Consider the following 57,671-nt stretch of genomic DNA (forward strand, 5'->3'; position numbering starts at 1 on the left):
AGGAATACCGAATACTTCTTATATCGATTGATTAAATTATATTCTTAAAATCGTAAAAACCCAGATTTTAGACTTGATCCATTATATTCTTAAAATCGTAAAAACCCAGATTTTAGACTTGATCCGAAAATATCGGGAAATATATTTTAAGCATAAAAAAACCCTCTGAAAATCAGAGGGTTTTAAAATTATAAAGTGATCGCACCAGGATTCGAACCTGGGACCGCCTGCTTAGAAGGCAGGTGCTCTATCCAGCTGAGCTATGCGACCTTTTTGCTTTGTAAGCGGTTGCAAATATATTAATACTTCTGAATAATACAAGCCTTATTTTACAAAAAAATACAGCTTAATTATTAACACACTCATACTCAGAAATAAAAAAATTAAAATTTATTTATATAAACTGTTTTTCTATTCAAAAATTCTTTGATCCCGTGCGAAGAAAGCTCTCTTCCGTAACCAGAATCTTTAGTTCCTCCAAAAGGTAATCTTGGATCACTTTTCACAAGATCATTCACAAATACAGCTCCATCATCAAATTGGGGTATTAATGCTTTTGCTCTTTCGTAGTCTTCAGTAAAAATAGAAACACCCAATCCAAACGCAGATCTATTAACTAAATCGATCGCTTCCATATCTGAGTTAAAACGTGTCACTGCAATTAAAGGCCCAAAAGTTTCCTCTTTAAAAATTGTAGATTTTTTATTTACATTAATTACAATAGTAGGTTCAAAATAAGATTTATTACGCTTTCCTCCTAGTACTACTTTAGCTCCTTTATCTTTAGCTTTTTTTAATTGTTCTTCTAAATCTATCGCTAAATCTTCTCGTGCTAAAACACCAATATAAGTGTCTTCATCCATTGGGTCTCCACTTTTAAGCTCTCGCACTTGAGTGATAAATTCTTCTAAAAATTCTTCATAAATAGATTCCTGAATTATTAAACGCTTACCAGCAATACAACTTTGACCCGTATTTTGAAATCTTGCCTGAACGCAGATTTTCACCGTTTCAGCAATATTAGCATCTTCAAAAACTACAAGTGCATTGCTACCGCCAAGCTCTAAAACAGACTTTTTAATTTCTTCTCCCGCAATAGAAGCTACAGAACTTCCGGCAGGTTTACTTCCCGTGAGAGTAACTGCTTTTACTCGTTTATCTCTCACTACTTGCTCAACTTTCTTACTACTAATAATTAAATTTTGGAAACAGCCTTCAGGAAAACCTGCGTTTAAAATAGCTTTTTCTATATTTTCTGCACAACGCATTACGTTACTGGCATGTTTTAAAAGCCCTACATTACCTGCCATTAAAGCTGGAGCTATAAATCTAAATACTTGCCAAAAAGGGTAATTCCAAGGCATAACAGCAAATACAACGCCTATAGGATCGAAACGTACATAAGATTCTTCAGCATCAGTAGCTATCATTTCCTTTTGAAGCTGATTCTCTGCATTTTCAGCATAATATTCACAGACCCAAGCGCATTTTTCTATTTCTGCTATGGCTTGTGATATAGGCTTCCCCATCTCTTTGGTAATGGCAGTAGCATACTCTTTTTTATTGCTTTTAAGTTCTTCTGCCAAGTTGAGCATGAGTTCTTTTTTTCTGCTAAAAGAAACGTGTCGCCAATCTTGAAATGTTTTATCTGCTTTCTTTATTTTTTTTGAAATATCTGACTTGGTGTGAACTTTAAATTTTTCTAAAGTTTCTCCTGTATATGGATTTATTGACTTAATCATAATAAAATAAAATTTGACCCTAAATTTAAATATCTTAAAATTGGTTTAATTTTCAATTAAGATGAATTTAACTTAGGTTTCTATTGTTGAAAAATTAGTTTAAAACTCTTCTATCCTTTTTACTTTTCTCCAATTCATTTGTTTAATTTTATTAAAAATCACATTATTATGGATGTTAGAGATGAGTACTTACTACAAATTAGACCAGAAATACCTTCAGCTAAAGTTTCTGAAAACATGTCTGCAGAAGAGCGATTTCAAAATGAAACCTTGCGACCAGTAATAAAACTTCAACATCATTTATTAATTGAAGCATTTAAAAACTACATAAAAAAGCATAAAAATGTATTTTTTGAGCTCACTATAGAAAGAAGATTCCTCTATGTTGATAATGCTATACATAAAGATATGAAATTTAGAAATAGTTTAAAAGGAATGATTATTGGGCAATTTACCATAAATGAATACCATAACTATATTAAAAATTCTTCTGCGCTCAATAAACGAATGATGAATTTGGTAAGAGATAGAATACAGAATAGCATTCAGCTTTTAGAACAAGATATTGTTTTCTAAAATTATACTATTTTTACTTTTATGAGAGTGAGAAGAAAACACAAGAAAAAACTAAAAGTAAAAAATACTTCAGTTAATCAAATTCCAGGTCAAGTAACTTATGTAGGAAATAAAGTTACTGAAAAACCTACGGTTGAAATTATAAATTTTGACAAAGAAAAAGTTACCCGTGAAGACAGTAATAAGGTTAATGATGCTTTTCATTTTAAAGGAAAAGACAACATTACTTGGATTAATATTAACGGTCTAAACCACACTACTGAGATTGAAGAACTTGGTAAACATTACCATTTGCATCCATTAATTATCGAAGACATTGTAAACACGCAACAACGTCCAAAATTTGATGATTACGAAGATTATATATTTGTCGTAGTAAAAATGCTCTACACAGATAACGAAAATGAATTTGTAAATGAGCATTTAAGTATTGTCGCTGGAGAAGGTTTTGTGCTTACTTTTCAAGAGGCTGATGGTGATGTTTTTGACGGCGTTCGAGAGCGAATTAATAATACAAAAGGAAGAATGCGTAGTTCTGGCTCAGACTATTTAATGTATGCGCTTATTGATGCCGTTGTCGATAATTATTTTATTATTATTGAAGGTTTAAGTGATAAAATTGAAACCTTAGAAGATTCTCTTTTTACGCAAGAAGTTGAAGATGATATGACGCAAGAAATACAAGATTTAAAACGTGAAGTATTAAAAATTAGAAAAGCTATTCATCCGCTTCGAGAGGTGATTAACAGATTAGAAAATAGCGAGCATGAACTGATTGATGAAAAGACACATAGTTACCTTAGAGATTTACAAGATCACATTACCCAAATCTCTGAAAATATAGAGATTTACCGTGAAATGATATGGAGTTTAATGGATATGTATATGACTTCTATTAGCAATAAAATGAATGAAGTCATGAAGGTTCTAACCATCATGGCAAGTATTTTTATACCATTAACTTTTATGGCAGGCATCTACGGGATGAATTTTGAATACATGCCAGAGCTTAAATTTAAATACGGTTATTTTTACCTTTGGGGATTAATGATTACCGTTTTTTTACTCATGATTTGGTATTTCAGAAGAAAAAAATGGTTGTAAAAACTTAATCATTTAAGCTAACTTCATTCAAAATTAATCCAGAAGGTTGAGCGATATGTTCTAGTTTAATTCGGTTTGCTGCATTTAAGGTTTGTTTTATAAAATCTAAATTTATCTCTCCCCTACCTAAATCAAATAAAACGCCCATCATTAATCGGATTTGGTGACGTTTAAAACCTTTTCCTTTTACCCGCAAAACATAACTTTTCTCCGGAAAAAAATTAGCGGAATAAATATCATTCTCTACCAGTTTACACACATCTATTTTTCCTTGAGTTTTGGTTTCAGGCTTAGGTCTAAAGGCGTAGGACCAAAAATCATGTTCACCCTCAAAAAGTTTAGCGCCCTCTTGCATCAATTCAATAGCTAAATCGTCTTTCATATACGTCATAAAGGGCGCACAAAAAGGATGAAATTTTTCACCGTAAGCAAAAAAATACAAATATTCCTTTTGCTTAGGATGATTAATGATATTAAAGTCTTGATTGGTTTCTGTAATGGCTAAAGCTCGAATATCTGGCGGAAGATTCTTATTAAATTCTGATAAAAATTCATCTATATTGATGGGCTCTTCATCTACAAAAAGCTCTACAAAAGTTTGATTTACTGAAACTTTAGCATCTGTTCTTCCTGAGGCTAAAAGCTTAAAATTTTTTCTTCCTAAAACAAAAGAAACCGTACGATCTACCATTTTTTCAACCGTAATTACGTCGGGTTGCTTTTGCCAACCGTGAAATCTAAATCCTAAATATTGAAGTTTTATAAGGTAATAATACCGAATGCGTTGCATTTACTTTTTTATCAAAAATAAACACTATTAAGAGATTGTCAAGAAACGAATTCAATTTCGTCTAAAATAATTCATTTTATTATTTTTTGCTTTCCTATTTGTAAAGGAAGCCAAAGAATAATTTTTAACTTTGAGGAGTAGAATTTCAATACATGAATAAAAAAGAAATCATTGCGAATATTAAAGATCAAAAACAAAATCCGCATCTTAAATTTCAGCTAAAAACAAAAACAGAAAATTTCACCATTAAGTTGTTTCATACACTTTTTGATGCAGAAATTCCGGTAGAAAAAAATATTGATGAGTTAGAACAAGATTTTGAAAGGTTAGTAGATTTAGCTTGTTGGGAACACAAAAAACCTTGCCGAAAACTTTGGCAGAATTATATGCATCAACTTCCAGAATTGTTATGCAAACTTAATAAAGATGCAGAAACCATTTTTAAAAATGACCCCGCAGCTAATTCTATTGAAGAAATTTATTTATGTTATCCAGGTTTTTTTGCAGTAGCTATTTATCGTTTTGCACACGAGTTTTATAAAGCGGGATTCCCATTAGTACCAAGAATGATGACCGAATATGCGCATCGTCTCACTGGAGTAGATATTCATCCAGGAGCAAAAATTGGCACTTCTTTTTTTATAGATCATGCTACCGGAATTGTAATTGGAGAAACAGCAGAAATTAAAAATGAAGTAAAAATTTATCAAGGAGTTACGCTGGGAGCTTTGTATGTAGAGAAGAATCTAAAAAATACCAAACGTCATCCCACTGTTGAAGAAAATGTGACCATTTACGCTAATGCAACAATTTTAGGCGGAGATACTATTATCGGAAAAAACAGCATTGTTGGCGGTAATGTTTGGCTCACTTCTTCTATCCCAGAAAATTCTATCGTAACCCATAGCCCAGAAATTAAAATTAGAAAAAATCATGAGTAGCATATTAGATTTAATAGGAAACACTCCTTTAGTAGAAGCACAGCATCTTAATACTAACAAAAACGTAAAGTTGTTTTTTAAATTAGAAGGAAATAATCCCGGAGGAAGCGTAAAAGACCGTCCTGCTTATAATATGATTAAAAGTGCTGTAGAACGTGGTGATATTGATAAAAACACCAAACTTATTGAAGCTACCAGCGGAAATACCGGCATTGCTTTAGCGCTAATTGCCAATCTTTACAACTTAACTATCGAATTGGTTATGCCAGAAAATTCTACCAAAGAACGGGTACAAACAATGCGGGCTTATGGTGCAAAAGTGACCTTAACTTCAAGTGATCGTGGTATCGAAGGTTCTCGTGATTACGCAGATGATAAAGTTAAACATGAAGGTTTTGTTGGCTTAAACCAGTTTGCCAACGACGATAACTGGAAAGCTCACTATAAAACTACCGGACCAGAAGTTTGGCGAGATACCAATCAAGAAGTTACTCATTTTGTTTCTTCTATGGGTACAACTGGAACTATTATGGGAACTTCTACCTATTTAAAAGAACAAAATAAAGACATACAAATTGTTGGCGTACAACCCACCGATAATTCTCGTATTCCTGGGATTAGAAAATGGCCAAAAGAGTATCTCCCTAAAATATTTAATCCCAAAAAAGTAGATCAGGTAATTGAGGTAAGCGAAGATGAAGCTCGTGCCATGACTAAACGTTTAGCCAAAGAAGAAGGTATCTTTGCAGGTATGAGTAGTGGCGGTGCTACAGCAGCAGCTTTAAAACTTATAGAAACGCTAGAAGAAGGCATAGTAGTTTCTATTATTTGTGACCGTGGTGATCGATATCTTTCTTCTGATTTATTTGAAGATTAGGTTTTCTTATTTAGTTAAACTTATTTGAGAAATCGCATGTTTAATTTTCTTCACCTTGAATATTTTTCAAAGTGAAGAAAATCTGTTTGTTTAAGTCTATATGAAATTAGAGACAAACATAGAATTATTGATTAAAAACCTATTCATCAATTAATGAAACTCCGTTTAAATCTGTGGTTAAAACACTACTCATATAATCAAAAAACGGACGAATAGCTTTAAAATGATTATCGACAGTTGCAGCAAAATCATTAGCTAGCACTTCTTTATCTGTGAATTTTTTAGTAAAATTCCATTGTTTTAAATTTAATAAATCAATAGCAGGATGTTCTTTATCAAAACCTTTAGGTGAAGTTTTTAAACGTTCGCCTTCCACTTCACCCCAATATTTTTTTAATTCTTTTTGTTGAATCACCTGTTTTATTTCTTCAGCATCTAACTCAACTTCTTTTCTTATTCGGTATAAATCATCTTTATGCGGATTCCAAAAACCTACAGCGATAAACGATTTATTTTCAGGCTGAATATGCACATAATAACCACCACGTAATGCTGGTTTTCTACGAGTAAAACTTGCTCCAAAATTAGTTTTATACGGCGTTTTATCTTTTGAAAACCGAATATCTCTGTATATTCTAAACGCTTTGGTTTTCTCTATTTGATCGTGAAGATTCAGCTTAATTTCAATTTCTTTATAGAAATCTTTCATTTCACTTTCTAAAGCTTTAAATTCAGCTTTATGCTCATTGAACCAGTCACGTTCGTTGTTTTTTTGGAGTTGAAGTAAAAACGCTAAAGCTTCTTGAGGAACAGATTTCATACAAATTCTTTTCTTCAAAGTTATAAAACTTCTTTTTACTTTTACTTAATTCTAGACTTGTTCTAAGATCTTATCATCACGATTTCTCAGCATCCTCTCTGAATGAGATGTAAAATAAATTCAGTATGACACTACTTCCTTACATTTAATATATCTTCATCTCAAACTTGATATGGGATCTCATACAGATTTTCACGTATTCACTTTTAATTTTTTGACGTGATGCTAAATCAAGTTCAGTATCAGGTTTTCTTTTTATAAAACTGAACTGATCTCATCCTGAAAACTATTTCAATCGATCTTGAATAAATAATAACAAGTTCCCCTCTTGAAATCTTACCGTTGCCTTATTTTCTATGATCGTATTTCGGGTTCCGATACGAGTAACTACACTTAAATCACCATTGTGCAAGGGATATTTTACGCCTTCAGAAACGATTCCTTTGGCTTCAGGAAAAGGATAAAGAGAAATAATTTCGCTTTTAAAATTAACTACTTCGGTTCCATTTTCGGCAAAAAAATAAAAGCCGAAATCATCAAAACACCTAATTTTTAGTTCATTCTTGTGTGCTAACATTGAAGTTAAATTTCCTAAAAAGTGATCTTGTTCTAATCCGCTACACCCAAAAACAGAAACGCTAGAGAACCCTTCTTTAATAATAATTCTCAATGCCTTTTCAAAATCTGTTGCATTTTGATCTGGCGTTTCTATAATTTTTACTTCCGAAGAGATTTCTGACATCGCTATCGAATCAAAATCGCCAGAAACAACATCGGGTTGAATATTTAAATGTTTGAGTTTTTTATAAGCGCCATCGGTACAAAATATTTTCTTAAAATGAGCTAAATCTGGAGTTTCACTAGGAAATTGACCATTTATAAACAAAACTACCTCACTCTCTAATTTATAGGTATCTCGATGTATTTGCATTAATTTCGCTTTTCTAAAACCTTAACAATATCGTTTAATTCATAGCCTTTGGCTCTCAGCAAAATTAAATAATGAAATAATAAATCTGCAGATTCATTTAGAAATAAATCTTCATTGTCATCTTTTGCTTCAATGACTACCTCTACAGCCTCTTCCCCTACTTTCTGAGCTATTTTATTCATCCCTTTTTCAAAAAGAGAAGCAATATAACTTTCATCTGGATGAGCTTGATTTTTTCTATTCTCAATAATTTGTTCTAATGCGGAGATGAAACCATATTTCTGGCTATTTTCTTCTTGCCAACACGTATCTGTTCCTTTGTGACAAACCGGACCTTCTGGGTTAACGTGAATTAAAAGAGTATCATTATCACAATCTAATTTGATATTGACCAAATGTAAAAAATTACCACTTTCTTCACCTTTGGTCCAGAGACGTTGTTTTGTTCTGCTGTAAAAAGTAACTTTCTTCGACTGGTTTGTTTTTAAAAAGGCTTCTTCATTCATGTACCCTAACATTAAAACGTTTAGAGTCTTTGCATCTTGAATAATTGCCGGTACAAGTCCGTCCTTATTTTTATTAAAATCTATCTTCATTTTTTAATCTTTTAATTATCTCTCGACTTTGCGCGAGGTGAGATTATCATTATTTTTCTTATCATTCTGAAGTTGATCTGGAATCTCATTATAGTTTTAAAACATAATTATTTTAATGATGAGACAATAAAATAAATTCAGCGTGAAGCAACTCAACTTATCTTCTTACCAAAATTCCCTTATTATTTAAAAAATCTTTCAAATTAGAAATAGCTATTTCTTTAAAATGAAACACACTGGCTGCCAAGGCTGCATCTGCCTTTCCTAGTTTAAAGGTATCTGCAAAATGTTGCATATTTCCTGCGCCACCAGAAGCAATTATAGGAATATTTAACTCCTCAGAAAGTTGCGCTAAAGCTTCATTTGCAAAACCGCTTTTAGTGCCGTCATTATTCATTGAAGTAAATAAAATTTCTCCTGCACCACGCGTTTCTACTTCTTTTGCCCAATCAAACAAATTGAGTTTAGTTGGTATTTTGCCACCTACTAAATGAACTTTCCATTCGTTATCTATTTGTCTTGCATCTATCGCCACCACTACACACTGACTCCCGAATTTAGCCGAAAGCTCATTAATTAATGCTGGTCTTTTTACTGCTGAAGAATTTATCGAAACTTTATCTGCACCACATTGAAGCAGTACATCTACATCTTCTACAGAAGAAATACCGCCACCAACCGTAAAAGGAATATTTACTTTTTCGGCTATTCGAAGTACTAAATCTGCCAATGTTTTTCTTTTTTCTTCAGTGGCTGAAATATCTAAAAAGACCAATTCATCAGCTCCATTTTCAGCGTAAAACTGCGCTAAGTCTACAGGATCACCTGCGTCTCTTAAGTCTAGAAAATTAACTCCCTTTACGGTTCTTCCGTTTTTAATATCTAAACAAGGAATAATTCTTTTTGTAAGCATTTTGTAGTTTACTGTTTACGCCTTTTAGCGTTTTAAATTCAACTTTTTATTTTTAATCCTCTCGACTCCGCTCAAGGTGACATTTATTTTTTTCATAATCTTGGAATTGATCTGGGGTCTCATCCGGTTTAGTTCTAACTAAATTATCATAAAAATGCGATGCTGAAATAAATTCAGCAGGACGCTATTTTTCAAGAATGTACTTTTCTAATTGGTTTAAACTTATTCTATTTTCATAAATTGCTTTACCAATTATAGTTCCCTCACAACCTAAAGCGGCTAATTTTGGAAGTTCGTCAAAAGTCGAAATTCCACCGGAAGCAATTAGCTTAACACCTTGACATTCTTTTATTATTTTTTGATATAACTGAAATGAGGGTCCTTCTAACATTCCGTCTTTACTTATATCTGTACATATTACATATTGAATATCACTTTGCTGATAATCTTGAATAAACGGGACTAATTCTTGATTTGAATCTTCTTGCCAGCCTGAAATAGCTATTTTTTCATCTTTAGCATCTGCACCTAAAATAATTTTATCTGATCCGTATTGCTGAATCCAATTCTTAAAAAGTTTTTTATTTTTAACTGCAATGCTTCCTCCAGTAATTTGTTGTGCACCACTTTCAAAAGCAATACGTAAATCTCCATCAGATTTAAGTCCGCCTCCAAAATCAATCTTTAAATTTGTTTGAGAAGCAATTTTTTCTAAAACCTTATAATTTACAATCTGACTGCTTTTAGCGCCATCTAAATCTACTAAATGCAGGTATTTGATTCCGTGTGATTCAAACTGTTTAGCCACCTCTAGCGGACTTTCATTATATATTTTCTTTGTACTATAATCACCTTTAGAAAGGCGTACACATTTACCTTCAATAACATCTATAGCGGGAATAATTCTCATAGTATTTAAGCTTTTAGCTAAAAACGATTTGTTGTTAGCTTTTTAAAAAATTCTCTAATATTTTTTCTCCAGCATCACTGCTTTTTTCGGGATGAAATTGAACTCCATAAAAATTATCTTTTTGCAAAGCCGAAGCATAATATGTATCATAACTGGTCTCTGCTATCATTTCTGAACATTTTTCGGCATAAAAACTATGTACTAGATACATAAACTCGTTTTCTTTAATACCTCGAAATAAATCTGATTTTAAATTTGAAATTTGATTCCATCCAATCTGCGGTACTTTTACTTGATTAGAGAAACGTTTAACTTCAACATCAAAAATCCCTAAACCTTTAGTGTTTCCTTCTTCAGAATGCTGACACATTAATTGCATTCCTAAACAAATACCTAATACGGGTTGTTTTAATTGCGGAATGAGTTGATCTAAACCGGTAACTTTTAATTTTTGCATCGCACTACTTGCTTCGCCTACACCAGGGAAGATTATTTTATCTGCTTGTTGAATTTCTTCTACACTATCTGAAAGCTGAGCTTCAAAGCCCAATCGCTGTATAGCAAATTTGATGCTTTGAATATTTCCCGCTCCATAGTTAATAATGACTATTTTCATTTATTCTAGTAATTAGTAGTTAGAATTGAGTATTGAGCTTTTATTCAATAAAAGCTTAATCAGGTGATATGCTGAATTAAATTCAGTATGACTTAACTTTATTTACCTTTTGAATCGCGTCATTCCAGACTTGATCTGGAATCTCATCCTGCTTTTTTTATTCAACTTAACTTTTATCAACCTGATGTGATACTGAATCGAGTTCAGTATGACAAATTCTCATCTCTAACATCTCAATTCTGCTAAAGCATTCCTTTGGTTGACGGTAATATCATTTTTTCTGTATCTCGCTTTACGGCAAATTTAATAGCTTTAGCAAAAGCTTTAAATATCGCTTCAATTTTATGATGCTCGTTAGTTCCTTCTGCTTTGATATTTAAATTAGCTTTAGCGCCATCTGAAAAGGACTTGAAAAAATGGTAAAACATTTCTGTTGGCATTTTGCCTACCATTTCTCGTTTAAAGTTAGCTTCCCAAACTAGCCAGTTTCTACCACCAAAATCTATAGCTACTTGCGCAAGGCAATCGTCCATTGGTAAACAAAAACCGTATCGCTCCACACCTAATTTATTACCCAATGCTTGTTGAAATACTTCGCCTAAGGCAATAGCGGTATCTTCAATAGTATGATGTTCATCTACTTCTAAATCGCCTTTCACCTTAATTTTTAAATCCATCTGACCATGACGTGAAAGCTGATCTAGCATATGGTCAAAAAATGCAATTCCTGTATCGATTTCACTTTTCCCTGTTCCATCTAGATTTAGTTGAATAGCAATATTTGTTTCGTTGGTTTTTCTAGTAATTTCGGCAGTTCTATCTTTCAGCTTTAAAAATTCGTAAATCTCTTTCCAAGAATCTGTCTGTAATGCAATTGCATTTTCAACTTCAGTTTGATCATTTTTAATTTCATCTGCGCCCAATTCTGTATGGGTGTTGATGAAAAGTCCTTTTCCTCCAAAATTATAGGCAAATTCTATATCGGTTAACCGATCGCCAACCATAAACGAATTTTTCAGATCGTATTTTTCTTCCTCTAAATATCCATTTTGTTTTAATAAACCAATATTAGGTTTGCGAGTATCGGCATTTTCTTTAGCGTAAGTTTTATCGATGAGACTTTCTTGAAATTTTGCTCCTTCGTTAGCAAAAACTTTTTCTATAAAATGCTGAATAGGCCAAAAATCATTTTCAGGAAACTCTTCGGTTCCCAAACCATCTTGATTGGTTACCATCACCAACTCATAATCTAGTTCTTTAGCAATTTTTGCGAGGTAATAAATCACTTCAGGATAAAATTCTAGCTTATCTAAACTATCAACTTGATAATCTTCTGGCTCGTGAATTAAAGTTCCGTCTCGATCTATAAATAATATTTTCTTCATTTCTATTTTCTTTGGATGAAATCCCGAATCAAGTCCAGGATGGCGCATTTATTTAATTATCTAAATTATGCAATGCTTCTATTAACTTCTCATTTTCTTGAGCAGTCCCAATCGTAAAACGTAAGGTATTTTCACAAAGTGGTTGCGTATTTCTATTTCTTATCACGATTCCTTTTGCTAATAATTCGTTATAACGAAGGCTCGCATTATCTACTTTAACCAATATAAAATTAGCATCAGTAGGATATATTTTTTCAATGAAATTTATCGTTTCTAAATTTTTGAGTAAGCTATTTCTTTCTTTTAAAATATGTTCTACTTCATCAAACACTTCATCAACTGCTAATACACGCTCTAATGCTTTTTGCTGTGTTAACTCATTAACATTATAAGGTGGTTTAATTTTATTTAATACTGAAATAATTGCTTCTGAAGCGTAACAAATTCCTAATCTAATTCCTGCCATTCCATAAGCTTTAGATAGCGTTTGTGTGATCACTAAATTAGGATATAAATCTAGAAAAGTAATCCAACTTTCGTAAGATGAAAAATCGATGTAAGCTTCATCGATCACCACGATTCCGGAGAAATTTTCTAAAAGAGTTTTGATATTTCTAGCATCAATAGCATTCCCTGTAGGATTATTTGGCGAACAAATAAAAAGTAATTTTGAATTTTGATCAACGCTATTTAAAATAGATTTTACATCAAGCTGAAATTCTTCTGTTAATAAAACCTCTCGATTTTCTATAGCATTAATTTCAGCTAACACCTTATACATTCCGTATGTTGGTGGTAATGTGATTACATTATCGATACCTGGTTCACAAAAAGATCGAAACAATAAATCTAAAACTTCATCACTTCCATTGCCTAATAAAATTTGTTTACTACTTAGGTTTTTAAGTTTCGCTAAAGTAAGTTTCAACTCTCGTTGTTGCGGATCTGGATAACGATTTACGCCATTCTCAAACGGATTTTCATTAGCATCTAGAAATGTCATAGCATCACCCGTTGCTTTGTACTCATCACGAGCCGAAGAATACGGCTTTAGCCTTTGAACATTAGCTCTGACTAAATTTTTTAAATTGAATTTATTCATTTGTTTTCAGTTTAAACCTCTTTATTTGATGAAGGTATAAAATTGCTAAATATTATTTTCTAAACTCTGTAATCGTAGACTTACCGCGTTTTTATGAGCTTGTAATCCTTCGGCCTCTGCCATTAATTCTATTGCTTTACCAATAGTTTGAATACCTTGTTCGTTAATTTTTTGAAAAGTCATACTTTTTTGAAAACTGTCTAAATTTACACCGCTATATTGCTTGGCATAAGCGTTTGTTGGTAACGTATGATTGGTGCCAGAAGCATAATCACCTGCACTTTCTGGCGTATAATTTCCTATAAAAACAGAACCTGCATTTTGAATTTCTTGAATAAAAAATTCTTCATTTTCAGCTACTACAATAAAATGCTCTGGAGCGTATTGATTAATAAGTGCCAATGCAATAACATCATCTTTCACTAAAATTAATTTAGAATTTTCTATGGCCTTTTCGGCAATTGCCTTTCTTGGTAAAACTGCTAACTGGCGCTGAACCTCCTGTTCTACTTCTTTTAAAACTTGTTGAGAAGTTGTAACTAAAATTACCTGACTATCTGCTCCGTGTTCAGCTTGCGAAAGCAAATCTGAGGCAATAAAACTTGCATTGGCAGTTTTATCTGCAAATACTAATAACTCTGAAGGTCCAGCCGGCATATCGATAGCCACATTAAACCGTGTAGCTAATTGTTTAGCGACAGTCACAAATTGATTCCCTGGGCCAAATATTTTATATACTTGCGGAATAGTTTTTGTTCCAAAAGTTAATCCTGCAATCGCCTGAATACCTCCCACTTTAAACAGTTTTGTAACTCCACATAAATTGGCTGTATATAAAATTGCCGGATGAACATTCCCGTTTTTATCTGGCGGTGTACATAATACAATTTCTTGACAACCTGCTAATTTTGCTGGAATTGCTAACATTAAAATAGTGGAGAATAACGGAGCTGAACCTCCCGGAATATAAAGTCCCACTTTTTGGATAGGACGCTTTTCTTGCCAGCATTTTACCCCTTTTTGAGTTTCTACTTCAACAAGTTCAGTTTTTTGAGCTGCGTGAAATTTGGTGATATTATCTTTTGCTAATTGTATTGCTGCTTTTAATTCTGTAGAGATCTCTTTTTCTGCTTGTTGAATTTCCTTAATTGAAACTTGTATATTTTCTAAGGAAATACCATCAAATAAACTGGTATATTTTGAAATAGCCTGATCTCCATTTGATTGAACTTCTGTAAAAATTTGATTTACCGTAGCTTCAATATCATCAATAGTTTGCGTAGGGCGTTTTAGAAGTTCTTCCCAATTTTCTGCTAATGGATTTTTTATGATTTTCATATTTTTATTTTATGTAATTCTAAAACAAGTCAGTATAAATATAAATAGTGCTTTTAAAATTTTACTATTCCGAGATTTCATCTAGGTTATTTACTGATTTTATTTTATAAAACCATTTTTTCGATAGGACAGATTAAAATTCCTTCGGCACCATTTGCTTTTAACTCATCAATAACTTCCCAAAAGGTTTCTTCATTGATCACAGAGTGTAACGAACTCCATCCTTCTTTAGCTAGAGGAAGCACAGTAGGACTCTTCATTCCTGGTAAAATTTCTATAATTTTAGCTAAGTTTTTATTGGGGGCATTCAGCAATACATATTTTGAAGTCCTCGCTTTTAAAACAGATTGAATGCGAAATAGTAGTTTATTTAAAACTTGATTGTTTTCTGGAGAAATTTTTGGAGAAACAGCGATAACTGCTTCACTTTTTAAGATTTGTTCTACCTCTTTTAAATTGTTTTTGAACAAGGTACTTCCGCTAGAAACGATATCTACGATGGCATCTGCCAAACCAATATTTGGAGCAATTTCAACAGAACCTGATATTTGGTGTAAATCTGCTGTGATTCCTTTTTCAGCTAAATAATTTTTAACCGTATTGGGATAAGAAGTTGCGATTTTTTTTCCTTGTAATTGTTTTAAATCGCTAAATTCTTTGTCTTTTGGAACAGCGATAGAAACGCGGCATTTAGAAAAACCTAATTTTTGAAGAATTTCTATATCTTCACCTTTTTCAATTAAAAGATTTTCACCGATAATCGCCATATCGACTACGCCGTCTCTTAAATATTGAGGTATATCTCCATTTCTTAAATAAAGAACTTCTAAAGGGAAATTACTAGATTTGGTTTTGAGTTGATCTTTACCGTTATCAATGTAAATTCCTGCTTCTTTTAGAATTTTAATAGAATCGTCGTGTAAACGTCCTGATTTTTGAATCGCAATTGTTAGCATTTTTTTAAAATAAAAGTTTGAGCAGTTAAAATAGGGCAACAAAAAACCCGTTTGAACTACTCAAACGGGTTTGTAAATTATTTTTTGAATTTCATCAAACACATAATCACCTCGCTTGAGCGTGGAAATGAATATGATGATGATGTAAATTAATTTTTCTCATTGTGATTACAAACATATAAATAATTTTAAAATAATTTCTAATTTTAGAAAAATTTAATAGTTGTCTAATTATTTCCTAGAATAATTGGTAAACCTCCATCTCCTCCTCCAATAACAATAACTTTAGAGTTATTAGATTTAGAAAGTTCAATTGTGGCTTGTATTCCTTTTTCTTTTAAAACTTTGTCTGTTAAAGACTCACTTAAAATTTTATTAGCAACGGCTTTACCTTCTGCATCAATTCTTTGTCTTTCTGCTTCTTTGGTCGCTTTGGTCAATCTAAATTCATATTCTAAAGATTCCTGCTCTTGGCGTAATTTACGCTCAATAGCTTCTTTAATGGTCGTAGGTAAAGAGACATCTCTTACCAAGATTTCATTTACCTGCACATATTGATCTTTTAGAAGAATTTGCGTTTCTTCTAATATTTCTTTTTGAATAGCTTCTCTTTTACTTGCATACAATTGCTCTGGACTATAGCGTCCAACCACAGCTCTAGCAGCAGATCTTACTGCAGGTTTAAGTAATCTTTCTATATACTTATCCCCTTTCTCTTTATGTAATTTTCCTAAATCTGCATATTTGGGTTGAAACCAAGTAGAAGCATCTATTCTAATCTCTAAACCATTAGAACTTAAAACTTGCATTTTTTCATCGAGTGATTGTTGTCTAACTTCATAAACAAAAACACTATTCCAAGGAGCTACAAAGTGAAAACCTTCACCCATTGGTGGCTCATCTGTTACTACACCGCCGTCTAGTGTTTTATATAAAACACCCGCTTCACCAGAACCAATGGTTACTGTAGCTTTAAAAATAATAATTATAAATACAATCCCAATAATAACGATAGGGATAATTGCTTTAGGTAGTCTGTTGTTCATTATGTTTGTTTAAATAAGTCCGTAATATTTTCTTAGAAACCACTCGGAAGATAGGCAAAAAACCATGATTACCAATAGATAAACCCAATCAATTAAAGGTAAAACTTCTTGCTGGCTTTTTTGAATAGGCTTAAATTCTGGTGCGGTTAATAAATTTTGTTTTAGTTGTTTAAATTGATTAAGAAAATAAACTTCATCATTTAGCTGTTGAAGTGCCACAAAATTAGCATTTGAAAATTGTTTTTCTACCTCAAAATCTATAATCGTAAATTGACCTGTTTTACTAAGCTGCTCATCATTTGCATTAAATATAAAAGTGTAATTTCCCGAATCTAAATTACTTAAATCTACTTCATATAAATTATTAAGAAGTAAAAAAGGGAAAACTTGAGCCGTGTCTGTCTCTTTATTTCTTACGGTTAAACTTAATTTCCCACGTGAGTCAAACTCAAAATTTTTATCAAAGTATTGAGCTTTAAATACAATATTTTCACCAGAATTATAAAACGAATTGTAATCGAGTTGCAAGCGTTCTCTTCGTTTATTGGAAGCTAAGTACTGAATTAATTTACCAAAAAAGTCATCGTAGGTATCAAAATTTTCGTGATCTAAAAAACTGTTGGCTCTCCATTGCCAGGTATTCTCTCCAAATATAAATCCGTAACGCTGATTACCATCTTCTAATGTAGCTATGAGAGGAGTTTGGGTTTCATAACCGGCAATAGATTGAAACAATAAAGAATTCAATTCTCTAGAAAAATTTAGATCTCCAAACTTATCTTTTAAGGGTGGAAAATTTTCAAATCCTATATTTTCAAATTGAAATGACGAATAATTGGTATTATAAATTGCTAAATAATCTTCATTCTGATTTGATCTTGGTTTTGTGAAAATTTCTTCATATTCACCAAGAAACTCATAATTGGTTTGAGTACCTGTTACCGTAAGCGTATTTAAACCTAATTGTTTAATTTGTTGGTAAGCTGCTGCAAAATTCTCATTGGGTTGGTAAAGAATTACAAGTTGATAGTTTCCAAAATCAATTTCTTCATCTACCATTTTAATGGTTGCAGATCGTTGTTGATTATGTGCTATACTTTTTTTAAATGCACCTAAATCTGGATGCAAGATAGATGAAAGTATAAGTACATTTGTTTTCTCATCGATCACTTCTACTGCAAAATTCTTAATATTATTTTCTGTGTTTTTTTCGTTTTCAATCGTCTCAATACTCACCGAATAGGTCTTCACTCCCACACTATTCGCGGGAAGTGTTGCATTGATAACTGCGGAAGTTTTTTGTTGACTGAGCGAAATATTTTCAGCATACAAAGTTTGATTACCTTGCTTAATTTCAAAGCGTTTTGAAATTGCTGAATTACCAGAATAATTTACAAATACTTCAACAGGAAATTTATTATTCAGAAATGCATAACGATTCGCGTTTAGCTGTCCAATTTTTAAATCGGCATATGTTGTAGTATCGCCTACCACAACAGGAAAAATAGGTTGCTTTAATTGTTTTGCTGAATAGGTGAAATCTTGACCATAAGTTTGATTACCATCAGAAATAAAAACTATGGGAGCGGTTTTGTTTTTATAAAGCTGTTGAAGATTAGAAAACGCTTGATGCAGATTACTTTGCTTTTCTGAAAAATTGATCGAATCGTTAGCTCTAAAATTTGAACCGAAACTATAATTTTCAATAGAAAAAGCTTCATTTAACTCTTTATCTTGATGAATTTCATTAAGATAATTAAAAACCTTATTTTCTTCACCTAAATTTTTAATTGAAGAAGAATTATCGACTACCAATGCTAGAGAAGGTTTCTCTAAGGTATAAGTCGTATTGGTGAATTTAGGATTAACCAGTAATAGAAATACTGAAAAATAAGTTATAAAACGTAAAGCACTGAAAAATATCCAGTGCTTTGAACGTTTGTTTTTATTCGTAAAATAATATTGTAACAACACCAATACTAAAGCGGTGACCGCTGCTAAAATGATAAAAAAGATGTTGTTTACTACCATTAAATGGATTTAATTTTTATAAAAAGTTTGAAAACCCCTCTCGACTCCGCTCGAGGTAACAATCATTAAGTTAGCATTCCCCCATCTACATTGATTACTTGACCAGTAATATAATTGCTTAAATCGCTACCTAAAAATACACAAGCATTAGCGATATCTTCTGGACTTCCACCACGTTTTAATGGAATATTATCTCTCCAACCTTGTACGATTTTTTCATCTAATTTCGCCGTCATTTCAGTTTCAATAAAACCAGGTGCAATTACATTAGTTCTAATATTTCTAGAACCTAATTCTAACGCCATAGATTTAGAAAAGCCAATAATACCAGCTTTAGAAGCTGCATAATTAGATTGACCTGCATTCCCTTTAACACCAACTACAGAGCTCATGTTAATAATGCTTCCTTTACGTTGTTTGAGCATGGTGCGTTGAACAGCTTTTGTCATATTAAAAATAGACTTCAGGTTGACTTCAATTACTTTATCGAAATCTTCCTCGCTCATACGCATTAATAAATTATCTTTTGTAATCCCAGCGTTATTAATTAAAATATCGATGCTGCTAAAATCTTTAGAGACTTGCGCGATTAACTCTTGAGATTCTTCAAAACTAGCAGCATTACTTTTATAGGCTTTAGCTTTAACGCCCATTTTTGTTAATTCATCTTCTAATTCTTCGGCTGCTTCTACCGACGAGCTATAGGTAAATGCCACATTTGCTCCGTGTTGAGCAAAAACTTGTGCGATCCCTCTACCAATACCACGACTGGCTCCGGTTATGATGGCATTTTTTCCTTCTAATATTTTCATAATTTGTAATTGATTTATTTATAGCAAAGCCAAATATAATAATAAGCATAGAGTTTTTGCATAAAAAAACCTCCTGAAATCTCAGGAGGTTTTCTAATCTGAATTTTGAAATGATTTATAATTTTAAATCTTCTGAAGATTTTTCGTAATTAAATAAATAATCGATATCTAATTCTTCTACTTCACCTAATTTAGAAAGTGATTGCATATCTATATCTTCTTTGTTACCAATGACCATTACGTTGTAATCTTGCCCTTTGATATTGTTATTGAAAAATTCTTTAAGATCTTCCATCGTCATACCTTGGATAGCATCATACATTTCTTTACGGTAATCGTGATCCATACCACGTTTCTTTAAACTCTCGTAATTCCAAAAAATTGAAGTTTTGGTAATTCTCTCTGCCGCAATTTGTTTTAATGTTGCTTCCTTAGCCGCTTGAAATTGTTCTTCTGCTTCTGGCATATCTGTCATAAGCTCCATCATCGCATCTACCGCTTGTGGCATTTTATTAGCCTGAGTACCAATATAAGCCATGACATAATTTGGTTTTTCTTTTTCTTTTGCTGTTTGGTAGGCAGAATATGCTGAATAAGCTAAAGATTTAGACTCTCTAATTTCTTGAAAAACGATAGATGAAAGTCCGCTACCAAAATAGGTGTTAAACAACTCTGTCGCTGCCATTTTCTCTGGGCTAAAATCTTCTCCTTTAGAAAGGAAAACCATTTCTGCCTGTACCATATCGTAATCTACAAAATATACTTTTTTACCTGTATTAGTTTCAGCATATTCTTTAGCTTCTGGATATTCTTTAAGTTCTTTAGGAAGCTGGTGATTTTCTTCAATAGCGCTGACTGCGTTATCTAAGTCTTTTCCGTAATAAAAAATACGCTGTTTAAAATTGCGCATATCTTTTATTTTCTGCACCAATTCTTCAGGATTCTTGTTTTTCAACTCTTCAGCAGTATAAATATCACGAAGTCTAGAGTTTTCTCCATACTTACCGTAATTCATTAATCCATTGAAAAGAATATTCCTTTTTTGGGTTTTGTTATCTTCTCTTCCTTTTAAAATTTGTTCTACGTATTTATCGTAAGTTTCTTGATTTGCTTTTGCATTGGTCCAAACACTTTCTAATAATGCTAAACCTTTTGGTAAATTTTCTTTTAAACCAGAAATACCTACGTAAGTTTTATCTGTTGCCGAACTAACAAAATAATTAATCCCTAATTTATAGAACTCTTGTTTTACTTCTTCAGGAGTAAGCTCGTTAGTCCCTAAATAGTCTAAATAACCCGCAGCCAAAGAAAGCTCTTTATCATTATCTTCCCCCATATCGAAAATAAAATAGAGGTTGAACAAATCGTTGTTTTCATTTTTAACATAAGCCACTGGTAATCCACTTTTTGTTTCAGAATTTTTGATCGCTTTCTCGTAATCTACATATTGAGGTTGTAAAGCTGGTGATTCTGTTTTGTTGAATTCTGTTAAGAAATCTGATTGCTTATCACGGTTCAATTTTACAGGAGTAATCCCTGGATTCTGAACTTTTGAAATACTCGTATCTTTACCTTTACGCTTATAAACGGCAACATAATTATTATTATAATGCTTGTTAGCATAGTTAACGATATCTTCTTTAGTTACCGTTTTTAAGTCATTGATAAAATCGACTTGATCTTGCCAATCTTGAAAATGAATAAAAGCATCCATATAAGCATAAGCTGTAGATGAAGCATCTTCGTATTCACGAATTTCTGAAAGCTTTAAATCGTTAATAACGGCTTCTACCAACCAATCATCAAATTCTCCCTTTTTAATTTTTTCAACTTCAGCTAAGAGTAAGTTTTTCACTTCATCTAAACTTTGATTCGCTTTTGGCATCCCATAAAGTAAATGAAAACCATAATCGTTATCAAAATTTGTATAAGAGGATGCACGCTGAACTTTTTGCTGTTGATTTAAATCTAAATCGATTAATCCTGCTTGTGAATTGGCTAAAATATAATCGATAAGTGTTACGATCTTTTGATCTTCACTCCCTACTCCATCGGTTCTAAAAGCCACATAAACAGATTCTGAAGTTGGTCCGAAAACTTCTTTTTCTACCGGAGCTGTAATTGGTTGTTCATCCGAGAAACTTGGATGAGAAACTTCTTTTTTCTCGTAATCACCAAAAGCATCGTTTACTTTAGCGATGGTTTTATCAAAATCAATATCTCCCACTAAAACTACAGCCATATTGTTAGGCACGTAGTATTTATCGAAATAAGCATGAATGGCTTCCATTGAGGGATTTTTAAGGTGTTCAGACTTACCAATCGTACTTTGTGTACCGTATGGATGCGTCGGGAATAAACCTTCTAAAGTAGCTTGATATTGCTTACGACCATCGCTATCTTGACCCCTGTTAAATTCTTCATAAACCGCTTCTAATTCGGTATGAAATAAGCGTAAAACCAATGTACTAAAGCGTTCACTTTCTAAAGTTAACCATTTGTCTAATTCGTTAGAAGGAATTTTATTTACATAAACCGTTTGCTCATTAGAAGTAAAAGCATTTGTACCTTCTGCTCCTAAAGAAGCTACCATTTTATCGTATTCATTCGCAATGGAATATTCTGAAGCCTTTTGAGAAACAGAATCGATTTGGGTGTAATACTCTTTTTTCTTTTCTGGATCTTGCTCGGCTTTATGCATTTCATATAAGTTTGAAATACTATCTAAAAGCATTTTTTCTTGTTCCCAGTCTTGAGTCCCTATTTTATGAGTTCCTTTAAAAACCATATGCTCTAAATAATGAGCCAATCCCGTATTATCTGCAGGATCGTAAGTAGAACCTGCTCTTACAGCTATTAAGGTCTGAATTTTTGGTTCTTCTTCGTTTTTACCTAAATAGACTTTTAGACCATTGTCTAACGTGTAAAGTCGCAGTCCAGAAGGATCTTCTTTAAAAGTTTCATATGAAAACCCTGCATCATCGGTATGATGGTAGTGGTCTTCTTGATTCTGGCTCTCTTTCTCTTTATTGTCTCCGCAACTAATTAAAGTTACAGAACCTAAAAAAAGGAAAATTGGTAAATAAATTTTCTTCATAAGTTGACATTAAATTAGTAATTCTTAAAAATAAAAAAAAGTTCGATAGTGATTAGACACTAACGAACTTTAAATATTATAAAATCTGTTAAAACTTTAAAAAAAATTTATTTCGCTAAAACTTCTGCTACTTTTTTACCGATTTCAGCAGGAGAATCTACTACATGAATTCCGCTTTCACTCATAATTTTCTTTTTGGCTTGTGCTGTATCTTCACTTCCGCCAACAATTGCACCAGCATGTCCCATCGTTCTTCCCGCAGGAGCAGTTTCACCAGCGATAAAACCTACGATTGGCTTTTTAGAGCCACTTTCTTTGTACCATTGTGCTGCATCTGCTTCTAATTGACCGCCTATTTCACCAATCATCACTACACATTCCGTTTCTGGGTCGTTGATCAATAACTCTACTGCTTCTTTTGTAGTCGTACCAATTATTGGATCTCCTCCAATACCAATAGCGGTGGTAATCCCTAATCCTTGTTTGACAACTTGATCTGCTGCTTCATAAGTTAAAGTTCCTGATTTTGATACGATACCAACTTTACCTTTTTTGAAAACGAAACCTGGCATAATACCAACTTTAGCTTCACCTGGAGTAATAATACCTGGACAGTTAGGACCTACTAAACGACAATCTTTATTTTTAATATAGTTTGAGGCTTTAATCATATCTGCTACCGGAATACCTTCAGTAATAGTAATAATTACTTTAATTCCTGCATCTGCAGCTTCCATAATTGCATCGGCTGCGAATGCTGGTGGCACAAAAATAATGGTTGTGTCTGCGTCTGCTTCTTTTACAGCTTCTGCAACAGTATTAAATACTGGTTTACCTAAATGAGTTTGACCACCTTTTCCTGGAGTTACTCCTCCAACAACATTGGTACCATAATCTATCATTTGTTCAGCGTGAAAAGTACCTTCACTACCTGTAAAACCTTGAACAATTATTTTTGAATCTTTATTTACTAAAACGCTCATAATTTTTATCTTGATTTGTTGCCTTGCAAATTTAATTTTTTAAAAGTAACTCTAAAAGTTTTTGCTATCTTTTTGGTAGAAAAGATGCTATATTTTCTTCTGAATCGTCTCCTGGTTGACTAATTAAGTGGCCTTCGTGTAATTTATTGTTTTTCACCTCCCAAATACAAATAAAATGAGCTAATGCTCCTTCTTCATCTGGATCTTCAATAGTATTAACGTGATAGGTAAACCTGACAGTTACCATATTATCTTCTTGCAATAAATGCGTGATTTCACAAGACAAACCTTCAAATGCTTTACCCATTTCTTCTGCCATAACAGCAAAATCATGATAATTCAATTTAAAAAAACCTGAACTTGAATTCCAATATATAACGGCATCTTTATCTAGATACTTTTCGATAATTGAAGTGTCTTTATGAAATTTAGATTTATAAAAATCTTCAACCAATTGTTTTTCTTTTAATTGCATTTTACTCTGGTTTTTTATTTAACATCGAAGGTAATTGCCTGATGGCGGCGGCCTCTTTAAACCACTTTTTTGCTTCAGTCGCAGGAGAACCAAAATATTGAGTATTTGCTTTTAAATTTTTACCAACTCCAGATTGCGCAAAAACTTCCGATCCTTTCGCTAATTTCACATCGCTTCTTATACCTACTTGTCCCCAAAGGGTGACTTCATCTTCTAAAATTACGCAGCCCGCAATACCTACCTGAGAAGCAATTAAGCATTTCTCTCCTATTACCGTATCGTGACCTATATGAACTTGATTATCTATTTTAGTTCCAGATTTTATGGTAGTATCACCACTTACACCTCTATCTATGGTACAAGCCGCACCAATATCTACATGATTTTTTATAACAACTCTTCCTCCAGATTGAAGTTGATCAAAGCCGTCTGTTCTCTTTTTATAATAAAAAGCTGAAGCTCCTAAGACTGTACCAGCATGAATGGTTACATGATCACCTATTACTGTATGATCATAAATACTTACATTAGAATGTATCACACAGTTTTTACCTATCTTTACGTGATTACCAATGAAAGAATTAGGTTGAATTATAGTATTTTCTCCTACTTCTGCAGATAATGAAACATTTTGAAACGAAGCCTGAAAGGGCTTAAAATAATCTGTAAGTTTATTAAAGTCTCTAAAAGGATCATCGGAAATTAATAAAGCTTTACCTTCTGGACAATTTACTTCTTTATTGATAAGAACTATGGTTGCAGCAGATTGTAAAGCTTTATCGTAATACTTTGGATGATCTACAAAAACAATATCTCCAGCAGTCACTACATGAATTTCATTCATTCCATTTACCGGAAAATCGGCTTCTCCAACAAATTTTGCATTAATAATACTGGCAATTTGATAAAGACTATAGGTTTGAGAAAATTTCATATAGTTATTTTAAGATGATTATTCTTTTATACGTTCTTTGTAAGCACCCTTTTCGGTTTCAATTTTTATTTTATCACCTTCATTAATAAATAATGGAACATTCACCTCTGCTCCTGTTTCTACCGTTGCTGGTTTAGTTGCATTGGTGGCAGTATTTCCTTTTACTCCAGGTTCTGTATGTGTAACTTCTAAAATTACACTTGGAGGCATTTCAACTGAAAGTGGAGCATTATCTTCTGTATTAATAATTACAGTTACCACTTCTCCTTCTTTCATTAATTGTGGAGAATCTAAAGCAGATTCAATTAATCTAATTTGAGTATAATCTTCTGTGTTCATAAAGTGATAGAACTCTCCATCATTATATAAAAACTGAAATTTATGTGTTTCTACACGAACCTCATCAATTTTGTGCCCTGCAGAAAATGTATTTTCAATTGTCTTACCTGTGGTTACACTTTTTAGTTTTGTTCTTACAAATGCTGGACCTTTACCCGGCTTTACGTGTAAAAATTCAACTATTTTAAAAATATCATGGTTGTAACGAATACATAAACCATTTCTAATATCACTTGTACTTGCCATTCTTAAATTTTTTAATTTGAAAAATATCCTTTCATAATACCACGCTGTGAATTTTTAATAAATTCTAAGATATCATCACGCTCTGGAGTGGCTTCCATCTCTGCTTCAATGATAGTTACTGCTTGGGTATTATTATAATTTCTTTGGTATAAAATTCTATAAATATCTTGAACTTCTCTAATTTTATCGGTAGAAAAACCTCTTCTACGTAATCCTATAGAGTTAATACCTACGTAAGATAAGGGTTCTCGAGCAGCTTTTACAAACGGCGGTACATCTTTTCTAACTAAAGAACCTCCTGTAATAAATGCATGGCTACCAATCATACAAAATTGTTGAATTGCCGTCATACCTGCTAAAACAACATAATCACCAACGGTTATATGACCTGCTAAGGTACTGTTATTTGAAAATATACAATGATCACCAACAATACAATCGTGGGCAATATGACAGTAAGCCATAATCCAACAATTATTACCAATAACGGTTTTCATTCGGTCTGAAGTACCTCTATTAATGGTAACGCACTCTCTAATGGTTGTATTATCGCCAATAATAGTTAGTGTTTCTTCATCGTTAAATTTTTTATCTTGTGGAACTGCTGAAATTACTGCTCCCGGAAAAATACTTACATTTTTACCAATACGAGCTCCCTCCATTATGGTTACATTAGATCCTATCCAACTTCCCTCCCCAATTACAACGTTGTTATGAATAGTTGTAAAAGGCTCTATCACCACATTTTTTGCAATTTTTGCACCTGGATGTACGTATGCCAATGGTTGATTCATAAACTTTATTATTTTGTTTTTACAATTTGCGCCATCAATTCTGCTTCGGCACATAATTTACCATTTGCAAAAGCATAGCCTTGCATATGACATATTCCTCTTCTTATTGGTGATATTAAATCACATTTAAAAACTAATGTATCTCCAGGAACCACTTTCTGTTTAAATTTTACTTTATCAATTTTCATAAAGTAAGTTAGATAATTCTCAGGATCTGGCACAGTACTTAGAATTAAAACTCCTCCGGTTTGTGCCATGGCTTCAACAATTAAAACACCAGGCATGACTGGAGCTCCAGGAAAGTGACCTCGGAAGAAATCTTCATTCATGGTAACATTTTTACTACCAATTACATGTGTCTCTGATAATTCAAATATTTTATCTATTAACAACATAGGTTGTCTATGCGGTAACATATTCATGATTTGATTCACATCCATTAATGGAGGTTGGTTCAAATCTACTTGAGGAACATTATTTCTTTTTTCTGCCTTAATATGTTTCGCTAATTTCTTTGCAAATTCTGTATTTACATAGTGACCAGGTTTAGTAGCAATTACCTTACCGCGAATTCTTGTACCAATTAAAGCTAGATCGCCTATTACATCTAATAGTTTGTGACGAGCCGCTTCGTTAGGGTGATGTAGTGTAAGGTTATCTAAAATTCCGTTAGATTTAACTGCTATTTCTTCTTTATTAAAGGCTTTTCTTAACTTTTCCATTGTGCTTTCAGATAGTTCTTTATCTACATACACAATAGCATTATTTAGATCTCCTCCTTGTATAAGTCCGTGCTCTAATAATGTTTCTAATTCATGAAGAAAGCTGAAAGTTCTAGCATCTGAAATTTCTTCTTTAAACTGAGTTATATTTTTAATAGATGCATTTTGAGTACCTAAAATCTTAGTACCAAAATCTACCATGGTTGTAATCTCATATTCATTAGAAGGCATGATTACTAATTCACTTCCTGAGTTTTCATCGGTAAAAGAGATTACGTCTTTTATAACATATTCTTCTCTTTCTGCATCAAGTTCACTTATTCCTGCTTTTTCTAACGCTTCAACAAAAAATTTAGAAGAACCATCCATAATAGGAGGTTCACTTTGGTTCATTTCAATTAAAAGGTTATCTATTTCTAAACCGACACAGGCCGCTAACACATGTTCTGAAGTCTGAATAGAAACACCATTTTTCTCTAAAGATGTACCTCGTTGCGTATCTACCACATAGCTTACATCTGCAGGTATTTCTGGTTGACCTTCTAGGTCTACACGCTTAAATACATAGCCTGTGCTTGCTTTTGCAGGTTTAAAAGTTAGGGTTACTTCTTTACCTGTATGAAGACCTACTCCTTCTAAAGTAACCTCTTTTTCAATAGTTGTTTGTTTAATTTTCTGAGCCATTAGTGTTTAGCTTTTTTTCGATATTGTGAAGTTTTTTTATTGATGCTGGTAAATTTTTGAAATGCACGTAGGCTTTGTTATAATCGTTATAACCTAATGCAGGTGAACCCTGAAGGGCTTCATCATCTTTTACATTTCTTCCTATACCAGATTGTGCTTGAATTCTAACTCGATCTCCAATTGTAATATGGCCTACAATACCAACCTGACCACCAATGATACAGTTTTTGCCAATTTTAGTAGAACCTGCTACACCAGTTTGAGCGGCTATTACAGTATGTTCACCAATTTCTACATTGTGAGCGATTTGTATTTGATTATCTAATTTTACACCTTTTCTAATAATGGTAGATCCTAAGGTAGCTCTATCTATACTTGTTCCTGCTCCTATATCTACGTGATCTTCAATAACCACATTACCTATTTGCGGTACTTTATCGTACTCCCCTTTTTCATTAGGTGCAAAACCAAATCCGTCAGCTCCTACGATAGCCCCACCATGAATAACACAATGATTACCTATAATAGTTTCTGAATATATTTTGGCTCCGGCAAATACAATAACATCATTACCTATTTTGGTATTATCACCAATATAAGCATTCGGATAAATTTTAACATTATCACCAATACTGACATTATCGCCAATGTAAGCAAAAGCACCTATATAAATATCTTCACCATAGCTAGCAGATGAAGAAATATAAGATGGAGACTCTACCCCTGTTTTACTTAATTTTACCTGATTATAATAATTTAAAAGTGTAGAAAAAGCTTTATACGCATCTTTTACTTTTATTAAAGTAAGTGATAATTCTTTTTCTGGTTCAAAATCTTCGTTTACAATACAAATGGCTGCATTTGTAGTATAAATGTGTTGTGTATATTTTGGGTTTGCTAAAAAAGTAAGTGAAGAAGAATGCCCTTCTTCAATTTTAGAAAGTTCTGAAACTTCTGCCTCAGGATTTCCTACTAACTTACCTTCTAAAACCTCTGCTATTTGTTCTGCTGTAAATTTCATGCTGACAAAAATAGAAAAATTAGTTAATTTTTAGGGTTTAGGGTAACAGATATAATATTTTATCACGGGTTTAGTAAGTGCACTAAGATTTAATTGGTCTGAAGCTTTAATAACATCACTAGTTTTTCCGTTTTTATAAAGAATACTAATATGGTCGTCTTGCTTCTCATTATAGGCTAAATTTGATACTTTACCTTCAAATACAAAATAATTAGCCTCTTCTCGAGTAATGCCATATTTCTGCTGTAATTCTTTTAAAAATTTTTCAATCTTATGTTGATCTATAGGTTTGCTCTTCAGCTTTACCTTGAGTAAATCTCTATTGATAATAGATTCACATAAATTTTTCAATATAAAATCATCACAAGAAATCCATTCTTTCATTGCTGAAACAATATCATAATCATCTAATTTACTAAAAGTGTGTAATACTTCTTCATCAAAATTAGATGGATTAATTTCATTTTCTAAGAAAAAAGAAAGTGCTTTTGTAGCTGGAAGCTTTACACCTTTACTTACCAGCTCTTTTGCGCGTTTTAAAACTCGTATTAAAAGTTGTTCTGCACCAACACTTGTTTTGTGTAAATATACCTGCCAATACATTAATCTACGAGCAACGAGAAATTTTTCTACAGAATAAATCCCCTTTTGTTCTACAACTAATTTATCATTACTCACATTAAGCATACTAATTAGGCGCTCACTATTAATGTTTCCTTCGGCTACGCCCGTGTAAAAACTATCTCTTTTAAGATAATCTAAACGATCAACGTCTAGCTGACTCGCTATAAGTTCTTTGAAAAATTTACGGTGATATTCTCCTTTAAATATTCGAATAGCTAACGTTAAACTTTGGTTAAAATCAGCATTCATTTTTTCCATAAATTGAAGAGAAATCCACTCGTGACTTACTCCATTTACAATACTATGTTCCATAGCATGAGAAAAAGGACCGTGACCTATATCGTGCAGCAAAATAGCGATTAATAGGGCTTCTTCTTCTTTATCTGAAATTTTAATTCCTTTAAAACGAAGAACATCCAAAGCCTTTCGCATAAGATGCATACAACCTAAAGCATGATGAAAACGTGTATGATGTGCACCAGGATAAACCAAGTAAGACATGCCCATTTGTGAAATTCGGCGTAATCTTTGAAAGTATTTATGCTCCATGATGTCAAAAATACGTTCATTTGGAATGGTAATAAATCCGTAAATTGGATCGTTTAATATTTTGAGTTTGTTACGTTGATTCAAAATGATAGTTTAATTAAAAAAACAAATATACATATATGAATAACATCAAAGTACTTTGGGTAGATGATGAAATAGATTTATTAAAACCTCATATCTTATTTCTAGAAAAGAAAAATTACGAAGTAACTACCTGCAAAAGCGGAACAGAGGCAATAGAAGAAGTGGAAAAACAAAGCTTTGACATTGTTTTTTTAGATGAAAATATGCCAGGCTTAACAGGTTTAGAAACTTTAGCCGAAATTAAAGAAACTAATAATAATCTTCCAGTAGTAATGATTACTAAAAGTGAAGAAGAATATATTATGGAAGAAGCCATTGGCTCTAAAATAGCAGATTACCTAATTAAACCTGTTAATCCTAATCAAATTCTATTAAGCTTAAAAAAGAATTTAGATCATTCTAGGTTAATTTCAGAAAAAACAACCGCTAACTACCAACAAGAATTTAGAAAAATTGCCATGGAAATGTCGATGATCAATTCTTGGGAGGGCTGGTCTGATCTTTACCAAAAACTAATTTATTGGGAAATTGAATTAGAAAATATTGAAGATAGCGGAATGTTCGAGATTTTAGAATCTCAAAAATCTGAAGCTAATACTCAATTCTGTAAGTTTGTCGAAAAGAATTATACTTCATGGTTTAGTGGTGATGAAGAAGCACCAACACTCTCTCATCAATTATTCAAAAAGAAAGTGGTACCAGAACTCAGCGACAAGCAACCTACACTACTTTTAGTCATAGATAATTTACGTTATGACCAATGGCGAGCTTTTGAACCCATTGTCAATAAATATTACAAAAAAGAGAAAGAGAGCGCTTTCTCTAGCATTTTACCAACCGCTACTCAGTATGCTAGAAATGCAATATTTTCTGGACTCATGCCTTCAGATATGGAAAAATTATATCCTAATTTATGGTTAAATGATACTGAAGAAGGCGGTAAAAACATGCATGAAGAAGAATTTTTAGTAGCTCAAATGAAACGTCTAGGTTTAGATTACAAAACTGAATACTATAAAATTGCAAGTTTAAAAGCAGGTAAAAATTTAATTCAAAACTTTAAACAACTTAAAAATAACGATCTCACTGCCGTAGTTTATAATTTTGTAGACATGCTTTCTCACTCTAAAACAGAAATGGAAGTTATTAAAGAACTAGCGTCTAATGATAAATCGTATAGATCTTTAACAGAAAGTTGGTTTAAAAACTCTCCACTTTTAGAGATGATACAAAATGCGCAACAGTTAGGTTTCAAATTAATCATAACCACCGACCACGGAACTATAAATGCTCAAAACCCATCTAAGGTTATTGGTGACAAAAACACAAGCTTAAATTTGCGTTACAAAACCGGTAAAAGTTTAACTTATGAAAATAAAGATGTAATCGCAGCTAAAAATCCTAAAGATTTTCATTTACCAAGTATTAATATGAGTAGCTCTTTTATATTTGCAAAAGGAGATTTATTTTTCGCCTACCCAAATAACTACAATCATTATGTAAGTTATTATAGAAATACCTATCAACACGGCGGTGTATCTTTAGAAGAAATGGTAATTCCTTTTTCAGTACTCACCCCTAGATAATTTTTTATGGAAATAGAATATAATATTGATCAACTTCCAGAAGTAGCAAAACAAATTTTAAAAGTGTCTTCTTGCAAGACACTTTTATTTTATGGCGAAATGGGGGCAGGAAAAACCACTTTAATTAAAGAGATTGTAAAACAATTAAACTCAACAGATAGAGTCACCAGCCCTACTTATTCGTTAGTGAATGAATATGTAACTCCAACAAAAAAAATATACCATTTCGATTTTCATAGAATAGAAGATGAAGATGAAGCTTATGATATTGGATTTGAAGACTACTTAATGAATGATGATTGGGTTTTAATAGAATGGCCAGATAAAATTAAAAATCTAATTCCAGAAATGCATACTAAAATTTCTATACTAAAAAACTCTTATCAAGCAAGAAAAATTTCAATCGATAATGAAAATCAAAGTGTTAAAACACAAAATTGAATTTAAAAAAATAACACAAACAACTAAAAAACAGATACTTAACCTAAAAAAATACACAAAGGTACGGCGAACAAAATTAACACAATTAACAAAATTATTTCTAGGTTTGTACTACAACAAAACAAAAAACAACTTTTATAAACTTAGAAATTAATTATTATGAATGTAAAAAACGCTATCTTCGCTATTGCAGCTTTAGGATTTTTAGTAACCTCTTGTTCCCCACAATCAATAGATGAACACACCACACAAGACAACATCAAAGCCACAACAACAATACAAAATATCGACAAAGGCGATATCAAAATCCCTACTCACGGGTAGTGTTATAGCTTTTTTAATTATAATTTCACCCTATATATTCTATTCCTATAAAAGTTTCCCAGACACCAAAATCTGGGAAACTTTTATATTTACGTTTGAAAGTGGATTTTATGAAAAAGTCAGCGTTAGCTTTTGGACTATTTTAGGGAAATTTGTACCTCTTTACTTACTTAGTATTTGGTTTTTGACTTGTAAGCATTGGTGGTATCATGTTATTTTAATTCCTATGGGAATGTATTTATTTCAATTAATTATGGCTATTAATGATGATGTTAAGTTTTCTGATGAAATTGAAATTTGGTATTTAATTCCCATTATGGCGGTGATTGTCCCTTTGGTTTATTTAATTAGAACAAAAATTTTTACAAGCATGCATAATCCTACTTTAGAAGAAATAGAATACGAACTTCAAAATAAAAAAAATATTTTTTCTCACTTTAGAGATCTCTTCAAATCATAGGTTGTTTTAAGTTTGCTTATCGTTTTTTTTCGTTACTTTAGTTTTATATCTTAACTAAAAATGAGTAAACCAACCACACCTTTTACACAGCGAGATCTTCTTCCGCAGGAAGAAATGTTAGAAATTCAAAGGCAAAAAGGAGAACTCTTTATAGGTTTACCTAAAGAGACTTCTTACCAAGAAAAAAGGGTCTGCTTAACACCAGATGCTGTTGCCGCAATTACAGCAAATGGTCACCGTATATTAATTGAAAGTAATGCCGGTCAGGATGCTAATTTTTCAGATAACGATTATAGTGAAGCGGGTGCAGAAGTTACCAAAGATACGGCTAAAGTGTTTGGGTGTCCTATAATTTTAAAAGTAGAACCACCTTCATTGGAAGAGCTAGAATTAATGAACTCGCAATGTACTTTAATCTCTGCATTACAATTAAAAACTCAAGATAAAAGCTACTTTCAAAAACTTGCAGAAAAAAGAATAACCGCATTAGCTTTTGAATTTATTAAAGATAATGATGGTACTTATCCTGCTGTAAGAGCCTTAAGCGAAATTGCTGGGACAGCATCTGTTCTTATTGCTTCAGAAATATTAGCAAGCCCAAAAGGTAGCGGACTCATGTTTGGTAATATTAGCGGTGTTCCTCCTTTAGAAGTAGTTATTATTGGAGCAGGAACTGTTGGAGAGTTTGCCGGTAGATCTGCTTTAGGTCTTGGAGCAAATATTAAAATATTTGATAATTCCCTAACTAAATTACGCTGTATTCAGACCAATTTAGGTAGACCTTTATATACTTCTACTCTTCAACCCAAAAATTTATTAAAATCTTTAATGCGCGCAGATGTAGTTATTGGTGCTGTTCGCGGTAAAGATCGTTCTCCAGTAATTATTTCAGAAACGATGGTTGAAAACATGAAGCCTGGTTCTGTTATTATTGATGTAAGCATTGATATGGGAGGTTGTGTAGAAACTTCTGAAATCACTAGCCACGACCAGCCAACTCAAAAAAAACATAACGTAATACATTACGGTGTACCCAACATTCCTTCTAGATATCCAAGAACATCCTCTATTTCTATCAGTAATATCTTCACGCCCTATCTTTTACATATTGGCGAAGAAGGTGGCTTAGAAAATACCTTAAGATTTGATCGTGGTTTAAGAAACGGTTTGTATTTTTACCACGGTATTTTAACCAACAAATCTATTGCAGATTGGTTTAATCTTAATTATAGAGATATTAATTTGCTCATTTTTTAAATTTTATGAAATTAATTCATCGTTTTGGGTATTACTTCGGAGGTTTCTCACTTGGCATTGTTATTCTTATTTTTTTTCTTAGTGGAAAAAAAACTTCGTGTGATTACGGGCCTAGTGCAAGAGTCTTAAAAAACCTTAGAATAAAAGAAAAAGCTTATTCTACAGATGCTAAAAAACAAATGCAGGTATATCAACTCGATTCTATTTTTATAGCGAATACCTTGCAATCTGGAGATGTTATCTTTAGCGAAAGTGAAACTTCTTTAGATTCTTGTAACGTCTACATTGTTCAATCAGAAAAAGAAAACAAAACCTATGAAACCAGTTTTAAAAACTGCGATAGCCTTGTAACTATTCTTAGCGTTAACAACCTAAAAAATTAATATAATTTTTTTTAAATTATACCCAAGTTTTAATCGAAACTTTTTTATTATTGTTTTTATTAAGCGATTAATTTAAGCTACTGAATATGAAACGAGTTATTGTTGATTATAAAAAATTAACACCCGAAATTTTAGGACTTTTAGTTGAAAAATATCCTGACGGATATGATGATGATCATATCATAACTTTCAAAAACGCCAAATATGAAACCGTAGAAGCTGTTGAAGTAAAAACGGAAGATTGTATTTATTTAGTGAAAGTAAGTACGCGACTAGAAAATACAATGGCAAATTATGATGAAGATGATTATAATGATGAAGATTTAAATGAACCAATTGTAGATATTCCTGAAGCGGTCAAAATACCTAAAGAAGATCTAGAAGAGATGGACGACGATGATGAAGATGAAAAAGAAGAAGAGTAAATTCATATAAAAAAAGGCTATCAACAATTGATAGCCTTTTTCTTATTTTAAGAAATTACTTCATTAAATCGAATGTCTTCAACTTCGCTCTTATTCCATACAAATGTATATAACCACATTAACGTAAATGAAGGTATTATGTCTGTAAAGGGTAAAATTTCTTCTACAAAAACCAATGCAGAAGCAAACTTTCCTTTTTTACCCGGATACATTTTCTGCATTTTTTTTGCAGCATAAGGCGCCCAAAGAATATCTATAAAAGAACCTACAACAGGTATCGCACTACTTAACATCCCTACTCCATCATAAAACAAGCCTTTAAGTAATAGTTTATTTTTCAATGTTTTCATAAGATATTTAATTGATTCAGTAATTATATAACAAAAAACTTGCCAAAATAAATATTTATACTTTCGAATCAATCATTTTATCTGAAAAATAAGTTTTTAATTTATTTATTTTGGGATCTATAATATACTGGCAATAAGGCTGATTAGGATTATTATTATAGAAATTTTGATGATCAAATTCTGCCGAATAGAATGCTGAAGCTTCAGTAATCTCTGTAACTATTTTACCTTTAAAAACCGTTTCGTTTAGTTGTCTTACTACCTGCTCTGCAATATTTTTCTGTTCTTCTGAATGGTAGAAAATGGCACTTCGATATTGAGTCCCAATATCATTACCTTGTCTATTAAGAGTTGTAGGGTCATGAGTGGTAAAAAACACCAATAATAATTCTTCATAACTTATAAATTTTGAATCGTATTTTAATTGAATTGCTTCTGCATGACCAGTTCTCCCTTGTACCACTTCACGATAAGGAGGATTTTTGATGGCACCACCTGTAAAACCAGATTCAATACCACTCACTCCTTTTAAACGCTGAAAAACCGCCTCTGTACACCAAAAACATCCATTGGCAAAAGTTGCGGTTTTCAAATTTTCTATATTCATTTTTTATTTTAAAATTAATACTAAAATTTTAATCTATAATTGTAAAAAGTATAAAGCTTTGTTATAACACTATTGTTCCTATAAAATAGTTTATTTTAGCCATACAAAATTTATAAGCTAAATGATTACCGCCCAAAATATTCATAAATATTATGATGATTTACATGTATTAAACAATGTAAATTTATTTATTAAAAAAGGAGAAATAGTTTCTATTGTAGGTGCTTCAGGAGCAGGAAAAACCACCTTATTACAAATTTTAGGGACCTTAGATTTTGCTACAAAAAATAAAAAATCTTCTTTAAAAATAAACGATACTGAAGTTTACAATCTTTCTAAAAATGAATTAGCTGCATTTAGAAATAAACATATTGGTTTTATATTTCAATTTCATCAATTATTACCAGAATTCACAGCGCTTGAAAATATTTGCATTCCCGCTTATATCCAACGAACAGAAAAATCTGTTGCAGAAAAAAGAGCCTTAGAATTACTCGAGTTTTTAGGATTATCGCATCGTAAGAACCATAAACCTTCAGAATTAAGTGGTGGTGAGCAACAGCGTGTTGCTGTAGCGAGAGCTTTAATTAACAACCCAGAAGTAATTTTAGCAGATGAACCTTCAGGGAATTTAGATTCTGAGTCTGCTGAAAATTTGCACCATCTTTTCTTTAAACTTAGAGAAGAATTTGGACAAACTTTTGTTATTGTAACTCACAATACAGAACTTGCCAATATGGCCGACAGAAAATTAACCATGGTTGATGGTCAAATTGAAAATAAAATTAATGAATAAAAAAGAACTTCAAGAGTTTTTAAATTTTAAAGCTGAACAATACAACCAACCTAAATTTATTGAAACCGACCCTATTCAAATTCCACATTTATTTTCTAAAAAAGAGGATATTGAAATTTCAGGGTTTTTAACAGCTACTATCGCCTGGGGAAATCGTAAAAGCATTTTAAACAATGCTCAAAGGTTGATGGAATTGCTAGATATGAGTCCGCATGAATTTATTATTAACCTTAAAGAAAAAGATTTAGAAAGGTTTGAGGGTTTTGTACATCGCACGTTTAATGAAACAGATTTAAAATATTTTCTTAAATCACTTCAACAGATTTATTTGAACCACGGCGGCTTAGAGAGTGTGTTTACTAAAAACTCTTCTGCTATTTCCACTCAAAATTCAATTCATGAATTTAAAAAAGTTTTTTTTGAACTTCCGCATTTAAAAAGAACTCAAAAACACGTAAGCGATCCTTTAAAAAATTCAGCAGCTAAAAGAATTAATATGTATTTAAGGTGGATGGTTAGAAACGATCGAAATGGAGTAGATTTTGGATTATGGAACAATATTTCTTCAGCAGCACTTTCTTGTCCTTTAGATGTTCATAGTGGCAATATTGCTAGAAAATTGGGCTTATTAAAAAGAAAACAAAACGATGCTAAAGCTTTAGTTGAATTAGATAACAGCTTAAGAGGTTTAGATAAAAACGATCCTGTAAAGTACGATTTTGCTCTTTTTGGAATTGGTGCATTTGAGAAAGATTTCTAAAATTATTTTCTTAATTTTACGTTAATATTTATATCGCTATGATTAAACCTGAAATACCTAAAAACGAATCGGTTAGATTAAAAGCCTTAAAAAACTTAGGTATTGTTGATAGCAAGGCTGAGAAAGAATTTGACGATTTGGCTAGCTTAGCTGCTTATATCTGTGATGTTCCCATCGCATTAATTTCTTTTTTAGAGGAAGAGCGTCAATGGTTTAAATCTACTATTGGTATAAATTTTTGTGATACTACACGAGAGGTCTCTTTTTGCGCACACGCAATTAATCAACCTCAAGAATTAATGATTGTAGAAGACGCAAGAAAAGATCCTAGATTCGCTAAAAATCCTTTGACATTATCTACAGAACAGCCAGTTATTTTTTATGCAGGAATGCCATTAACCGATAAAAACGGAAATTCTTTAGGTACACTTTGCGTAATAGATCATCAACCAAGAATATTAAATGATCGTCAAAAAATAGCTTTAAAAACAATTACTAATCAAGTAATTAATCTTTTAGAAATACGATCAAAAAATAATAATTTAAAAGCTATTGAAAAAGAACTAAGGTTAAGAAACGAACTTCTTAAAGATTTTGCCGGAGTAGTATCTCACGATATGAAAATGCCTTTAACTAATATGATTATTACGGCCGATATTTTGAAAGAAAAATATAGTAATCAATTAGACGATAAAGGCAAAGAATACCTTCAATACATGAAGCAATCTTCTTTCTCTTTAAGTGATTATATTTCTAAAATATTAACTTATTATGAGAGTGATAAATTAAGTGATCAAAAACATAATGAAAGCTTCGATATTCATCATTTATTAGAAGAAATTGTAGATTTATTTAACATACAAGAAGATTGTGATATTAACTTTCCTGATGAGAATATTGAATTGAATTGTAACCGAGTTGCCTTAGAGCAAATTCTTCTTAATCTAATTGGTAATAGTCTAAAATATAACGATAAAAAGAAAATTGAAATTTCTATTAATTGTCATCAAGATGATAGTTTTTATTACTTTACCGTAACAGATAACGGAATGGGAATACCTGAAAACAAACAAAAAGAAATATTTAAGTTGTTTTCTACCGTTACTCAACTAGATAGAAACGGAAATAAAGGAAACGGGATTGGACTTTCTACGGTGAAAAAATTAATTATGAATTTAGGTGGCGATATTGAGGTTAACTCTAATGTAGGTGAAAAAACATCGTTTTCATTTTCTATTAAAAAATCAAATGAATAGAAAGTCTTATAATATCTAATATTTACAAATAGATTTTAACTTTCATTTTCTATATTTGAATTTATACAGAAATAAAAAATGCTATTAAAAAATCCGCAAATTCTATACGCATTATTTTTATTAATAATTCCTGTCATTGTTCATCTTTTTCAATTAAGAAAATTTAAAAAAGAACAATTTACCAATGTAAAGTTTCTAAAAAAAGTTCAATTACAAACACGTAAGAGTTCTAAAATTAAAAAGTGGCTTACTTTACTAGCTAGACTTTTAGGCTTAGCGTGCATAATTTTTGCTTTTGCTCAACCCTATCTACCAGAAACTTCGCAAAGTCTAAAAAAGAAAGAAACGGTAATTTACCTCGATAATTCTTTTAGTATGCAGCAAAAAGGAAAAAATGGAGAACTGCTAAAAAATGCAATTCAATCTTTACTTACTGCGCTTCCAGAAGATTATCATTTTTCATTGCTTACAAATGATGAAATTTATAAAAATACCACCAAGCAAGAATTAGCTAAAGAGTTACAACAAATTAATTATAGTAGTAATTCTCCTAATTTCAAAACAACTTATATTAAAGCAAAGAAGGTTTTTTCTAAACATAAAAATACGCTCAAAAAATTTGTAGCAATTTCAGATTTTCAAGAACAAAATCTCAAAGATCTCGAGTTTGACGCACAACTAGAAAATACACTCATTCAACTTCAACCAGAAAAAAATTTCAACATTAGCATTGACTCTGTTTTTGTGAAAGATAAAAATATTGAAAACACAACTGTACAAGTAAACCTTTCTTCTTCTACTGCTACTGATCAACTTTTTACGGTAAGCCTTTTTGACCACCATAAATTATTAGCAAAAAGCAGTGTAAATTTTGATGATAATACTAAAGCAAATACTACATTTAGCATCCCTACTTCTCAAGATATTAAAGGAGTGTTAGCGATTAATGACAATAGTCTTCAATATGACAATTCACTTTATTTTTCACTTCAACAAAATGAAAAAATAAACGTAGCTAGCATAAGTGATGCTAAAGATAATTTTCTAAAAAAAATATTCAATCAAGATGAATTTAATTTAATAACTACTCAAAGTAATCAAATAAATTACAATAAACTTTCTCATCAAAACCTTATTATTTTAAATGAATTAAAATCGATTCCTCAAGGCTTAGCCAACATCTTAAGTAAACATCTTGAAAATGGAGGTAGTTTAAGCATTATTCCTGCTGAAACTATTAATGAAGCTAGTTACAATCGCCTATTTAATGCTTTAAATTTAAGTAGATATCAGAAAAAGCAAACCGAAGAGCTAAAAATTACCAATATTAATTTTTCTAATATAGTTTTTGAAAATGTATTTAATAAAAAAGTGAGAAATTTTGACTATCCCAAGGTTAATTCTCATTATTATTTAAACACTGGTGCTAACCAAATTTTAAGCTATAATAACGGTCAGCCATTTTTAAAACAAATAAAACAAGTTTTTTTATTTACTGCTGCCATCAATAAAGAAAATAGCAACTTTAAACAATCTCCTTTAATTGTCCCTACATTTTATAATATAGCAAAGCAAAGTTTACAATTGCCACAGCTTTATTATGTAAACGAAAATAACAATACCATTGAGGTTAAGGTAAAGTTAGATAAAGATAATGTTATTAAAATTAAAGACTCTTCAAAAACTTTTATTCCTCTACAACAGCATTTTGCGAATAAAGTAAACTTAACCCTGCAAAACGAACCTAAGAGCGCGGGTAATTACAGTGTAATTGCAAATGATAAAACAATAAACTTGCTTAGTTTTAATTATAATAGAAGAGAAAGTAAACTCAACTACGCAAATCTTTCTAGCTATAAACATATAAAAACACAAGATTCTATTACAAATTTCTTTAGTCAAGAGATTAATGACAATCAAATGAATTTTTTCTGGAAATGGTTTGTTATTTTTGCCTTACTATTTTTAGTGATTGAATTTTTATTCTTAAAGTTTCTAAAATAAATTTAATGAAAATCCTCATAAAATCTGCCACCATTGTTCTACCAGATAGCAAGTATCACCAACAAACAGTAGATATTCTGCTTCAAAACGGAAAAATAGAAAAAATAGAAAAAAATATTTCTGCTGAAGTAGATCAAACCATAGAAATGAAAAACCTGCATGTTTCATTGGGTTGGTTTGACAGCAGTATTTGTTTTGGAGAACCAGGTTATGAAGAAAGAGAAACGTTAACCAACGGTTTAAAGACAGCCGCAAAAAGTGGGTTTACCTCTATTGCCGTAAACCCGAACAGCAATCCAATAGCAGATCACAGCACCTCTATTAAATTTTTAAAAAGTCACCATACTCAATTTGGAGTAGGAGTTTATCCTGTGGGTGCATTAACGGTAAAAAGCGAAAGCGTAGATTTAGCCGAATTATTTGATATGAAAAATGCCGGAGCCGTTTCATTTTCAGATTACAAAAAACCTATAGAAAACCCTAACCTATTAAAAATTGCTTTACAGTATGCACAAAATTTTGATGCTTTAATACAATCTTTCCCTCAAGAAAATGCCATAGCAAGAAATGGTTGCGCACACGAAGATTTCCATAGTACTCAATTAGGTTTAAAAGGGATTCCTGCTTTAGCCGAAGAGCTTCAAATTGCCAGAGATTTATTCATTTTAGAATATACTGGCGGTAAATTACATATACCGACAATTTCTACAGAAAAATCGGTACAACTTATCAAAGAAGCTAAAAAGAAAGGTTTAGATGTAAGTTGTAGTGTTGCTATACATCAACTTATATTTACAGATGAAAAACTACAAGGTTTTAATGCCAACTATAAAGTTTTACCGCCACTAAGAAGCTCTAAAGATGCCAAAGCATTAATTAAAGGCTTAAAAGATGGTATTATCGATATGGTCACCACAGACCACTGCCCTATAGATATTGAAGATAAAAAAGTAGAATTTGTAAATGCCGCTTACGGAACTATAGGCTTAGAAACTGCTTTTGCAGCCCTAAAAACTATTTTTTCTACAGAAAAAACAATTGATCTTCTTACCAAAGGTAGAGCTCGTTTTGGGATAGAAAATCCTAAATTTGAAAAGGGAGAAATAGCGAATTTAACCTTATTTAATCCTGATTATAAATATACTTTTAACGAAGAAAATATTATTTCTACTTCAAAAAATTCTATGTTTATAGACTCAAAAATCAACGGAAAAGTATACGGAATTTATGCTAACCATAAACTAACATTAGCTTAATGACAACAATTAACGATAGTAAAGAAGGTAAATCTAATGCTATTTTAGCTTATTTTACCATTATTGGTTGCGTAATTGCAATTTTTATGAATATGGAAAGCAAAAATAAATTTGCTAGTTTTCATATTAAACAAGCCCTTGGCGTACATATTCTCTATTTTCTAATATTAGCAGTGGTTAGTGGTTTTGATAGTTGGTTAATTACCTTTTCTTTTTGGATTTTTGTTTTTATACTTTGGATTTACGGATTTATTGGGGCTCTACAAGGAAGAGAAACAATAGTCCCTTTGGTAGGAGAATATTTTCAAAAATGGTTTGATAAATTAGCATAATGACAACACAAAATTTAAGTTTAACTCACGTAATAAAACCATCTTCATTAACAGAAAAAGCCCCCGTAATTATTATGCTTCATGGCTACGGAAGTAATGAGGATGATCTATTTTCTTTTGCAACAGAATTACCAAACGAATATTTAATAGTTTCAGCTCGAGCTCCGTTACCTTTGCAACCTTACGGAAATGCTTGGTATGAGATAAATTTTGATGCTAACCAAAATAAATTTACTAACGATGAGCAAGCTATTGCTTCTCGAGAACTTATTGCCAAATTTATTGATGAAGTAGTTGAAAGCTATCCTGCAGATGCGAATCAAATTACTTTATTAGGTTTTAGTCAAGGAGCCATTTTAAGCTATGCTGTTGCACTTTCTTATCCTGAAAAAGTTAATAAAGTGGTAGCATTAAGTGGTTATATTCACGAAACTATATTTAAAGAAGGATATGAAAATAATGACTTTTCGTCGTTAAAAATTTATGGTTCTCACGGTTCGGTAGATCAAGTTATCCCAATTGAATGGGCTAAAAAAAACAAACCTTTTATCGGTAATTTAAATATTGATTATACCTTCTCTGAATTTCCTATAGGTCACGGCGTTAATCCTCAAAACTTTATGGAGTTTAAGAACTGGCTAGAAAAAAATTAATTACCGTATAAAAATCCGTCGTTCACTTCAAAAGAAATAGAACCGTCTTTTTCGATAAAATAATTCAGAATAGCTTCGCCCCAAAATTTACCATCAGTAAATTCAACTAATACCCATTTGTGATTGATAATCTTTAAGCCATTTATACGCATAAAACCATTCATACCACTATAAGGAACAAGTTTATTGTCTGAATCTGCTTTATTTTCGGCGACTATTTTAGTCTGTAATAAAGTTTTAAATTCTTCTACCTCATATCCCAAATCTTCAATATACATTCGGGCTTTTTCGTCTCCAGCTAATGTGAAGTCTTCTACTTGATTATTTTTATTAAGCTGAATTATTGAGTCTTTTTCAGCTTCAAGCTCATCAACTTCAAGGTTTAAATCTGCGATCATTTGTTGTTGTACTTCAAATGTTTTTTTCACATTAGCATATTGAAAAACAATATAAAGTAATGCAAATAAAAACAGATACATAAAGATTTTACCTTTCATTAAATTTTAATTTTTAAATTATCGTAAGCCAAAAATACATTCTCTGGCAACTCTTTTTCTACTTCAGCATGAAAACCTAATAAATGACTTATATGTGTTAAGTAAGCTTTCTCTGGATTAACTTTTTTAATAAATGCTAACGCTTCATCTAAATTAAAATGAGCTAAATGCGTTTCTTTACGTAAGGCATTTACCGTTAACACTTTCACTCCTTTTAATTTTTCGACTTCTTCTTCAGTAATTGTTTTAGCATCGGTTACGTAAGCAAAATCATGAAATCTAAATGCATATACTTGTAATTTATGATGCCAAACATTTACAGGTATTACCTCTAGATTACCTATAGTAAAAGGGGTATCGTTAATTTCATTAATTTTTAAACTTGGTGTGCCTGGGTATTTATTTACAGTTTCAAACACATAGTCAAAACGTTTCTTTAGCGCTTTAATCACGCGTTGATGTGCATAAACAGAAATGTCACCCTGTTTAAAATAAAATGGCCTAACATCGTCTAAACCTATAATATGATCGTTATGCTCGTGAGTAAAAAGAATTCCATCAATTTTTTTTACATTATTGGCAAGCATTTGTTGTCTAAAATCTGGTCCGCAATCTACAACGTAGGTATAATTATCCCATTCAACTAAAATAGAAACACGTAAACGCTTATCTTTCTGATCTTCACTTAAACATACGGGATGATCGCTACCAATAATAGGGACGCCTTGAGAAGTTCCAGTACCTAAAAATGTAATTTCCACAGTTTAATTTTATCACAAAAGTAATTATATTTTTTTGTTTAAATGCCAATTCACTACCTTTGATGTAAAGAATAAACACACAAACTAAATCTCTAGATCGATATGCCAATAACCATTATGGGCGATAAGGAATTTGAAAATGTTCCTTCGATAAAAAGTAAAGCGCTGCGCATTAATCTTAACGAAAATATTTACGGCACGTTTGCAGAAATAGGTGCCGGACAAGAAACCGTTAGAAATTTTTTTAGGGCAGGAGCTGCTTCAGGTACTATTGCAAAGACAATGAGTGCTTATGATAAAGACTTTAGTGATGCTATTTACGGTATTGAAGATGATAAGAGATATGTAACCGAAGCTCGACTTAAAAAAATGCTATCGCATGAAATGCGCTTAATGGAAGAGCGTATGGATAGAGAGAAGCATCCTAAAAAGCTGTTTTTCACCTACGCTAATACAGTAGCTACCATAGATTTTGCAAAAAAATATAAAGGTCACGGCTGGGTTGGAATTAGATATCAAGTAAGACCAGATGAAGATTATAATGAAATTAGTCTTCATTTAAGATTTAAAGAAAATGATGCCCGACTACAACAAAATACACTCGGTATTTTAGGGGTAAATCTTATTTACGGTGCCTATTACAAATATGATAACCCTAAAAAATTATTACGTTATTTATATGATCATATTGATAAAGATCAATTAGAGATAGATACGATTAATTTTTCTGGTCCGCGTTTTGAAAATGTAGATAACCGATTAATGAGTTTACAACTTGTTAAAAATGGAATGACAGAAGCGGTGATGTTTGCTCCAGACGGAAATAATGTTTTACCAGCAAGAATACTCTATAAAAAAAATGTACTTGCTCTTAGAGGTAGCTTTAGACCGGTAACGAAAGTGAATATGGATATTTATAAAAACTCCATGGAACTTTTTAAACAAGAAAGCAGAGTTGAAGAAGAAAATACTATTTGTGTTTTTGAGATCACTCTTTCTAACTTAAGATCTGAAGGTGAAATCGATGAAAAAGATTTTATGGCGCGTGCAAAATTACTTTGTGCGTTGGGACAAACTGTTATGATCTCTAACTTTCAAGAATATTATAAAGTAGTTGAATATTTTTCTCGTTACACCAAGCAAAGAATGGGGTTAGCCATGGGTGTAAACAACCTGGTAGATATTTTTGATGAAAAATATTATCGTCATTTAAGCGGTGGTATTCTAGAAGCATTTGGTAAACTCTTCTTTAAAGATTTAAAAGTATACTTATACCCTTTAAAAGATAAAAAGACTGGAGAAATTACCGATAGTGATAACCTAAAAGTTCATCCACGTATGAAAGAATTATATAAATTCTTCAAATACAATGGAAAAGTAGTAGATATACAAGATTACGACCGTAGCCTAATGGATATCTTCTCTAGAGAAGTGCTACAAATGATTACTGAAGGACAAGATGGCTGGGAAGAAATGTTGCCTCTTGAAACTGCAGAGATGATTAAATCTCAGCATCTTTTTGGTTACAATAGTAAAATGATAGAACAGAAATAATCTTTCTTTTAAATTATTCTAATAAAAAAGGAGTTTCAAATTGAAACTCCTTTTTTATTAGAATCTTATGTAAACTTAAAGTCTAGTGATTTTAGCACCTATCTTTTTTAACCTTCCATCAATATCTTCATAACCACGATCTATTTGTTCAATGTTATGAATGGTAGAGGTTCCTTTAGCAGATAACGCTGCAATTAATAAAGAAATACCAGCTCTAATATCAGGACTTGTCATCGTAGTGGCTTTCAATTGAGATTCAAAATTATGTCCTATTACTGTTGCTCTGTGAGGGTCACATAATATAATCTTAGCGCCCATATCTATCAATTTATCTACGAAGAATAATCTACTCTCAAACATTTTTTGATGAATAAGTACACTTCCTTTTGCTTGAGTTGCGACTACTAAAATAATGCTTAATAAATCTGGTGTAAATCCAGGCCAAGGAGCATCACTAATGTTCATTATAGAGCCATCAATAAAGCTTTGTACTTCGTAACCATTTTTATGAGCCGGAATATAAATATCATCTCCTTTTCTTTCGATGGTAATCCCTAATTTTCTAAAAGTGGTAGGTATTAATCCTAAATTATCCCAACTTACATTTTTAATGGTAATTTCACTTTTGGTCATTGCTGCCAAACCAATCCAAGATCCAATCTCAACCATATCTGGCAAAATAGTGTGGGTGCACCCTCCTAATTCTTTAACACCAGTTATTTTGAGCATATTAGAACCTATACCATCTATTTTTGCCCCCATAGATACCAACATCTTACAAAGCTGTTGTAAATAAGGTTCACAGGCGGCATTATAAATAGTAGTTTCTCCTTCAGCTAAAGCTGCTGCCATTACTATATTGGCAGTCCCTGTAACTGATGCTTCTTCCAAAAGCATGAAAGTTCCTTTTAAACCTTTTGGTGCTTCTACACCATAAAAACGCTCTTCTTTATTATATCTAAATTCTGCGCCGAGTTTAATAAATCCTTCGAAATGAGTATCTAATCTTCTACGACCTATTTTGTCACCACCTGGGCGAGGAATATATCCTCTGCCAAACCTTCCTAATAAAGGTCCGACAATCATAATAGAGCCTCTTAAACCACTACCCTCTTGCTTAAATTGTTCGCTTTCTAAATAATCTAAGTTTAATTCATCACTCTTAAAACTATAAGTACCATTACCTAGCTTCTGAATTTTAACTCCCAAATTACTTAAGATATCAATTAATTTATTGACATCTCTAATATCTGGTATGTTGTTAATCTTTACGGTTTCGTTAGTAAGAAGTACTGCACATAAAATTTGTAGTGCTTCATTTTTAGCACCCTGAGGTTGAATTTCACCTTTTAAAGCTTGCCCTCCCTCGATTTGAAATGTAGCCATATTGGTTAGTTAGGTTTTTTTAGTAACGCTTACGTCCTCTAGTTTTACCTTTTTTTGAATTTTTATAATTGTTATTAGAACTGGTTGTGGTTCTTTTCTTACCTTTTAATAAATCTGATGCGTTAGCAAGATCTTCATCTTTCTGATTTAAATTAATTTGCCCATCACTTAATTCAAATAAATGATTAAAAATCACCTTATCTTCTACCGTATCCCTGTTCCAATTTAAATAGCACTTTTTCATATGATTAGCAATCGTAAGCACTAAACCTTCTTTTAAAGGACCACTTTCCATCTTCATTGCCTCGTCAATCATGCGCTTAATATTATTTCCGTAAAATCTATATTTAGGGAAATTTTGAGGATAACCTAATGGATCTGGAGATTCTTGTAATTTTTCTCGAGAAAGCTTAGGAAACGGACAATCTACATCTAGTTTAAAATCACTAATAATAAATAACTGATCCCATAATTTATGCTGAAAATCGGATACATCTCTTAAATGCGGATTTAAATTCCCCATGACAGCGATAATAGAATTTGCTACTTCATTTCTCTTTTTATCATCTTCTATGCTAACGGCATGTTCTACCATTTTTTGAATATGTCTGCCATATTCAGGTATAATTAATTTTGTTCTTTCTGAATTATATTCTAAGTCGTATATCAAAACTGAAGTTTTCTAATATTAAAGTATTGGTTATTGTAGTACTTATAACCTTTTCGTGCAAAATAATAAATAATACCGAAGATTGTTCAAAAAATACAATAAAAATTATTAGAGTGAAATAACACCTTCTACCTTGGCTCCCACTTCTTTATATTTTTCAATCACTTGATCAGGATTTTTCATCTTTACATTTATAGAAACACTGGTATAAGTACCTTTTGAAGATTGTTTGGTGGTGATTACTGCTCCCATATTATCAAATATAGTTTCTACTAATTCAATCTTTTCATTGGCAGAAGGAACAATAAATTTATAAAGATATTCACTAGGCCAAGAAGTGGTTTCTTCTAATTGTTTATGTAATTTTTTGTAAAACTCTTCTGGATTTTCATTTGCATTCATAAAAAATCTATTTCTTTTTTTTCTACAAAGATACTGTAATTAAGCTATTTTTTTAAATTGCCTTTAATTAAATAGAAATTCATGCATAATCATTCAAAAATTGTAATTCTTGGCGGCCCAGGAACGGGAAAATCTTCTGTTATCACCGAATTAAAAAATAGAGGTTATCCTTGTTTTGATGAAGTATCAAGAGAAATCATTCAAAAAGCTCAAAAAGAAGGTATAGATCAGCTATTTTTGACAGAACCGCTTTTGTTTAGTGAAAAACTATTAGAAGGTAGAATTAATCAATTTAAGCAAGCACAAAAAATAGAAAAAGCTGTTTTTATAGATAGAGGTATACCAGACGTAACCGCTTATATGGATTTTAAAAAAGAAAAATACCCCCTAAAATTCAGTAAAGCAAACATAGATTACACTTACGACCAAGCTTTTTTATTACCAGTTTGGCCAGAAATTTATAAGTCTGATACAGAACGCTATGAAAATTTAGAGGAAGCTTTTTTAATTGAAAAAGAGCTTATTAAAACCTATAAAAATTTAGGTTATCATTTAATTGAAGTTCCTAAAACTAATGTAAAAGAAAGAACTAACTTTATTTTAGAAAACTTAAAGTCATAAACAAAAAAGAAGACATATTATACCAATACTGGGGCTATTCTAAATTTAGACCAAGTCAAGAAGAAGTAATCAATCATATTTTAAATAATAAAGATGTGATTGCTTTAATGCCAACTGGTGGCGGAAAGTCATTATGCTTTCAAGTTCCTGCTTTATTAAAAAAAGGAATTTGTATTGTTATTTCTCCTTTACTTGCCTTAATGCAAGATCAAGTAAATAACCTTATGCAACGAGGCATACCTGCTTTAATGTTGCAAGGCGGCATTTCTTATGACGAATTAGACAAAACACTAGATAACTGCATTTACGGAAAATACAAATTTCTTTACCTCTCACCAGAACGTTTAAGCCAAGAGCTTGTGCAAGAAAGAATTAAACTCATGAATGTAAGCTATTTAGTCGTAGATGAAGCACATTGTATTTCTGAGTGGGGGCATGATTTTAGACCTGCCTACCAAAATATTGTAGATTTTAAAAATCTTCATCCGCAAATAAAGACCATAGCACTTACCGCTACTGCAACCCAAAAAGTAGTTAGTGATATGGTAAATTATTTAGAAATACCCGAAGCTAAGATTGTAAAACAAAGTTTTAAACGCCACAACTTAAGCTTAATTTCTGAAAAATTTGAAGATAAAAACCATAAGCTTTTTCAATTTCTTTCTAACAATCCAGGTTCGTCAATTATTTATGTAAGAAATAGAAATGCTACAGAAGAAATTTCTGAATTTTTATCAACTAGAAACATTGCTGCTTCTCCATTTCATGGCGGTTTGCAAACCGCTACTAAAAATAAACTTTTAAAAAATTGGCTAGATGAAAAGGTTAGCGTAATGGTAGCCACAAGTGCTTTTGGAATGGGAATCGATAAAGCAAATGTAAGAAATGTAATTCACTACCATTTACCCGAAAGTTTAGAAAGTTTTTTTCAAGAAATTGGGCGTGGCGGCAGAGACGGAAAACCTGCCAAGGCTTACCTTATCTATAATGATGCAGATATACTAAGGCTAAAAACTCAATTTTTAAGCATTATACCAAAAGTTGAAGATGTTAAACTAATTTACAAAAAATTAAATGCTTTTTTTTCTATAGCTTATGGTGAAGGAAAAGAAGAATTATATAATTTCAACTTTTTAAATTTTTGTAAAACCTATCAACTTTCTTCAGGAAAAACCTACCAAGTACTTCAACTTTTAGACAGGACAAGTATTTTTAGCTTAAAAAAAGAATACAAACAAAAAATAGAAATTGTTTTTAAGGTTTCAGCAAAGCAAGTAGATCAGCTCACGCAATTACAACCAAAATTTCATCATTTTGTACAAATTTTAACCCGAAATTATTCTGGAATATTTGAGCAGTTTATCTCGTTAGATTTTAAAGAACTTCAATACAAAACTGGATTCAATCCTCAGGAGATTAAAACTGTTTTAAATGAACTAGACCACCTAGAGGTTATAAATCTTAGAATTATAGATCAAGACACCTCTATATTCTTTCTTCAACCAAGAGAAGATCAAATAACCATTAGTCCGCTAATTCCATACATTAAGCAGCAATACACCAACAAAGAGACTAAAATAAATGCTGTTTTAGCTTATTTAGAGAATAATAAAGATTGTAAAATGGTACAATTACTTACTTATTTTGGTGAAATAGACGTTAAGCCCTGCGGTCAATGTAGTGTATGCTTGCAAAAGAATAAAAATAACAACATTAATAAACGCCAAATTGCTTTAGAAATACTTAAATATTTAACCAACCATGCCATGTCTTCCAGAGAAATTGTTCAAGTAGTTAAATATGATGAAGAAATAGTAATAAGTATACTTCAGCAGCTCTTAGAATTTAATAAAATTACCTTAACCCCCGATAAAAAATATAAGCTCAAATGAAAAATTTAAGAATTCTATTTATGGGTACTCCAGATTTTGCAGTTACCATATTAGACAAGATTATAGCCGAAAAATATAATGTGGTAGGTGCGGTTACCGCGGTAGATAAACCTGCTGGAAGAGGTCAAAAATTAAGATTTTCTGCTGTAAAAGAAGCTGCACTTCAACATGATTTAGAAGTGTTACAGCCCACTAATTTAAAATCAGAATCTTTCCAAGAAGACCTCAATAGACTTAATCCTAATTTAATTATTGTAGTTGCTTTTAGAATGTTACCTAAAAAAGTTTGGAATTTCCCTGCTTTAGGTACTTTTAATTTGCACGCCTCTCTTCTACCGCAATATAGAGGAGCAGCTCCTATTAATTGGGCAATTATTAACGGAGAAGAAAAAACAGGAGTAACAACTTTTTTTATCGATGAAAAAATTGATACTGGAGAAATTATTGCAAAAAAAGAAATAGCCATAGATTCTGCCGAAAATGCAGGCGTATTGCATGATAAATTAATGCATTTAGGTGCAGATCTAGTAACAGAAACCTTGAAGCTCATTCAAGAAGAAAACGTTAAAACACAAAAGCAAAATAATTTTTCTCCTTTAAAAACCGCTTACAAACTTAATAATGAAAATACCAAGATAGATTGGCAACAACCAGCAATTAAAATTTATAATCACATTAGAGGCTTAAGTCCTTACCCAGTTGCATGGACATATTTAGATAACGGTAATAAAGAATTACGCTGTAAAGTTTATTCTGCTAGTTATGTTATAGAAAATCATCAAACTAACATAGGAACGGTAACTAAAGAAGATAAAAAATTGAAAGTAGCCACTCAAGATGGTTATATTTTCATAGAAGAAATTCAATTACCTGGAAAACGTAAACTACCTACAAAAGATCTATTAAATGGTTTTTCTTTAGAAGAGAATTCAAAAATGGTGTAAACCCTTACAAATACTGAACTGAAGAAATTTTTAATAAATCAAGTGTGATTTATTAACAATACCACTAAGTTATTAACAATATCGCCCATTTGACCTGCTATTGCTTGCATAGGTGAGAATTCCGTATAAATTTGTAGACGAAATCAATACATGTTTAACCAACAATTAGTTTAAATCAAAAATTATGAACAAAACGAATTTAATTGATGCAATGGCAGAAGATGCCGGGATTTCTAAAGCTGCTGCTAAAAAAGCATTAGAATCTTTCTTAGAGAATATTGAAGGATCTCTTAAAAAAGGAGATAGAGTTTCTCTAGTAGGATTTGGATCTTGGGCTGTTTCTAAAAGAGCTGCTCGCGAAGGTAGAAATCCACAAACTGGAAAAACAATCAAAATCGCTGCTAAAAACGTTGTTAAGTTTAAAGCAGGATCTGATTTACAGAAATCGGTTAATTAATTAACTGTATTCCATAAGTTTATAAAAACCTTTCTTTTCGAGAGGTTTTTTTTATGCTTTTTTATAAATATTAATTGCATTTATAGATTTTTTAATTTAGATTTATTTCCAAAGACTAAAATATTTGACATCATTAGTACCACATAAAGGAAAATTACTAGTTGCAGAACCTTCTATTATAGGTGATGTTTCATTCAATAGATCTGTCGTTCTGTTAGCCGACCATAATACTGAAGGATCGGTGGGTTTTATTCTGAATAAACTCTTAGATTTTGATTTATCTGAACTTATTCCAGGCATTAATAAAAACTTTAAAGTTTTTAATGGTGGTCCTGTAGAACAAGACAATCTCTATTTTATACATAAAGTACCAGAACTTATCCCTGGAAGTATAGAAATAGCAGGAGGTATTTTTTGGGGAGGCAATTTTGAAGTAGTAAAAAGTCTCATTCAGAATAATTTAATTTTCGAAGAAGACATTAAGTTTTTCTTAGGCTATAGCGGTTGGGATTCTAATCAGTTAGATATAGAATTAAGCGCTAACGCTTGGGTTGTGATAGATAATAAAGACAATAAAGGTATCTTACAACAAGATTCTGCAAATTTCTGGAAAGAAAAGATGAAAGAGCTTGGTGGTGAATACTTAATTTGGTCAAATGCCCCAGAAAACCCTAGTTACAATTAACCCAACCTAGCAGTAGTATTTAATTTTGCTAAGAGTTGCTTTGCCACTTTCGCACTAAAATTTTTCTTTCTGTATTTTGTAATTGGTTGAATACCCATCACCACATTTGTGATAAATAATTCATCTGCTTTTTGCAATTCAAATGCAGAAACAGATGCTTCTTCTAAAGTAAAATCATCTGTTTTTTTAATGATCTCGATAAGTTTTTTTCTTGTAATTCCATTTAAACAACCATCTGTTAAAGGCGCGGTTTTAATGTTGTTTCCCTTCACTACAAATAAGTTTCCGTTTAAAGCTTCTACAATATTTTTTTTCTCGTTGACTAACAAACAGTTTTGATAAGCATTTTCTTCTGCATAGATACTTGCCAGTACATTAATTATTTTATTGGTAGACTTTAACGTAGAAAGCAAACCACTGGTTAAGTAATGGTCTTTAAATAGCTCTATCTCATAATCTTTTTCATCTAAAATGTAAAAAGAATTAGCTAACTCATAGGTTCTTATGGTATAATTTACTTCTCTAGTACTGGGTTGATAAAGCCCTCCTGGTTTTCGGTAAACATTAATTTTAACCCTAGCAGGTTGTTGCGTTAATTTATTTGCTTCAAGAAGTTCTAAGATTTCTGCTTCTAAAAATTCTGGGGAAAACTGCATTGGGATTTCCATACGTAAAATACGCATAGAAGCCATTAATCTAAAGTAATGATCTTCCCAAAACATAATTTTACCATTAATCACTCTTATGGTTTCAAACAAACCATCAGCGTAATTAAAAGATCTATTCTCTATGTTTAAATTTACATGTTGATCTTGTACTATTTCACCTTCAAAATTAATCATAAAAAAGCCCCGTATTTAAGTAAAAACGGGGCAAATATACTAAATTAAAAAAATCTTTTATACAGAACCAAGCACATGTTTTAAATCTGAAACCATATTTTCCCAAAGCATTTTCCCTTCATTAACTTCATCATCATCTTCTGCATGATCGGTAATCATTAAAGAAACATCTTTAGTAATCTCATCTACCTGAATTCTCATCTCAAAAAAATAAGGATTTCCCTCTTCTTCATCCTCTAACCAACGTAATTTAATGCGCTCTCCACTTTTTTTACTTAGAAGCTTTGCTTTTTCTTCGCTACCTTCCCAAATAAACGTAAAAATCTCACCTCTAGAATTTACATTATCGGCATACCATTCGCTTAAACCTGAAGGAGTTGAAATATATTGATATAATAATGACGGAGATGCCTGAATAGGAAACTCCATTTCGTATTTTATTTTAGTACTCATACGTATTTTATTTGTTGAAAGGCAATATATATATTCTTTAGAAACATTGAAAGGAAAATTAATTATTTTATTTTTTTTAAAACTTATTTGCAACATAATAAAATAATTTTATATTTGCACCCGCAAACGGCGAGGTAGCTCAGTTGGTTAGAGCGTCGGATTCATAACCCGGAGGTCCCGAGTTCAAATCTCGGTCTCGCTACAGTATTTTTCAAAACCCTTGTAATTTCAAGGGTTTTGACGTTTTTAAGCGTAATTGCCGGTTCATATTTGGTTCAATCTATATTTTTAGCTGCTTTTTAAAAGACTGCTAAAAAAAAATGGATACTTCTCAAAAAACCACTTCAAAAAAAATTCTATTTGTTGATTACATTCCTGCAGATCTAAAAGAAACGTCTGGAGAGAACTGGCGCGTTGTATTTTCTGTAAAAATTCCAGATAAAGAAGATTTAAAAAGATTTAAACGTAGGGTTCCGAAACATTCAAACAAAACGTTGCGAAAAAAAATTGCCACGAGAATGTGTAACGAAATAAATAAAAAGCTTGAAAAAGGTTGGTCGCCATTTTATGAAGGTATTGCCGATCACGAATTTAAAAAACTTGTTAAAGTTTTAGATTTCTATATAGATCAAGCGGAACGCAAAGCAAATGACGGTTTAATAAGATTAGATAGTTACCGTGCGTACAATTCCTTTTCTAATAATATTAAGCAATACTTAACTGAAAAAAATATTGGCGAAATGTTCGTAGCAGAATTTGACAAAAAATTTGTTCTTGAATTTTTAGATTACATCTATTATGAAAGAAAACGATCTGCAAGAACTCACAATAATTACCTTTCATTTCTTAACCAGTTGGCAATTTTTATGACCGACAGAAAATTTATTCCATCTAATCCAGTTAACGGAATTTCTAAAAAAATGGTTACTAAGAAAAAAAGGGAATTAATACCGGGTAATGTGCGAAATGAAATTTTTAAATATCAAGCTCTTACAAACAAACACTATTTATGTTTAATGCTTACGGTATATTTTTGTTTTATTAGAAGGACGGAAATCACTAAATTAAAAAAAACACATTGGGTGTAATTTAAAAATCGAGCTGAATTTAGTTTTTTTACCAATTTTTGGTAAATTTGATTAAAATTAAAAATAATGAAGAATACATCCATATCACTCGGAGATTATTTTGACCAGTTTGTACAAACTCAAGTTTCTGCTGGTAGATACAAGAACGTTAGTGAAGTTATCAGAGCTGGACTCAGAATGTTGGAAAATGAAGAAAGTAAAGTAATTGCGTTGCGAAATGCAATACAAGAAGGGTTGAACAGTCCATTGGTTGAAGATTTTGACTTTGATGAAAATCTGAAAAGATTAAAAGCAGAGAAAAGAAAGAATGGCTAAAGTTATACTAAGACAAGAAGCTATTAATGACTTAAATAGTATTTGGTATTATACTTTCGAAAAATGGTCTGAAAAGCAAGCTGATAAATATTATGCAACAGTTAAAATGGCTTGCAATGGAATTGGAGATAATCCCGATATTGGAAAAGAATATTACGGGATAAACAAAAATTTACTCGGACTAAAATTTGGAAAACATATTATTTTTTATCAGCAAATGTCAAATGATAGAATTGAAATAATCAGAATCCTACACGAAAGAATGGATTTAAAAAATAGAATAAGCGAATAAAAAAGGGTTCAACTCTAAATATTAATTAAAGACAAACCCAAGGTATTTTAAACTTACACACTTTACAGGATGGTCCCCTGCTAACATTGTATGCCACTTCAGAAAAACTACTAGCAAACACACTCTTTTCTCTTACAATCTGATTTATCCAAGTATAATAGACTCTAAAACTGGAATGAAAGATTTACCAAAATCGGTCAGATTATAAACCTTTTTTATTGGTGGCTTTTACCATAGCCTTTTCTTGAAACCAAAACATCTTTTTCTAATTGTTTTAATTGTAAACTCAAAGCCATTTCAGTAATTCAAGGTGTTTCTTTGCGAATTTCACTAAATCTTACTTTCATTATCAACCCTAAGTTTCTAAAATCTAACCTATACGCAAACAAGTGTGTACCTATTATAAAACCACTATATAGTATAAATAGTGTAGTCTTGCTCTGCAGTTATTATGGACTTAGTGTGGGTTAGATAGGGCTTATCTAGGAGATTCCTCAGCTTTTAACGGTTAGCAACAAATATAAATATTTATTTATCATGGGCTTTATTTATGGATATTATACTTACGGCTGCTATACAGTTTTAACAACAAACCAATAATAAGCCCATGCAATCGTTAGGATTAATTTTCCATTTTTTGGCAGTAATATCCAATAACCAAACCCTGGAAATCAATCCTTCATAAAAAGGGAAATAATCTGCTATCGGTATAGGGTTCCTTTCTTAATGGCCAACGTAATTTCTTTAGTATAATATTCTTTATACTGAAATATATAATCTCCTTCATTGGTCTCGGTAATTGTTGCCGCTATCACATCTTTACAAAATACCTTCGCTTGCCTCATTAAGTATTTCTTTTGTATTTATAGGTGCTCATTCATCTACAAAGATGGCTAAAACAAGTTTACTTTTTTCATATTAAGATTTGTCTTCCTCTACTCTATTTTACAGACTACAGTTCTTCCCTCTCTTCAAATTCTTCTTCTATTTACTTCGTTTTTTTTACAAATGTTGCCAATCCTTTTATTATATGCAAAAACATATAGAACGGATACTATTTAGACATCTTTGGCATTACGAACTCTGAAAAGGGTAAATTATCTCATATAAAAAGAATCATTACTAAATGATTGTGGATTTTTTATGAGGCTCTCCCCCAATTTGCTTGTTTTTAAAATTATGAGGTTCATATAATTATGGCTGTAAAACACACCCCAATAAGATTGTGAAACTATGGTAAGGAAACGTTTAACTACTGGGTAGACCGCCGTAAATAGATTACTTGCGATATAAACGAATTTCAATAAGTACGGTTATTGGTAATATTCATGAAAAAAGATGAATAGCAATAAAGTATTCATCTTTTTAAAAATAACCAATTATCATTATGCTAGGGTGAAAGTATAAACTCTCTACGATAGAGATGAGCTTTTTATTTTTTTGCTTCTGCTACAGAAACTTTACGGAATTCTTTTAGCAATTTTTCTAAAGCTAAAGAAGATTTTCTTGCTCTAGTACCTGCTGCTTTATTACCACTTTCTAATTGAGCATTGGCATCGCTCTCAAAAGATTTGTAAGTGCTTTTAATGTTTTCGATCAATTCTTTCATAATTCTTGTTTTTAAATTTTATTTACAAAACTAAAATAAAATTATTCTATTTAAACACGCCCTTATTCCCATAAATTTCACGAAGAACCCGTACTTGTTTAAGGCTTTTCTTTCAGCTTTTTTACTTCCTGATCTAAACTATCTACCTGTTTACGTAGCCGATCAGACTCTTCTCGTAACTCTTTTACCTCTTCCCTTTTGGTATTTCGTCGTTCTTGTAAGCTTAAGCGCTTTGCTTCCAGCTGCATACGTTTAGCTTCACGTTCTAAACGCAT

At 31.7% G+C, this 57,671-nt stretch carries 62 protein-coding genes and 2 tRNA genes (1 of these 64 running past the window's edge); 27 read left to right on the forward strand and 37 right to left on the reverse strand.

Translation table 11 applies throughout. The features are described 5' to 3' along the window. Window positions 1-196: 196 nt before the first annotated feature. Together KW502_RS13200 and KW502_RS13205 are read right to left on the reverse strand one after the other, a co-directional pair. Window positions 197-270 (reverse strand) — tRNA-Arg (locus tag KW502_RS13200). A 113-nt stretch (window positions 271-383) separates the two neighbouring features. Continuing rightward, window positions 384-1,742 (reverse strand): NAD-dependent succinate-semialdehyde dehydrogenase, encoded by a 1,359-nt coding sequence (locus KW502_RS13205; RefSeq protein WP_219041030.1) that lies wholly within the window; start codon window positions 1,740-1,742, stop codon window positions 384-386. Between the two features lie 168 nt (window positions 1,743-1,910). Here KW502_RS13205 and KW502_RS13210 point away from each other — a divergent pair, with 168 nt between their 5' ends. Together KW502_RS13210 and corA are read left to right on the forward strand one after the other, a co-directional pair. Then, a complete protein-coding gene (locus tag KW502_RS13210) occupies window positions 1,911-2,318 on the forward strand; it encodes a glyoxalase (protein WP_219041031.1) in 408 nt (135 codons plus the stop codon). A 21-nt stretch (window positions 2,319-2,339) separates the two neighbouring features. Beyond that, window positions 2,340-3,422, forward strand: coding sequence for a magnesium/cobalt transporter CorA (gene corA / locus KW502_RS13215; protein ID WP_219041032.1), 1,083 nt, complete (start codon window positions 2,340-2,342; stop codon window positions 3,420-3,422). A 4-nt stretch (window positions 3,423-3,426) separates the two neighbouring features. Here the strand turns inward: corA and KW502_RS13220 are convergent, their stop codons facing one another. Next, window positions 3,427-4,212: a tRNA pseudouridine synthase A gene (locus KW502_RS13220; RefSeq protein WP_219041033.1), complete on the reverse strand. Its 786-nt coding sequence runs from the start codon at window positions 4,210-4,212 to the stop codon at window positions 3,427-3,429. A 152-nt stretch (window positions 4,213-4,364) separates the two neighbouring features. Here KW502_RS13220 and epsC point away from each other — a divergent pair, with 152 nt between their 5' ends. Both epsC and cysM read left to right on the forward strand, forming a co-directional pair. Further along, window positions 4,365-5,153 (forward strand): serine O-acetyltransferase EpsC, encoded by a 789-nt coding sequence (epsC, locus tag KW502_RS13225; RefSeq protein WP_219041034.1) that lies wholly within the window; start codon window positions 4,365-4,367, stop codon window positions 5,151-5,153. Beyond that, a complete protein-coding gene (cysM, locus tag KW502_RS13230) occupies window positions 5,143-6,030 on the forward strand; it encodes a cysteine synthase CysM (protein WP_219041091.1) in 888 nt (295 codons plus the stop codon). The genes epsC and cysM overlap by 11 nt, the downstream gene beginning before the upstream one ends. Window positions 6,031-6,169: 139 nt before the next feature. Here the strand turns inward: cysM and KW502_RS13235 are convergent, their stop codons facing one another. From KW502_RS13235 to KW502_RS13340, 22 genes are all read right to left on the reverse strand, one after another. Continuing rightward, window positions 6,170-6,868: a DUF2461 domain-containing protein gene (locus KW502_RS13235; RefSeq protein WP_369412534.1), complete on the reverse strand. Its 699-nt coding sequence runs from the start codon at window positions 6,866-6,868 to the stop codon at window positions 6,170-6,172. Between the two features lie 268 nt (window positions 6,869-7,136). Further along, window positions 7,137-7,781: a thiamine diphosphokinase gene (locus KW502_RS13240; protein WP_219041035.1), complete on the reverse strand. Its 645-nt coding sequence runs from the start codon at window positions 7,779-7,781 to the stop codon at window positions 7,137-7,139. Next, window positions 7,781-8,377: a bifunctional phosphoribosyl-AMP cyclohydrolase/phosphoribosyl-ATP diphosphatase HisIE gene (gene hisIE, locus KW502_RS13245; RefSeq protein ID WP_219041036.1), complete on the reverse strand. Its 597-nt coding sequence runs from the start codon at window positions 8,375-8,377 to the stop codon at window positions 7,781-7,783. Before hisIE ends, KW502_RS13240 begins: the two co-directional genes overlap by 1 nt. A 157-nt stretch (window positions 8,378-8,534) precedes the next feature. Then, the gene (hisF, locus tag KW502_RS13250; RefSeq protein WP_219041037.1) at window positions 8,535-9,290 is read right to left on the reverse strand and encodes an imidazole glycerol phosphate synthase subunit HisF; all 756 of its coding nucleotides are present in this window, start codon (window positions 9,288-9,290) and stop codon (window positions 8,535-8,537) included. A 184-nt stretch (window positions 9,291-9,474) separates the two neighbouring features. After that, window positions 9,475-10,200: a 1-(5-phosphoribosyl)-5-[(5-phosphoribosylamino)methylideneamino]imidazole-4-carboxamide isomerase gene (gene hisA / locus KW502_RS13255; RefSeq protein ID WP_219041038.1), complete on the reverse strand. Its 726-nt coding sequence runs from the start codon at window positions 10,198-10,200 to the stop codon at window positions 9,475-9,477. 34 nt (window positions 10,201-10,234) lie between these two features. Next, the gene (gene hisH / locus KW502_RS13260; RefSeq protein ID WP_219041039.1) at window positions 10,235-10,816 is read right to left on the reverse strand and encodes an imidazole glycerol phosphate synthase subunit HisH; all 582 of its coding nucleotides are present in this window, start codon (window positions 10,814-10,816) and stop codon (window positions 10,235-10,237) included. Between the two features lie 242 nt (window positions 10,817-11,058). Further along, window positions 11,059-12,201: a bifunctional histidinol-phosphatase/imidazoleglycerol-phosphate dehydratase HisB gene (hisB, locus tag KW502_RS13265; RefSeq protein ID WP_219041040.1), complete on the reverse strand. Its 1,143-nt coding sequence runs from the start codon at window positions 12,199-12,201 to the stop codon at window positions 11,059-11,061. 52 nt (window positions 12,202-12,253) lie between these two features. Next, the gene (hisC, locus tag KW502_RS13270; protein WP_219041041.1) at window positions 12,254-13,303 is read right to left on the reverse strand and encodes a histidinol-phosphate transaminase; all 1,050 of its coding nucleotides are present in this window, start codon (window positions 13,301-13,303) and stop codon (window positions 12,254-12,256) included. 45 nt (window positions 13,304-13,348) lie between these two features. Then, on the reverse strand, window positions 13,349-14,641 hold the full coding sequence (gene hisD / locus KW502_RS13275; protein ID WP_219041042.1) for a histidinol dehydrogenase: 1,293 nt from the start codon (window positions 14,639-14,641) through the stop codon (window positions 13,349-13,351). 104 nt (window positions 14,642-14,745) lie between these two features. Further along, window positions 14,746-15,597, reverse strand: coding sequence for an ATP phosphoribosyltransferase (hisG, locus tag KW502_RS13280; protein ID WP_219041043.1), 852 nt, complete (start codon window positions 15,595-15,597; stop codon window positions 14,746-14,748). A gap of 227 nt (window positions 15,598-15,824) precedes the next feature. Beyond that, window positions 15,825-16,643, reverse strand: coding sequence for a prohibitin family protein (locus KW502_RS13285; protein ID WP_219041044.1), 819 nt, complete (start codon window positions 16,641-16,643; stop codon window positions 15,825-15,827). Between the two features lie 9 nt (window positions 16,644-16,652). Next, window positions 16,653-18,674: a VWA domain-containing protein gene (locus KW502_RS13290; protein WP_219041045.1), complete on the reverse strand. Its 2,022-nt coding sequence runs from the start codon at window positions 18,672-18,674 to the stop codon at window positions 16,653-16,655. Window positions 18,675-18,739: 65 nt separating this feature from the next. Beyond that, complete coding sequence (gene fabG, locus KW502_RS13295; protein WP_219041046.1) at window positions 18,740-19,486, reverse strand: 3-oxoacyl-[acyl-carrier-protein] reductase; 747 nt, start codon at window positions 19,484-19,486, stop codon at window positions 18,740-18,742. Window positions 19,487-19,601: 115 nt separating this feature from the next. Continuing rightward, window positions 19,602-22,583: a M16 family metallopeptidase gene (locus tag KW502_RS13300; RefSeq protein ID WP_219041047.1), complete on the reverse strand. Its 2,982-nt coding sequence runs from the start codon at window positions 22,581-22,583 to the stop codon at window positions 19,602-19,604. Window positions 22,584-22,690: 107 nt separating this feature from the next. Further along, the gene (gene sucD / locus KW502_RS13305) at window positions 22,691-23,566 is read right to left on the reverse strand and encodes a succinate--CoA ligase subunit alpha (protein ID WP_219041048.1); all 876 of its coding nucleotides are present in this window, start codon (window positions 23,564-23,566) and stop codon (window positions 22,691-22,693) included. 64 nt (window positions 23,567-23,630) lie between these two features. Continuing rightward, on the reverse strand, window positions 23,631-24,041 hold the full coding sequence (locus KW502_RS13310) for a nuclear transport factor 2 family protein (RefSeq protein ID WP_219041049.1): 411 nt from the start codon (window positions 24,039-24,041) through the stop codon (window positions 23,631-23,633). Window position 24,042: 1 nt separating this feature from the next. Further along, entirely contained in the window at window positions 24,043-24,975 is a 933-nt protein-coding gene (locus tag KW502_RS13315) for a UDP-3-O-(3-hydroxymyristoyl)glucosamine N-acyltransferase (protein ID WP_219041050.1), read from the reverse strand. 18 nt (window positions 24,976-24,993) lie between these two features. Continuing rightward, entirely contained in the window at window positions 24,994-25,560 is a 567-nt protein-coding gene (gene efp / locus KW502_RS13320; RefSeq protein WP_219041051.1) for an elongation factor P, read from the reverse strand. 11 nt (window positions 25,561-25,571) lie between these two features. Next, window positions 25,572-26,354, reverse strand: coding sequence for an acyl-ACP--UDP-N-acetylglucosamine O-acyltransferase (lpxA, locus tag KW502_RS13325; protein ID WP_219041052.1), 783 nt, complete (start codon window positions 26,352-26,354; stop codon window positions 25,572-25,574). Between the two features lie 8 nt (window positions 26,355-26,362). Further along, complete coding sequence (locus KW502_RS13330; protein WP_219041053.1) at window positions 26,363-27,760, reverse strand: bifunctional UDP-3-O-[3-hydroxymyristoyl] N-acetylglucosamine deacetylase/3-hydroxyacyl-ACP dehydratase; 1,398 nt, start codon at window positions 27,758-27,760, stop codon at window positions 26,363-26,365. Beyond that, window positions 27,744-28,781 carry a UDP-3-O-(3-hydroxymyristoyl)glucosamine N-acyltransferase gene (gene lpxD, locus KW502_RS13335; RefSeq protein WP_219041054.1) on the reverse strand — a complete coding sequence of 346 codons (1,038 nt, stop codon included), beginning with the start codon at window positions 28,779-28,781 and terminating at the stop codon, window positions 27,744-27,746. The genes KW502_RS13330 and lpxD overlap by 17 nt, the downstream gene beginning before the upstream one ends. A gap of 30 nt (window positions 28,782-28,811) precedes the next feature. Next, window positions 28,812-30,038 (reverse strand): HD domain-containing protein, encoded by a 1,227-nt coding sequence (locus KW502_RS13340; protein ID WP_219041055.1) that lies wholly within the window; start codon window positions 30,036-30,038, stop codon window positions 28,812-28,814. Window positions 30,039-30,073: 35 nt separating this feature from the next. On the opposite strand from KW502_RS13340, the gene porX reads away from it, so the two are divergent. The 6 genes from porX to KW502_RS13370 all read left to right on the forward strand — a co-directional run bounded on the left by porX (window position 30,074) and on the right by KW502_RS13370 (window position 34,914). Continuing rightward, window positions 30,074-31,624: a T9SS response regulator signal transducer PorX gene (gene porX / locus KW502_RS13345; RefSeq protein WP_219041056.1), complete on the forward strand. Its 1,551-nt coding sequence runs from the start codon at window positions 30,074-30,076 to the stop codon at window positions 31,622-31,624. A gap of 6 nt (window positions 31,625-31,630) precedes the next feature. Further along, entirely contained in the window at window positions 31,631-32,065 is a 435-nt protein-coding gene (gene tsaE / locus KW502_RS13350; protein WP_219041057.1) for a tRNA (adenosine(37)-N6)-threonylcarbamoyltransferase complex ATPase subunit type 1 TsaE, read from the forward strand. 235 nt (window positions 32,066-32,300) lie between these two features. Continuing rightward, window positions 32,301-32,849: a hypothetical protein gene (locus KW502_RS13355; protein ID WP_255554253.1), complete on the forward strand. Its 549-nt coding sequence runs from the start codon at window positions 32,301-32,303 to the stop codon at window positions 32,847-32,849. 60 nt (window positions 32,850-32,909) lie between these two features. Next, on the forward strand, window positions 32,910-34,106 hold the full coding sequence (locus KW502_RS13360; RefSeq protein ID WP_219041058.1) for an alanine dehydrogenase: 1,197 nt from the start codon (window positions 32,910-32,912) through the stop codon (window positions 34,104-34,106). Window positions 34,107-34,111: 5 nt separating this feature from the next. Then, window positions 34,112-34,489 (forward strand): hypothetical protein, encoded by a 378-nt coding sequence (locus KW502_RS13365; protein ID WP_219041059.1) that lies wholly within the window; start codon window positions 34,112-34,114, stop codon window positions 34,487-34,489. Between the two features lie 86 nt (window positions 34,490-34,575). Continuing rightward, a complete protein-coding gene (locus KW502_RS13370; protein WP_219041060.1) occupies window positions 34,576-34,914 on the forward strand; it encodes a hypothetical protein in 339 nt (112 codons plus the stop codon). Window positions 34,915-34,961: 47 nt separating this feature from the next. Here the strand turns inward: KW502_RS13370 and KW502_RS13375 are convergent, their stop codons facing one another. Both KW502_RS13375 and msrA read right to left on the reverse strand, forming a co-directional pair. Then, on the reverse strand, window positions 34,962-35,264 hold the full coding sequence (locus tag KW502_RS13375) for a hypothetical protein (RefSeq protein WP_219041061.1): 303 nt from the start codon (window positions 35,262-35,264) through the stop codon (window positions 34,962-34,964). Between the two features lie 55 nt (window positions 35,265-35,319). Beyond that, window positions 35,320-35,871, reverse strand: coding sequence for a peptide-methionine (S)-S-oxide reductase MsrA (gene msrA / locus KW502_RS13380; RefSeq protein ID WP_219041062.1), 552 nt, complete (start codon window positions 35,869-35,871; stop codon window positions 35,320-35,322). 121 nt (window positions 35,872-35,992) lie between these two features. Between msrA and KW502_RS13385 the strand changes: the two genes are divergently transcribed. The 7 genes from KW502_RS13385 (at window position 35,993) to KW502_RS13415 (ending at window position 42,928) form a co-directional block, all read left to right on the forward strand. Continuing rightward, entirely contained in the window at window positions 35,993-36,667 is a 675-nt protein-coding gene (locus KW502_RS13385; RefSeq protein WP_219041063.1) for an ABC transporter ATP-binding protein, read from the forward strand. Then, entirely contained in the window at window positions 36,660-37,427 is a 768-nt protein-coding gene (locus KW502_RS13390) for a TIGR02757 family protein (protein ID WP_219041064.1), read from the forward strand. The genes KW502_RS13385 and KW502_RS13390 overlap by 8 nt, the downstream gene beginning before the upstream one ends. 38 nt (window positions 37,428-37,465) lie before the next feature. Further along, window positions 37,466-38,683 (forward strand): sensor histidine kinase, encoded by a 1,218-nt coding sequence (locus KW502_RS13395; protein WP_219041065.1) that lies wholly within the window; start codon window positions 37,466-37,468, stop codon window positions 38,681-38,683. A gap of 78 nt (window positions 38,684-38,761) precedes the next feature. Continuing rightward, window positions 38,762-40,687, forward strand: coding sequence for a BatA domain-containing protein (locus KW502_RS13400; RefSeq protein ID WP_219041066.1), 1,926 nt, complete (start codon window positions 38,762-38,764; stop codon window positions 40,685-40,687). 5 nt (window positions 40,688-40,692) lie between these two features. After that, window positions 40,693-41,943: a dihydroorotase gene (locus tag KW502_RS13405; protein WP_219041067.1), complete on the forward strand. Its 1,251-nt coding sequence runs from the start codon at window positions 40,693-40,695 to the stop codon at window positions 41,941-41,943. Then, a complete protein-coding gene (locus KW502_RS13410) occupies window positions 41,943-42,275 on the forward strand; it encodes a DUF4870 domain-containing protein (protein WP_219041068.1) in 333 nt (110 codons plus the stop codon). Before KW502_RS13405 ends, KW502_RS13410 begins: the two co-directional genes overlap by 1 nt. Further along, window positions 42,275-42,928, forward strand: a complete 654-nt coding sequence (locus tag KW502_RS13415) for an alpha/beta hydrolase (protein WP_219041069.1) — start codon at window positions 42,275-42,277, stop codon at window positions 42,926-42,928. The genes KW502_RS13410 and KW502_RS13415 overlap by 1 nt, the downstream gene beginning before the upstream one ends. On the opposite strand, the gene KW502_RS13420 is transcribed toward KW502_RS13415, so the two are convergent. Together KW502_RS13420 and KW502_RS13425 are read right to left on the reverse strand one after the other, a co-directional pair. Then, the gene (locus KW502_RS13420) at window positions 42,925-43,425 is read right to left on the reverse strand and encodes a hypothetical protein (RefSeq protein ID WP_219041070.1); all 501 of its coding nucleotides are present in this window, start codon (window positions 43,423-43,425) and stop codon (window positions 42,925-42,927) included. The genes KW502_RS13415 and KW502_RS13420 overlap by 4 nt on opposite strands. After that, window positions 43,425-44,186: an MBL fold metallo-hydrolase gene (locus KW502_RS13425; protein ID WP_219041071.1), complete on the reverse strand. Its 762-nt coding sequence runs from the start codon at window positions 44,184-44,186 to the stop codon at window positions 43,425-43,427. The genes KW502_RS13420 and KW502_RS13425 overlap by 1 nt, the downstream gene beginning before the upstream one ends. Window positions 44,187-44,288: 102 nt before the next feature. On the opposite strand from KW502_RS13425, the gene KW502_RS13430 reads away from it, so the two are divergent. Then, complete coding sequence (locus KW502_RS13430; RefSeq protein ID WP_219041072.1) at window positions 44,289-45,740, forward strand: TonB-dependent receptor; 1,452 nt, start codon at window positions 44,289-44,291, stop codon at window positions 45,738-45,740. A gap of 75 nt (window positions 45,741-45,815) precedes the next feature. Here KW502_RS13430 and murA read toward each other — a convergent pair whose 3' ends face one another. The 3 genes from murA to KW502_RS13445 all read right to left on the reverse strand — a co-directional run bounded on the left by murA (window position 45,816) and on the right by KW502_RS13445 (window position 48,198). Further along, the gene (gene murA / locus KW502_RS13435) at window positions 45,816-47,126 is read right to left on the reverse strand and encodes a UDP-N-acetylglucosamine 1-carboxyvinyltransferase (RefSeq protein ID WP_219041073.1); all 1,311 of its coding nucleotides are present in this window, start codon (window positions 47,124-47,126) and stop codon (window positions 45,816-45,818) included. A 19-nt stretch (window positions 47,127-47,145) separates the two neighbouring features. Further along, the gene (locus tag KW502_RS13440; RefSeq protein WP_219041074.1) at window positions 47,146-47,796 is read right to left on the reverse strand and encodes a DUF4290 domain-containing protein; all 651 of its coding nucleotides are present in this window, start codon (window positions 47,794-47,796) and stop codon (window positions 47,146-47,148) included. Between the two features lie 108 nt (window positions 47,797-47,904). After that, window positions 47,905-48,198, reverse strand: a complete 294-nt coding sequence (locus tag KW502_RS13445) for a DUF493 family protein (RefSeq protein ID WP_219041075.1) — start codon at window positions 48,196-48,198, stop codon at window positions 47,905-47,907. 81 nt (window positions 48,199-48,279) lie between these two features. Between KW502_RS13445 and KW502_RS13450 the strand changes: the two genes are divergently transcribed. The 5 genes from KW502_RS13450 (at window position 48,280) to KW502_RS13470 (ending at window position 52,797) form a co-directional block, all read left to right on the forward strand. Then, the gene (locus KW502_RS13450; RefSeq protein WP_219041076.1) at window positions 48,280-48,819 is read left to right on the forward strand and encodes an AAA family ATPase; all 540 of its coding nucleotides are present in this window, start codon (window positions 48,280-48,282) and stop codon (window positions 48,817-48,819) included. Between the two features lie 14 nt (window positions 48,820-48,833). Beyond that, a complete protein-coding gene (locus KW502_RS13455) occupies window positions 48,834-50,711 on the forward strand; it encodes a RecQ family ATP-dependent DNA helicase (protein WP_369412536.1) in 1,878 nt (625 codons plus the stop codon). Then, entirely contained in the window at window positions 50,708-51,655 is a 948-nt protein-coding gene (fmt, locus tag KW502_RS13460; protein WP_219041077.1) for a methionyl-tRNA formyltransferase, read from the forward strand. Before KW502_RS13455 ends, fmt begins: the two co-directional genes overlap by 4 nt. Before the next feature lie 184 nt (window positions 51,656-51,839). Beyond that, window positions 51,840-52,112, forward strand: a complete 273-nt coding sequence (locus KW502_RS13465; protein ID WP_219041078.1) for an HU family DNA-binding protein — start codon at window positions 51,840-51,842, stop codon at window positions 52,110-52,112. A gap of 124 nt (window positions 52,113-52,236) precedes the next feature. Then, window positions 52,237-52,797, forward strand: coding sequence for a YqgE/AlgH family protein (locus KW502_RS13470; protein WP_219041079.1), 561 nt, complete (start codon window positions 52,237-52,239; stop codon window positions 52,795-52,797). On the opposite strand, the gene KW502_RS13475 is transcribed toward KW502_RS13470, so the two are convergent. Continuing rightward, a complete protein-coding gene (locus tag KW502_RS13475; RefSeq protein ID WP_219041080.1) occupies window positions 52,794-53,639 on the reverse strand; it encodes an aminotransferase class IV in 846 nt (281 codons plus the stop codon). The two genes, KW502_RS13470 and KW502_RS13475, sit on opposite strands and share 4 nt — an antisense overlap. A 57-nt stretch (window positions 53,640-53,696) precedes the next feature. Beyond that, the gene (locus tag KW502_RS13480; RefSeq protein WP_219041081.1) at window positions 53,697-54,092 is read right to left on the reverse strand and encodes an START-like domain-containing protein; all 396 of its coding nucleotides are present in this window, start codon (window positions 54,090-54,092) and stop codon (window positions 53,697-53,699) included. A gap of 128 nt (window positions 54,093-54,220) precedes the next feature. Here KW502_RS13480 and KW502_RS13485 point away from each other — a divergent pair. From KW502_RS13485 to KW502_RS13500, 4 genes are all read left to right on the forward strand, one after another. Next, window positions 54,221-54,294: transfer RNA gene (locus tag KW502_RS13485), tRNA-Met, on the forward strand. Between the two features lie 118 nt (window positions 54,295-54,412). Next, window positions 54,413-55,180: a phage integrase SAM-like domain-containing protein gene (locus KW502_RS13490; RefSeq protein WP_219041082.1), complete on the forward strand. Its 768-nt coding sequence runs from the start codon at window positions 54,413-54,415 to the stop codon at window positions 55,178-55,180. A gap of 66 nt (window positions 55,181-55,246) precedes the next feature. Then, window positions 55,247-55,495 carry a type II toxin-antitoxin system ParD family antitoxin gene (locus tag KW502_RS13495; RefSeq protein WP_219041083.1) on the forward strand — a complete coding sequence of 83 codons (249 nt, stop codon included), beginning with the start codon at window positions 55,247-55,249 and terminating at the stop codon, window positions 55,493-55,495. Then, entirely contained in the window at window positions 55,488-55,787 is a 300-nt protein-coding gene (locus tag KW502_RS13500; RefSeq protein WP_219041084.1) for a type II toxin-antitoxin system RelE/ParE family toxin, read from the forward strand. Before KW502_RS13495 ends, KW502_RS13500 begins: the two co-directional genes overlap by 8 nt. 701 nt (window positions 55,788-56,488) lie before the next feature. On the opposite strand, the gene KW502_RS15455 is transcribed toward KW502_RS13500, so the two are convergent. The 3 genes from KW502_RS15455 to KW502_RS13515 all read right to left on the reverse strand — a co-directional run. Then, complete coding sequence (locus tag KW502_RS15455) at window positions 56,489-56,632, reverse strand: hypothetical protein (RefSeq protein WP_255554255.1); 144 nt, start codon at window positions 56,630-56,632, stop codon at window positions 56,489-56,491. 587 nt (window positions 56,633-57,219) lie between these two features. Then, the gene (locus KW502_RS13510; RefSeq protein ID WP_219041085.1) at window positions 57,220-57,396 is read right to left on the reverse strand and encodes a BF3379 family histone-like protein; all 177 of its coding nucleotides are present in this window, start codon (window positions 57,394-57,396) and stop codon (window positions 57,220-57,222) included. Between the two features lie 98 nt (window positions 57,397-57,494). Further along, window positions 57,495-57,671 carry the 3' portion of a hypothetical protein gene (locus KW502_RS13515; protein ID WP_219041086.1) on the reverse strand. Its footprint extends 489 nt past the window's final position, so 177 of the gene's 666 nt are visible here — the last part of the coding sequence; its start codon lies off the right edge, out of view; its stop codon occupies window positions 57,495-57,497.

The organism is Mesonia aestuariivivens (genome assembly GCF_019311235.1).
Lineage (GTDB): Bacteria > Bacteroidota > Bacteroidia > Flavobacteriales > Flavobacteriaceae > Mesonia > Mesonia aestuariivivens.

Excerpts from the sequence above, each read along its gene's own strand:
- KW502_RS13205 (WP_219041030.1), bottom strand. The coding sequence starts at position 1,742 with ATGATTAAGTCAATAAATCCATATACAGGAGAAACTTTAGAAAAATTT.
- KW502_RS13210 (WP_219041031.1), top strand. The coding sequence starts at position 1,911 with ATGGATGTTAGAGATGAGTACTTACTACAAATTAGACCAGAAATACCT.
- corA (WP_219041032.1), top strand. The coding sequence starts at position 2,340 with ATGAGAGTGAGAAGAAAACACAAGAAAAAACTAAAAGTAAAAAATACT.
- KW502_RS13220 (WP_219041033.1), bottom strand. The coding sequence starts at position 4,212 with ATGCAACGCATTCGGTATTATTACCTTATAAAACTTCAATATTTAGGA.
- epsC (WP_219041034.1), top strand. The coding sequence starts at position 4,365 with ATGAATAAAAAAGAAATCATTGCGAATATTAAAGATCAAAAACAAAAT.
- KW502_RS13240 (WP_219041035.1), bottom strand. The coding sequence starts at position 7,781 with ATGCAAATACATCGAGATACCTATAAATTAGAGAGTGAGGTAGTTTTG.
- hisIE (WP_219041036.1), bottom strand. The coding sequence starts at position 8,377 with ATGAAGATAGATTTTAATAAAAATAAGGACGGACTTGTACCGGCAATT.
- hisF (WP_219041037.1), bottom strand. The coding sequence starts at position 9,290 with ATGCTTACAAAAAGAATTATTCCTTGTTTAGATATTAAAAACGGAAGA.
- hisA (WP_219041038.1), bottom strand. The coding sequence starts at position 10,200 with ATGAGAATTATTCCCGCTATAGATGTTATTGAAGGTAAATGTGTACGC.
- hisH (WP_219041039.1), bottom strand. The coding sequence starts at position 10,816 with ATGAAAATAGTCATTATTAACTATGGAGCGGGAAATATTCAAAGCATC.
- hisB (WP_219041040.1), bottom strand. The coding sequence starts at position 12,201 with ATGAAGAAAATATTATTTATAGATCGAGACGGAACTTTAATTCACGAG.
- hisC (WP_219041041.1), bottom strand. The coding sequence starts at position 13,303 with ATGAATAAATTCAATTTAAAAAATTTAGTCAGAGCTAATGTTCAAAGG.
- hisD (WP_219041042.1), bottom strand. The coding sequence starts at position 14,641 with ATGAAAATCATAAAAAATCCATTAGCAGAAAATTGGGAAGAACTTCTA.
- hisG (WP_219041043.1), bottom strand. The coding sequence starts at position 15,597 with ATGCTAACAATTGCGATTCAAAAATCAGGACGTTTACACGACGATTCT.
- KW502_RS13285 (WP_219041044.1), bottom strand. The coding sequence starts at position 16,643 with ATGAACAACAGACTACCTAAAGCAATTATCCCTATCGTTATTATTGGG.
- KW502_RS13290 (WP_219041045.1), bottom strand. The coding sequence starts at position 18,674 with ATGGTAGTAAACAACATCTTTTTTATCATTTTAGCAGCGGTCACCGCT.
- fabG (WP_219041046.1), bottom strand. The coding sequence starts at position 19,486 with ATGAAAATATTAGAAGGAAAAAATGCCATCATAACCGGAGCCAGTCGT.
- KW502_RS13300 (WP_219041047.1), bottom strand. The coding sequence starts at position 22,583 with ATGAAGAAAATTTATTTACCAATTTTCCTTTTTTTAGGTTCTGTAACT.
- sucD (WP_219041048.1), bottom strand. The coding sequence starts at position 23,566 with ATGAGCGTTTTAGTAAATAAAGATTCAAAAATAATTGTTCAAGGTTTT.
- KW502_RS13310 (WP_219041049.1), bottom strand. The coding sequence starts at position 24,041 with ATGCAATTAAAAGAAAAACAATTGGTTGAAGATTTTTATAAATCTAAA.
- KW502_RS13315 (WP_219041050.1), bottom strand. The coding sequence starts at position 24,975 with ATGAAATTTTCTCAAACCTATAGTCTTTATCAAATTGCCAGTATTATT.
- efp (WP_219041051.1), bottom strand. The coding sequence starts at position 25,560 with ATGGCAAGTACAAGTGATATTAGAAATGGTTTATGTATTCGTTACAAC.
- lpxA (WP_219041052.1), bottom strand. The coding sequence starts at position 26,354 with ATGAATCAACCATTGGCATACGTACATCCAGGTGCAAAAATTGCAAAA.
- KW502_RS13330 (WP_219041053.1), bottom strand. The coding sequence starts at position 27,760 with ATGGCTCAGAAAATTAAACAAACAACTATTGAAAAAGAGGTTACTTTA.
- lpxD (WP_219041054.1), bottom strand. The coding sequence starts at position 28,781 with ATGAAATTTACAGCAGAACAAATAGCAGAGGTTTTAGAAGGTAAGTTA.
- porX (WP_219041056.1), top strand. The coding sequence starts at position 30,074 with ATGAATAACATCAAAGTACTTTGGGTAGATGATGAAATAGATTTATTA.
- tsaE (WP_219041057.1), top strand. The coding sequence starts at position 31,631 with ATGGAAATAGAATATAATATTGATCAACTTCCAGAAGTAGCAAAACAA.
- KW502_RS13355 (WP_255554253.1), top strand. The coding sequence starts at position 32,301 with ATGAACACACCACACAAGACAACATCAAAGCCACAACAACAATACAAA.
- KW502_RS13360 (WP_219041058.1), top strand. The coding sequence starts at position 32,910 with ATGAGTAAACCAACCACACCTTTTACACAGCGAGATCTTCTTCCGCAG.
- KW502_RS13365 (WP_219041059.1), top strand. The coding sequence starts at position 34,112 with ATGAAATTAATTCATCGTTTTGGGTATTACTTCGGAGGTTTCTCACTT.
- KW502_RS13370 (WP_219041060.1), top strand. The coding sequence starts at position 34,576 with ATGAAACGAGTTATTGTTGATTATAAAAAATTAACACCCGAAATTTTA.
- KW502_RS13375 (WP_219041061.1), bottom strand. The coding sequence starts at position 35,264 with ATGAAAACATTGAAAAATAAACTATTACTTAAAGGCTTGTTTTATGAT.
- msrA (WP_219041062.1), bottom strand. The coding sequence starts at position 35,871 with ATGAATATAGAAAATTTGAAAACCGCAACTTTTGCCAATGGATGTTTT.
- KW502_RS13385 (WP_219041063.1), top strand. The coding sequence starts at position 35,993 with ATGATTACCGCCCAAAATATTCATAAATATTATGATGATTTACATGTA.
- KW502_RS13390 (WP_219041064.1), top strand. The coding sequence starts at position 36,660 with ATGAATAAAAAAGAACTTCAAGAGTTTTTAAATTTTAAAGCTGAACAA.
- KW502_RS13395 (WP_219041065.1), top strand. The coding sequence starts at position 37,466 with ATGATTAAACCTGAAATACCTAAAAACGAATCGGTTAGATTAAAAGCC.
- KW502_RS13400 (WP_219041066.1), top strand. The coding sequence starts at position 38,762 with ATGCTATTAAAAAATCCGCAAATTCTATACGCATTATTTTTATTAATA.
- KW502_RS13405 (WP_219041067.1), top strand. The coding sequence starts at position 40,693 with ATGAAAATCCTCATAAAATCTGCCACCATTGTTCTACCAGATAGCAAG.
- KW502_RS13410 (WP_219041068.1), top strand. The coding sequence starts at position 41,943 with ATGACAACAATTAACGATAGTAAAGAAGGTAAATCTAATGCTATTTTA.
- KW502_RS13415 (WP_219041069.1), top strand. The coding sequence starts at position 42,275 with ATGACAACACAAAATTTAAGTTTAACTCACGTAATAAAACCATCTTCA.
- KW502_RS13420 (WP_219041070.1), bottom strand. The coding sequence starts at position 43,425 with ATGAAAGGTAAAATCTTTATGTATCTGTTTTTATTTGCATTACTTTAT.
- KW502_RS13430 (WP_219041072.1), top strand. The coding sequence starts at position 44,289 with ATGCCAATAACCATTATGGGCGATAAGGAATTTGAAAATGTTCCTTCG.
- murA (WP_219041073.1), bottom strand. The coding sequence starts at position 47,126 with ATGGCTACATTTCAAATCGAGGGAGGGCAAGCTTTAAAAGGTGAAATT.
- KW502_RS13445 (WP_219041075.1), bottom strand. The coding sequence starts at position 48,198 with ATGAATGCAAATGAAAATCCAGAAGAGTTTTACAAAAAATTACATAAA.
- KW502_RS13450 (WP_219041076.1), top strand. The coding sequence starts at position 48,280 with ATGCATAATCATTCAAAAATTGTAATTCTTGGCGGCCCAGGAACGGGA.
- fmt (WP_219041077.1), top strand. The coding sequence starts at position 50,708 with ATGAAAAATTTAAGAATTCTATTTATGGGTACTCCAGATTTTGCAGTT.
- KW502_RS13465 (WP_219041078.1), top strand. The coding sequence starts at position 51,840 with ATGAACAAAACGAATTTAATTGATGCAATGGCAGAAGATGCCGGGATT.
- KW502_RS13475 (WP_219041080.1), bottom strand. The coding sequence starts at position 53,639 with ATGATTAATTTTGAAGGTGAAATAGTACAAGATCAACATGTAAATTTA.
- KW502_RS13480 (WP_219041081.1), bottom strand. The coding sequence starts at position 54,092 with ATGAGTACTAAAATAAAATACGAAATGGAGTTTCCTATTCAGGCATCT.
- KW502_RS13490 (WP_219041082.1), top strand. The coding sequence starts at position 54,413 with ATGGATACTTCTCAAAAAACCACTTCAAAAAAAATTCTATTTGTTGAT.
- KW502_RS13495 (WP_219041083.1), top strand. The coding sequence starts at position 55,247 with ATGAAGAATACATCCATATCACTCGGAGATTATTTTGACCAGTTTGTA.
- KW502_RS13500 (WP_219041084.1), top strand. The coding sequence starts at position 55,488 with ATGGCTAAAGTTATACTAAGACAAGAAGCTATTAATGACTTAAATAGT.
- KW502_RS15455 (WP_255554255.1), bottom strand. The coding sequence starts at position 56,632 with ATGAGGCAAGCGAAGGTATTTTGTAAAGATGTGATAGCGGCAACAATT.
- KW502_RS13510 (WP_219041085.1), bottom strand. The coding sequence starts at position 57,396 with ATGAAAGAATTGATCGAAAACATTAAAAGCACTTACAAATCTTTTGAG.